This window comes from Pseudomonas sp. MYb60, assembly GCF_002979555.1.
In the GTDB taxonomy this organism is placed as follows: domain Bacteria; phylum Pseudomonadota; class Gammaproteobacteria; order Pseudomonadales; family Pseudomonadaceae; genus Aquipseudomonas.
Genome location: NZ_PCOZ01000012.1, coordinates 1 through 57,671, shown reverse-complemented (window position 1 = coordinate 57,671; position 57,671 = coordinate 1). Strand labels below are relative to the sequence as shown.

The following is a 57,671-nucleotide window of genomic DNA, read 5'->3' as shown; positions in this document are numbered from 1 at the left end:
CGCGACTATGCCCACGTCGACCGCGATGATCTACGCGATGGCAGCCAGTCCGACAAAACCCTCACCGGCAACAACTGGAAGGCAGGGGTGGTGTATGCGCTCACCCCGGACACCTCGATCTATGGCCAACAAGCCACCAGCACCGATGGGGTCGGCGGCTTGATTTCCTTGAGCCAGGGTCAGCAGCAGTTCGACCTCTCTACCGCCAAGCAGAGCGAGATCGGCATCAAGCAAGCCTTCTGGAACCAGCGCGGTGAATGGACCCTGGCCGCCTACCACATCGTCAAAAAGAAACTGCTCACCGACGTACCCGGCAACCCCGACCTCAAGCAGCAGGTCGGCCAGCAATCCTCCCGTGGCCTGGAAGCCAGTCTTGACTTGCAACTGCCACACGCCTGGCAGCTGCAAGCCAACGCGGCCATCGTGCATGCGCAGTACGACGACTTCGACCAGGTGGTGAACGGCGTACCGGTGTCCCGCGACGGCAACCGCCCCGTGGACGTACCACGCCGCACCGCCAACCTGTGGCTGAGCAAGGCCGTGACCGATGATGTCCGCGCCGGCGCCAGTGTGCGTTATGTGGACGCGCGGTATGCCGATATGGCCAACCAGAACGAGCTGCCGAGCTACACGGTGGTGGATGCCACGGTGTCGTGGCAGGCCCTGCGCAACACCACCCTGGGCCTGCAAGTGAACAACCTGTTCGACCGCACGTACGCTGTCAGCCAATACAATGACGGGCAGCAGTGGATCCTGGGTGAGCCGCGCGCGTTCTTCGTCACGGCGGACTACACCTTCTAACCGCCCAGAACACGGTTCAAATAGGGCGTGGTGCATCCGCAAGAGGCCTCTGAACCGAGAACGAGTAAGCCTTGCTTCCCGGCGCTTCGTGATCGACACGGACGTTACATAGCTGCTCGCCTACGCACCAGCACAGTGCCCCTGGCGCACCATCACGCGAATCGAGCGCCGAATCGGTGCGGGGCACTGCACCCACCTCGGCGCACATCACCGAATTCAGGCCCCGGCATGAAGCAGGCACAGCCTTTGCAATCACCCCTGCATCTGTCCAACAACAACACTTGGGTTCTCGGAGATCGCACCATGAAGCGTCGCAGCTTGATCAAGGCTTTCACACTGTCGGCATCCATTGCCGCCATGGGCATGACCTGGACTGTCCAGGCGGCCGAGACCATCAAGGTCGGCATCCTGCATTCGCTGTCCGGCACCATGGCCATTTCCGAAACATCGCTCAAAGACATGGCGCTGATGACCATCGAGGAAATCAACGCCAAGGGCGGCGTGAACGGCAAGATGCTCGAACCGGTGGTCGTGGACCCCGCGTCCAACTGGCCGCTGTTCGCGGAGAAAGGTCGCCAGTTGCTGACCCAGGACAAGGTCGCCGTGGTGTTTGGCTGCTGGACCTCGGTGTCGCGTAAATCCGTGTTGCCGGTGTTCGAAGAACTCAACGGCCTGCTGTTCTACCCGGTGCAATACGAAGGCGAAGAAATGTCGCCCAACGTGTTCTATACCGGTGCGGCACCGAACCAGCAGGCGATTCCGGCAGTGGAATACCTGATGAGCGAAGAAGGCGGCGCGGCCAAGCGTTTCTTCCTGTTGGGCACCGACTACGTGTACCCGCGCACCACCAACAAGATCCTGCGCTCGTTCCTGCATTCCAAAGGCGTGGCGGACAAAGACATCGAAGAGGTCTACACCCCGTTCGGTCATGCCGATTACCAGACCATCGTCGCCAACATCAAAAAGTTCTCGGCCGGCGGCAAGACCGCCGTGATCTCCACGGTGAACGGCGACTCCAACGTGCCGTTCTACAAGGAACTGGCCAACCAGGGCCTGAAGGCGACCGACGTACCGGTGGTGGCGTTCTCCGTGGGTGAAGAGGAATTGCGCGGTATCGACACCAAGCCGCTGGTGGGCAACCTCGCGGCCTGGAACTACTTCCAGTCGGTGGAGAACCCGGTCAACACCAAGTTCGTCGCCGACTGGAAAGCCTACGCCAAGAAACACAACCTGCCGGGCGCCGACAAAGCCGTGACCAACGACCCGATGGAAGCCACCTACGTGGGCATCCACATGTGGGCGCAGGCGGCGGAGAAAGCCAAGTCCACCGACGTCGACAAAGTGCGTGAAGCACTCGGCGGGCAGACCTTTGCTGCGCCGTCGGGCTTCACTCTGACCATGGACAAGACCAACCACCACCTGCACAAGCCGGTGATGATCGGCGAGATCCAGGCCGATGGGCAGTTCTCGGTGGTGTGGCAGACCCAGGAGCCGATCCGTGCCCAGCCGTGGAGCCCATACATCCCGGGTAACGACAAAAAGCCGGATCACGCCGTCAAGAGCAACTAAAAACCATGTGGGAGGGGGCTTGCCCCCTCCCACAGTTTGACCGCGCATGATCAGGACACTTTGTTATGCCTACTGCCCTGTACCGCTTCATCCTGGCAATCCTGTTATTACTGCCCCTGGCGGTATATGCCAGCGACGCCGAAGACTTCCTGTCCGCCAACCCCAGCCAACAAGCCAAGCTGCTCCAGGACTGGGCCGCCCAGCCCGACCCGGCACGCATCGAGCTGGTGGACGCCCTGCAACAAGGCCAGCTCACGGTCAACGGTGAAACCAGGACCGTGCGCCTGAACAACCGTCTGCGCGGCTTGATCGACAACGTCCAGGCCAGCCAGCAACTGCTCGCCGCCGACCCCAAGGTCCGTCTCGCAGCCGCGCAAACCCTGCAAAAAAGCGCACAACCGGCGCAACTCAAATTCCTCGACCAACGCGTTGCCACCGAAACCGATGAAGACGTGCAGTCGGCGCTGAGTCTCGCCCTGGCCAACCTGCAACTGGTCGACACCGACCCCGCGGTGCGCCTCGCCGCCGTGCGCCTGCTGGGCAGCACCGGCGACCCGCTCGCACGCACACGTCTTGAGGCCCTGCTGGCCCCAGGCGTCGAAACCGACGCCGCCGTGCACACCGCCGCCGAAACCAGCCTGGCTCAGGTCAAACGCAAGCTGATGTTCGGCGAAATCCTCGGCCAAGCGTTCAGCGGCATGTCCCTGGGTTCGATCCTGCTGCTGGCGGCCCTGGGCCTGGCGATCACGTTCGGCCTGCTCGGCGTGATCAACATGGCCCACGGCGAGATGCTGATGCTCGGCGCCTATTCGACCTACGTGGTGCAACTGATGATGCAGCGCTACGTACCGCAAGCCATCGAGTTCTACCCGCTGATCGCGCTGCCGGTGGCGTTCTTTGTCACCGCGGCCATCGGCATGGCGCTGGAGCGCACGGTGATCCGCCACCTCTATGGCCGCCCGCTGGAAACACTGCTCGCCACCTGGGGTATCAGCCTGATGCTGATCCAGTTGGTGCGCCTGGTGTTCGGCGCGCAGAACGTCGAAGTGTCCAACCCCGACTGGCTGTCCGGCGGGATCCAGGTGCTGCCCAACCTGGTGCTGCCGTACAACCGCATTGTGATCATCGCCTTCGCGCTATGTGTGGTGGTGCTGACCTGGCTGCTGCTGAACAAGACGCGCCTGGGCCTCAACGTGCGGGCAGTGACCCAGAACCGCAACATGGCCGCCTGCTGCGGCGTACCCACCGGGCGTGTGGACATGCTTGCGTTTGGTCTGGGCTCCGGTATCGCCGGCCTCGGCGGCGTAGCGCTGAGCCAGATCGGCAACGTCGGCCCGGACCTGGGCCAGAGCTACATCATCGATTCATTCCTCGTCGTGGTACTCGGCGGTGTCGGCCAGTTGGCCGGTAGCGTCATGGCTGCCTTCGGCCTGGGTATCGCCAACAAGATCCTGGAGCCACAGATCGGCGCCGTACTCGGCAAGATCCTGATCCTCGCGCTGATCATTCTGTTTATCCAGAAACGCCCGCAGGGACTCTTCGCACTGAAAGGACGGGTGATCGACTGATGAACCAGCCATTGATGTTGACGGCCACACAAAAGGCCGGCCCCAAGGTAACGATTGCAGTGGGCGTGGTGATCCTCGCGTTGCTGCTGGCACTGCCGTTGTTGTCGCTGTTGCCAGCGGATAACGCGCTTCATGTCTCGGCCTACACCTTGACGCTGGTGGGCAAGATCCTGTGCTACGCCATTGTCGCCCTCGCCCTGGACCTGGTGTGGGGGTACGCCGGGATGCTCTCCCTCGGCCACGGTCTGTTCTTCGCGCTCGGCGGTTATGCCATGGGCATGTACCTGATGCGCCAGGCCTCGGGGGATCAGTTGCCGGCGTTCATGACTTTCCTCTCATGGACCGAACTGCCGTGGTACTGGGTCGGCACCGAGCACTTCCTCTGGGCCCTGTGCCTGGTGGTGTTGGCGCCGGGTTTGCTCGCGCTGGTGTTCGGCTTCTTTGCCTTCCGTTCACGGATCAAGGGCGTGTATTTCTCGATCATGACCCAGGCCCTGACCTTCGCCGGGATGCTGTTGTTCTTCCGTAACGAGACCGGCTTTGGCGGCAACAACGGCTTCACCAATTTCCGCAGCATCCTGGGCTTCGGCATCACCGAGCCCGGCACGCGGGCGGTGCTGTTCAGCGCCACGGTGCTGTTGCTGGTGGCAAGCCTGTTCATCGGCTGGCGCCTGGCGCGCAGCAAGTTTGGCCGCGTGCTCACCGCGCTGCGCGATGCGGAGAACCGCCTGATGTTCTGCGGCTACGACCCACGGGGTTTCAAGCTGTTCGTATGGGTGCTGAGTGCAGTGCTGTGCGGCTTGGCCGGCGCGTTGTATGTGCCGCAGGTGGGCATCATCAACCCCAGCGAGATGTCGCCGACCAATTCCATCGAGGCCGCCGTGTGGGTGGCCCTCGGCGGGCGCGGCACACTGATCGGCCCGCTGCTGGGCGCCGGTGTGGTGAACGGCATGAAGAGCTGGTTCACCGTGGCCTTCCCCGAATATTGGCTGTTCTTCCTCGGGGCGCTGTTCATCATCGTCACCCTGTACCTGCCCAAGGGCGTGATCGGCCTGCTGAAAAAACGAGGTGATTCATGAGGTACCTGGACATGCGGGCCACCGGCGCCACCGCCGAGTTCATGCTCGAACCGATACTGGACGGCGGCAGCGGCCGCGATGCCATCGGTATCGGCCAAGCCGCCGGCCCGGGCCTGAATACCCGCCACGGCACCATCCTGAGCCTGGAAGACATCAGCGTCAGCTTCGACGGTTTCAAGGCCCTCAACGACTTGAACCTGTACATCGGCGTCGGCGAGCTGCGCTGCATCATCGGCCCCAACGGCGCGGGCAAGACCACGCTGATGGACGTGATCACCGGCAAGACCCGCCCCAGCCACGGCACGGCCTGGTTTGGCGAGAACCTCGACCTCACGCGCATGAGCGAAGTCGAGATCGCCCAGGCCGGCATCGGGCGCAAGTTCCAGAAGCCCACGGTATTCGAAGCCTTGAGCGTGTTCGAAAACCTCGAGCTGGCGCAGAAGGCCGACAAGTCCGTGTGGGCCAGCCTGCGTGCACGCCTGAGTGGCGAGCAGAAAGACCGTATCGACGAAGTGCTCGACACCATCCGCCTGACCGCCTCGGTGCAGCGCCCGGCTGGGTTGTTGTCCCACGGGCAGAAGCAGTTTCTGGAAATCGGCATGCTGCTGATGCAAGACCCGCAACTGTTGCTGCTGGATGAACCGGTGGCAGGCATGACCGACGCCGAGACCGAATTCACCGCCGAACTGTTCAAGCGCCTGGCGGGCAAGCACTCGCTGATGGTGGTGGAGCACGACATGGGGTTTGTCGGCTCGATTGCCGACCACGTGACGGTGTTACACCAGGGCAGTGTGTTGGCCGAGGGGTCGCTGGAGCAGGTTCAGGAAAACGAGCGGGTGATCGAAGTCTATCTCGGTCGCTGACGTGCTTTATGTGGGAGGGGGCAAGCCCCACCCCACCGGGGATTTGAGGAGGTTTTGAGAATGTTGCAAGTCGAAAAATTGCACCAGTACTACGGCGGTAGCCACATCCTGCGCGGGCTGTCGTTTGACGTGAAGATCGGTGAGGTCACCTGCCTGCTCGGCCGCAACGGCGTGGGCAAGACCACCCTGCTCAAATGCCTGATGGGCCTGCTGCCGTCCAAGGAAGGTGCGGTGAACTGGGAAGGCAAGGCCATCACCGGCTTCAAGCCGCACCAGCGTGTGCATGCCGGGATCGCCTATGTGCCCCAGGGCCGGGAGATTTTCGGGCGGCTCACGGTGGAAGAAAACCTGCTGATGGGCCTGGCACGTTTCCCCGGCGCCGAAGCCAAGGAAGTGCCAGCGTTCATCTACGAGCTGTTCCCGGTGTTGCTGCAGATGAAACATCGCCGCGGTGGCGACCTGTCCGGCGGGCAGCAGCAACAGCTCGCTATCGGCCGCGCGCTGGCCAGCCGCCCGCGCCTGCTGATCCTCGATGAACCCACCGAAGGCATACAGCCCTCGGTGATCAAGGAAATCGGCGCGGTGATCAAGCAGCTCGCCGAGCGCGGCGACATGGCGATTTTGCTGGTGGAGCAGTTCTACGACTTCGCCGCCGAACTGGCCGACCAGTACCTGGTGATGTCTCGCGGCGAAATCGTGCAGCAGGGCCGTGGCGAAAATATGGAAAGCGAAGGTGTACGCGGCCTGGTAACCATCTAATCTGTAGCCTCCTAACGATAAGCACTCTGTCATGAACCTGCCCGTTACTCCTGCCCTGTTCACCCCCAGCTGGCACGCCGAGCTGGAACTCGGCTACGCGCGTTTCGGCGACACAACGCGGCCGGTGATGCGTCGCCACCTCGGCCCGCTGCGCGTGCAAAAACACCTGTACGCCGAAGGCCCCGAGGTGTGCCAGCACATCATCGTCCACCCACCCGGCGGCATTGCCGGCGGGGATCGCCTAGACATCAGCGCCCACGTGGCCGAAGGTGCCTGGGCGCAATTGACCAGCCCCGGCGCGGCCAAGTGGTACCGCGCCAAGGGCCCTGCGTTTCAGCAGTTGGATCTGACCGTGGAGGCCGGCGCCACGCTGGAATGGCTGCCCCAGGAAACCATCGTGTTCAGCGCCGCACAGGCCGAACTCACCACACACATCGAGCTGCAAGGCGATGCGCGACTGTTCTACTGGGACGTGGTCGCCCTGGGCCGCCCGGCCAGTGGCGAACGTTTCGACCTCGGCCACTTCCAATCGCACCTGGATATCCGCCGCGACGGGCAGTTGCTCTGGCATGAACGCCAGCGCATCGTGGGCGACGACGGTTTGCTCGATTCTCCTATTGGCCTCGACGGGCAACCGGTATTTGCCACGTTGCTGCTGACCGCCGATCTCGACCCTGAATTACTCGACACCTGCCGCGCCCTGCCCCACGCCGTGCGCGGCGACCTGACCCAACTGCCTGGCCTGCTGGTCGCACGCTGCCTGGCCAGCGAGGCGTTGCATGCCCGCGCCTGGCTGATCGATTTATGGCGCCTGTTACGCCCTGCAGTGCTGGGCCGTGAAGCCGTATCCCCCCGAATCTGGAGTACCTGAACCATGGACCTGACCCCACGGGAAAAAGACAAACTGCTGATCTTCACCGCCGGCCTTGTCGCCGAGCGCCGCCTCGCACGCGGGGTGAAGCTCAACTACCCGGAAACCATCGCCTACATCTCCGCCGCCCTGATGGAAGGCGCCCGCGATGGCCGCACCGTGGCCGACCTGATGCACTTGGGCACCACACTGCTCAGCCGCGAACAGGTGATGGAAGGCATCCCGGAGATGATCCCGGATATCCAGGTGGAAGCCACCTTCCCCGACGGCACCAAGCTGGTCACCGTCCACCAGCCGATTGCGTGAGGCTCGATGATGATTCGTGACGCAACCCAACACGACTTGCCGGCGATCCGCGAGATCTACAACGACGCGGTGCTCAACACCACGGCGATCTGGAACGAACAACCGGTGGACCTGGGCAATCGCCAGGCCTGGTTCAGTGCGCGCCATGCCCAGGGTTATCCGATCCTGGTGTCGGTGGAGAACGATGAAGTCACCGGCTACGCCTCCTACGGCGACTGGCGCCCGTTCGAGGGCTTTCGCTACAGCGTCGAGCACTCGGTGTACATCCGCAACGACCAGCGTGGCAAAGGCCTGGGCCCACGGCTGATGGCCGCCCTGATCGAGCGCGCACGCGACGGCGGCAAACACGTGATGGTGGCGGCCATCGAAAGCGGCAACCAGGCTTCGATCCGCCTGCATGAGCGCCTGGGCTTCGTCACCACCGGGCAGATGCCCCAAGTGGGCATCAAGTTTGGTCGCTGGCTGGACCTGACCTTCATGCAACTGAGCCTGAACCCGGGCGCCGAACCGCCCAAGGAGTGAGAGCGATGAGCGCTGCGCAACTGCGTCGAGTCAATGCTGAAAGTTTTGCCCACTACCGCCTGGGTTTGATCGAGCTGTTGCTGGACGCGGTCAAGCATGGCGCTTCAGTCGGTTTCATGGCCGACTTCGACGAAGCCCAGGCACGCGCTTATCTAAGCGGCGTGCAGGCCAGCATCGAAGACGCCAGCCTGTTGCTGTGGGTGGTGGTGCGTGATGAACAGGTGATCGCCAGCGTGCAACTGGCGCTGTGCCTGAAAGCCAACGGCCTGAACCGCGCCGAGGTGCAAAAGCTGCTGGTGCACAGCACCGCCCGCCGCCATGGCCTCGGCCAACAGCTGATGAACACCCTGGAACTCGCCGCACGCCAGCACAAGCGCGGCCTGCTGTACCTGGACACTGAAGCCGGCTCACCGGCCGAAGCCTTCTACCAGTCGCTGCGCTACACCAAGATCGGTGAATTGCCCGACTACTGCCAAAGCCCGGACGGGCGCTACAGCCCGACCGCCATCTACTTCAAGACCCTGGGGCAACCTGCATGATTCCTGGTGAATATCAGATCCAGCCTGGCGAGATCGAACTCAACGTCGGCCGTCGCACCGTCACCCTCAACGTGGCCAACAGCGGCGACCGGCCGATCCAGGTGGGTTCGCATTACCATTTTTTCGAGACCAATGACGCGCTGACGTTTGACCGGGCCGCGAGCCGTGGCATGCGCTTGAATATTCCGGCGGGGACGGCGGTGCGGTTTGAGCCGGGGCAGAGTCGGGAAATCGAGTTGGTGGATTTGAGCGGGGGCAGGCGAGTATTTGGCTTTGCCGGGCGGGTTATGGGTGACCTTTAGGGCCTCATCGGGGGCAAGCCCCCTCCCACTTTTGACCGTATTCACACATTTGAATGTGTGAATACGGCCCAGTGTGGGAGGGGGCTTGCCCCCGATAGCGGACTCACATTCAACACACTTTTTTCAGGGTACACACAGATGAAAATCACCCGCCAAGCCTACGCCGACATGTACGGCCCCACCGTCGGTGACAAGGTCCGCCTGGCCGACACCGAACTGTTTGTCGAAGTCGAACAGGACTTCACCGTCTATGGCGAAGAAGTCAAATTCGGCGGCGGCAAAGTGATCCGCGACGGCCAGGGCCAGAGCCAGTTGCTCGCCCACGAAGTGGTCGACACCCTGATCACCAACGCACTGATCATCGACCACTGGGGCATCGTCAAGGCGGATGTGGGCCTCAAAAACGGACGCATCCACGCGATCGGCAAGGCCGGCAACCCCGACATCCAGCCCGGCGTGACCATGGCCATCGGCGCCAGCACCGAAGTGATCGCCGGCGAAGGCATGATCCTCACGGCCGGCGGCATCGACAGCCACGTGCATTTCATCTGCCCGCAGCAGATCGAAGAGGCGCTGACCAGCGGCGTCACCACCATGATCGGCGGCGGCACCGGCCCGGCGACGGGCACCAACGCGACCACCTGCACCTCGGGCCCCTGGCACTTGGCGCGCATGCTCCAGGCCAGCGACTCGTTCCCGATGAACATCGGCTTCACCGGCAAGGGCAACGCCAGCCTGCCGGAGCCGTTGATCGAACAGGTCAAGGCCGGTGCGATCGGCTTGAAGCTGCATGAAGATTGGGGCACCACGCCCGCCAGCATCGACAACTGCCTGAGCGTGGCCGATGAATATGACGTACAGGTAGCGATCCACAGCGACACCCTCAACGAATCCGGCTTCGTCGAAACGACGCTGGCCGCGCTCAAGGGCCGTACCATCCACACCTACCACACCGAAGGCGCGGGCGGCGGTCACGCACCGGACATCATCAAGGCCTGCGGCTTCCCCAATGTGTTGCCCAGCTCGACCAACCCGACGCGCCCCTTCACCCGTAACACCATCGACGAACACCTCGACATGCTGATGGTCTGCCACCACCTGGACCCAAGCATTGCCGAAGACGTGGCCTTCGCCGAAAGCCGCATCCGCCGCGAAACCATTGCCGCTGAAGACATCCTGCACGACCTCGGCGCGTTCTCGATGATCAGTTCCGACAGCCAGGCCATGGGCCGCGTCGGCGAGGTCATCACACGCACCTGGCAGACCGCCGACAAGATGAAGAAACAGCGCGGCCCATTGCCCGGCGACGGCCCCGGCAACGACAACTTCCGCGCCAAGCGCTACATCGCCAAGTACACGATCAACCCGGCGATCACCCACGGTGTGAGTCATATTGTCGGCTCGATTGAAGTGGGCAAGTGGGCCGACCTGGTGCTGTGGCGCCCGGCGTTTTTCGGCATCAAACCGACGCTGATCCTCAAGGGCGGCGCGATTGCCTCAAGCCTGATGGGCGATGCCAACGCGTCGATTCCGACACCACAGCCGGTGCACTACCGCCCGATGTTCGCCAGCTTCGGCGCCTCGCTGCACGCCACCAGCCTGACCTTTATCAGCCAGGCCGCCCAGGATGCCGGCTTGCCCGAAGCGTTGGGTTTGAAGAAGCAGATCGCAGTGGTGAAAGGTTGCCGCGACGTACAGAAAACCGACCTGATCCACAACGATTACCTGCCGGATATCGACGTGGACCCGCAGACCTACCAGGTCAAGGCCGACGGCGTGCTGCTGTGGTGCGAGCCGGCCGAGGTGTTGCCGATGGCCCAGCGTTACTTTCTGTTCTGAACCACCCCGGCGTGAGCCTCGCATGTGAGGCTCACGCTCCCCGGGGGCTCAGTCCAGCAGGTGTTCAATCGCCGCCGGCGCTTCCAGGTTTTCAGTCAGGCTGGAACTCCGTCGCGATCATGGCCTCGGTGTACCCGTAGTCCAGGCGCAGCTCGGCCCCTGCCGGGATCTCCTCGGTGGCCCAGACCGTGTTGAGCAGAAAGGCCTTCTTGACGGTTTTTACCGCAGGCGCCACGCCCAGCAACATGTCCGTCTCAACGTGAAACGGGATCGTCTCGACGTTGTAACCCTCGGCAGCCTGGCGCACCGGATTGCCGTTGGCGTCATAGTCGAAGCAGGTATTTATCCTGGAGAGGATATTGTCTCCCGAGAGACTGACCGGCTCGGTGACGTACCACCCCGCCTCATACACCGCGCGGCTGCCCACGGTCATGGTGAACGCATTGCCGCCCGAGCCATAGAGCCCGCGAGGCAGAACAGTACCGCCGTACACGCCAACCACTTCACCTTTGGCGATACGGCGGTTGGCAACCACGGTGATTTGCCCTACCAGGGATTTCTCGCCCGGAACCTTCACATCCTCGGTGGTAAAGGTGCGCACCTGGAGTTTCTCTTCGTATAGATACCCCACCTCTTCGTACCCGCCGAACTTGATGTAAGGCTTGACCTGCTGTGAGGAGTAGCGAGCCCCGGACTCCACGACCACGGCCTCGCGTTCCAGTTTTCTGATGCGAATCGGCCGTCCTTGAAAATCGCGCAGCGGGTACTTGCCATTGCTCGCGCGGGTGTACGAACCGATGACGTTGTGCCCCGTCGTGAAGTGATCCTCCCGTCGCATCGCGCTCAGCTCCTGCGCCGTATAGGGCTGGATCGGCAGCGACTCGGACGCCAGTTCATATTCACTGTCGGACTGGCCGGAGACCATCCCGCCAGGCCGGCCAGTACGACGCCACACGCCCTCTGCATCCGCCCGGGCGATGATGCCGCTGCTGACCAGTATTTGCGGGTCATCCGCTGCCGGCACCCAGAGCAGGTAATTCTGCGCATCGCCGGCATCGGGCATGCTCGCCACAAAGTAGGGACGGCCATTGAGTTCAATCGCGGTCGCCCGAGCGCGCAGCAACTCGCGGCGAGAACCACTGGCGCGCTCGTGCAACACTTCAAGGTCCGGGCCTTGAGCAGCCGGGGCGAAGGCGGCCTCTTCGTCTCGGGACAATTGCAGCAGGCTCAGGTTGCGCTCGGTTTCCTGCTCGATCTGCAACGTGAGCATCGCTTGCGCATAGGCGGGGTCGGCATAATCACTGTGTGCATCTTCAATCTGGTTTCGTTGCGCCTCGACCCGCTGCTTGAGTGCGGCAAAGGGCTGCGGGTATTTGTCTTGCAGGTAGCGCACCCAATACGGCCGACTGATCAACTCGGTGTAAAACGTCTCGGTGGTCTCAACCTGCTCCACCTCACGCAGCACGCTGTCGCGCAGGTCGTCCTCGATCGGGCGGGCATAGCGCATGTAGCTGGGCTGGCCAGGCAGTTGCAGGCCATCGCGCCAACCACTGGCCGTGCCGATGCGGTAGCTCAGGCGCACTTCGGCCTTGTCGTGGCCGCGCGCCCTGTCCAGGTCAGCCAGTTTCTCCACCTGCCCCAACCGAAATAATTGCCGGGACAGGTTCAACAGGGCTCGTCCTCGCTGCGCCAGACCCGCAGGAATATCCCGCAAGGCCTCATGCTCGAAGGTTTTGACCTCCAGGTCGCTGAAGGCCAGGGTGCGCCCGTCCGCACAGGTGTCATGGGTTTTCGACATCTGGAACAGCACTTCACGCAGTTCAGTGTCGCGCTCGGCCGACTCGAGCAGGCTCCAGACCCGGCGCGTCAGGTCGGCACGCACTTGCCTGAACTCCTCGGTGTCCTGCATGCGCAGCAACAGGTGGAAAAACGCCTCGCTGTCCGGCTCGGCCGCCAACCGATGCCAGCGGGTGCCATAGGCCGTTCGGTCGGCTTCGGGCAGAGGCTGCAGCCAGGGTTCGAGTTGGCCCGCCATTGCCTCAACGGGTACCACGGCAATCTCTTCATCGGAATCTGGCGGATGCCGATCGGTATCGGAATCGTCCGTTCCCGGTTCACTGTCGGTGTCGGCCCTGAGTTCGTAAGGCCTCATACCCAGCACGCTCTGATCCATCGGCTGGCGACTGGCGTATTCGCGCAGCTGCTGCCGGCTGTGTGCTGAAAGCTCGGTGTTATCACTCAGGTTGGTTCCCGCCAACAGGGCTTCATGACTGCCGTCAAACAGGCCCTCGGGGAGGTCGCTGATCTCGTTGCCGCTCAGATCCAGGCTGCGCAATTGAGGCGCTTGCAGTGTGCCCTCCGGCCAGCTCCCCAACAGATTGTGGCCCAGGCACAGGTGTTCCAGGCGGCTGAGTTGATCGAGGTTGAAGGTCCGCAAGTTGTTGTAGCCCAGGTCCAGCACGCGCAAGTGTTCCATGTGCCGCAGCACCGGATACACCGGCGCAAGGTCCGTCAGGTCGATACTCGCCAGGTCCAGTTGATCAAGATGCGCCATGTCGGCCAGCGCCTCAGGCAGCTCGGAGAGCGCCTGCCCATTGAGCGTCAGCCTGCGCACGTGGGTAAACGCGCGCAGGAACTCATTGGAACCCTGGGCAGTGATCCGTACCCCCGTAAGGTCCAGGCGTCCGACGTGGGAAAAGTCGCCGCTGAGGGACGGCAAGTCGCCGGTTTGCAGGCCATTGAGGTCCAGGGTGTAAGGGGCCAGACCAGGCGCTTCGAGCACGCCCTGTCGCCAGCAGTCAATGATCCGTGCGGCGGCCTGGCCACGGCTCTGCGAATTGATCTGCCAGCCTCTGCCGGAGGTTTGCTTAACGAACAACCAGCCATTGAGTTCACGCGTCAAGGCATCCAGGGTCAGGTTCGAAGCGATCAAACGGGCCTCGACCTGCGCGCTGGACAAACCTTGCAAGGTCAAGCCACTGAGTTCGCGCTGCACCTGTTCGGCCGACAACTCCGGACGCAGGCGTTGCACAGATTGCGCACGCCATTCCGGGCCCGACCCAGCCGGTAAAGGTGCAGCCAGCGGCAACAGGTTGGCCGAAATGGATGCGCTGCTTTCCTCGGCCGGGAAATACTCGGACACCTCTTGCGCGAGGTATCGCTTCAGGGTCCCCTCGGGCAACCCCAGGGTGCGTTCCTGGCGTGTGAGTGCCTGGGTCAGGGTGACTTGAGTGGCATCATCAAGACGGTCAATGTCAAAGCGGCTGTTGAGCAACAGCTCATCCTGGGTCAGTACGTTCGCAGGCAGCGTCGTGAGACCGGTACCGCGCACATCCAGCCACTTCAATTGCGACAACTGCTCGATACCCGTGGGCCACTGCGTCAGGGCCACGCGCCTGAGATCCAACCTCTGGAGTTGGCTGAAACCCCGCAAATCCAGGGTTTCGATGGCGGAGCCCGCGCACTCCAGTACCTCTAGCTTCGGTGCATCGCCTGCGCTTATCGGCAAGGTTTTCAGCGGAGAGTGGCTCAGGTCGAGTCTGCGTAATTCGCTGAACCCGGAAACGAATTCACGCAACCGCAAGAGCGGTAGACTATGCGGGGTCAACATGATCGTTCGCACATTCTCCCAGCGCAGAGCGGGCAACGTCGGAAGATCCTCCAGCGCCGATCCATCCAACAGCAGTGACGAATCCTGCATCAACCCCGTGTACCTTTGTTTTAGCCTCTCGTACCAACAGGTATAGATATCCTCGGCCAACTTCACGTGACCCGCGTGAATATGCATCTTCATTTGTGCGTCATGGACGTTGATCAAGTCATCCGCGCTCAGTTGTGTTTTGTCAGTCCAGGCGCGCAGGCTGGCAGTCAGTTCAGCGTGCTCGGTGCTCAGTGCCTCGATGGCTACAAACCGGGACTGCTCGCTCGCCCACTTGCTCAGGAAGCTCACATAGACAAGGTCAGAGTCACCCAGACTGGGCTGATGCCTTTGCCTGACCTCTGATTTGAATCGCTTCAGCGCTCCCCGGCAGTACTCGCTGACCATCTCCTCTAGGTCAACCCAATGCCCAGCCTGGCGGCCGAGGTATTCATAGGCGGTCTTGAAGGTCTCCCGGTCAATCACTGACCAATCCAGCGAGAGGCCACGCCAAAGTTGCTCATGCCCTGCAGTGAACAGCGCGGCGGGCAGGCTGCGGATCGAGGTGTTCTTGAGGTTCAGGCGGTGCAAGTGGGGCAATTCCAGTACCCCGGCCGGCAGGCTCTGGTTGAACAGGCCAGCGATTTTCAGGCTGCGCAACTGCGTCAGGCGAGAGGCATCGAAGACACGATTCGGTGGCAGCACCCGGTCCAGGGAAAGGGTCTGCAGTCGCGTCATACCCTCCAGTTTTTCGATCTCTGCAGTCGCAAACGCCTCACCGGGCATGTCCACGGTCAGGTACAGCTCAGTCAGCTCACTCAAGGTTTGCAGCGCATCGGGTAGGCGCCTGATACGCGGCGTGGACACCGATATCTGCAGCTGTTCCACCTTGGGAAACGTCGTCAACAGCAGGTCCATATTGGTGTCCGCCAGCCCACGGCCACCCAAGCGCAATTGCCGGACGTGAGAGAAATCTGCCTCCAGGGGCGGCAAGGCGTCGTCGATATAGAGTTCCAGCCGGGCGAACTGCGGCAGGTCTGCCATGGGTGCCATCTGCCAACTGCGTTTGACGGCGAGCGCGACGTGCCGCCGGCCAAAGATTTCTGCGGCTATGCCTCTGCGGGGGGGCGGTCCGGCCGCCACCCATTGATCGAGTGTGGCTTCGAGGGTTTGCCACTCGTGCATACGCCTATTGAGCAGGTTGACGATGTCGCGATCGGAGCTGTGCGCTGTCATGTGCCTGAAGATAAACCCACTCACCTGATCGTCGGTCAGTTGCGTATACACCGCTTTGACCCTGGCCTCCAGGTCGAGGCCCTCGACCGACTCGTGCCCGCTGGCCAGGTAGCCGATCTGCGTGTCGCTGATGCGCCGCGGCGGTTTGTTGTCACCGCGCAAGCGATTGCGCTCGGCGATGGTCTGCGCCGCGCGGACAGGATGGGCGATGGCCTCATCGACGATCAGGCGTTGCAACTGCGCGTGCTGGCTCACCTGGGGAACGCCGAGGGCGCGGCGGGTTTCGTCAGGTAAAGCGTGCATCAGCGCCGTGTAGAAATTCTTGCCACCGGGCGCCACGCTGTGAAGCGATTCGCCCTGCTCATCGAACGCCTGATAGCCAGGCCCTTGCTTGACCAGGACTTTGCGGTTCGCCGCGTCCTGTGGGCCAATGGCATCCAGTTGCGCTCCGGTGAACGTGCCGTCGCGCACTTCCACACGCAGCACGGACGACCAGCCCGGTAACTCGGCCAGGCTATACAGGGCCAACCGCCGGCTGTCGGCCGAGACCATGTTTTCCAGGTACAACCCGGCGAAGGCGTGGCCCAGCCTGCCTTCCTGCGCATACCAGCGGGCCTGCTCCAATAATCGCAGGGGCATTTGCCGGGTCTCTTGCAACCGCGCGAGCTCTGCGCCCTCGGCGTCGGCCAGCACCGTCTGTGCGGCCACTTCGCTAAGGCCAGGGCACTCGCGCTGCAGCCTGGCGACCCAAGGGGATTGGGCATTGGTGCCGGTGTAGAGGCTGTCGAAAATGGCCGGTTGGCGCGTGCGGGCGAAGTGCGCAAGTTGCTTGCCGAACTCCTGGGGACGAGTGGCGTGGACGCGGGCCGCCTCGCCTCCGAGCAACCGGGTGATTTCCGCTTCGTCCAATTGTTCGAGAATACGTTGCGCGAGTTCGCCGCCCAATACATCGGCGCGGCTGATGCGCACGGCCGCCCTGCGCTGGCCCGCGGCGATGCGCATCTCTGACCCGTACTTGATCGACGGCCCGCTCGATGGAGTGCCTTCAAACACCTCCAGTATTCGGCCCACCGGCCAGCGCGGCATTCGCGTCACCAACGGCAGGCTGTACAGATAACGGCCATTGATCGGTCGTGCGCCGTCCAACTGCTCCAGCACCTGGTCAACGCCTTGGTCCGCCTCGAACAGCCGCATGGCATCGGCCAATGCCGGCGTAGGCAAGGCGTTATCCAGGTGCATCTTGCGCAGGGTGTTGTCGTCCACACCACTGACGTCGGCGATGCGCAGCAATTGCTCATCGGTGAACGCCTGCGTGACGGGTCCCATGCGCCGCAGCAGTGTCAGGCGGTCCCAGCCCAAGGGTCGCTCCAGGGTATGCCGCCAGGCGCCTGCGTGGTTATGGGTGAGCAGTGGCTGATAGGCGTCGACGTCAGTGGGATGGCAAATGCGCCAGCGTTTCAGGCTTGGGTCCCAGGTGGTCTCGTACACCTTGCTGTCGAGACGAATAAAGGTCTTGCCGTCGAGTGGGTATTGACCGAGCGGGTTGGCACTGCCGGTCAGCGACAGGTTGTGCTCGTACCCGCTCAAGTCGGGTTTCCACAACCGGGTCTCGTTGTTGGGCAGGGTCACCGCGTCAAGGTTTTCGATGACGGGTTCCGCCTTGACCCCGGCCAACTTCGCCAGCCCCTTGCCGGCGCCGGCGGTGACGGCCAGCAGCGCGAGGTTCTCGGCCACATCCAGCAAGTGCGCCTTGGCGGCTCGCCGGTCGCCTTCGCTCCATTCAAGGGCGCCTTCGAAGGTTTCGTACAACAGCTGTCCGGCCATGACCACCATCATCAGTTCGCCCAGCACGGGCACGAACATCGTCACAGCGGTGAACAGCAGCATGCCGATATTGAGCAGCCGCGCGAACTTCTCCGAGCGGGCCTTGGCGTCGGCTTCCGCCGTAGGCACCGCGTGGGCGCGCGCGTCGGCGATGATCTTGTTGCGGTGCTGTTCGAACAGGTAGGTCCACAGGTCGACGTTTTCCGCCCACAGTCCATGCCCTTCGCGGGTCAGTTCCCGGGGAGCCAGGTAAGGGTCCGGGTTGGCCTTGCGCGTCGCCTGCGGCAGGGGTGGCAGGTGGCGAATGCCCGTGAAGACGGCAAACGGGTTGAAGCCCTTGGCCAGTTCATTGAACAGCGGCGCATAGGCTGCCGCCTTGTGTTTGAACGAGGGGTCCGGCGCATCCTCCGTCAACTGGCTGAAGTAGTCCGGCAGGTCGGCATAGGCGACGAAACGGCTGAAAAAGCGGTGGTAAGGGGTGGGGTTGCCGTCATCCGCGGCCGTGGCATCGCGCGTGGTAAACCGCTGCTTGAACAGGCTGGCCATGGTCGTACCGGTGTAGCGTTTGAGCGGCGACTGGGGGTCATGGGGAATGTAGAGAATCCACTCATCGGTGTAGCGGTATTTTTCGCTGATCATAAAGAGCACGCAGCCGGTCATGCGGTGCTTCATCAGGCTCAGGTCGCGAAACCACACGGGCTTGCCGTCCAGCCTTGGAAACTGCTCACCCGCGACCACCGACAGGATCATGCGGTAATCCGCGGCCTCGATATCCTTTTTCAGCAGTGCCATCTCCGCGGCTGTGCGCAACGCAGTTTTCTGCGCGGTGATGAATTTTTCGCGCAGCACCTGCTCGGCGACAGCGTCCTTGGGTTGCAGGTAGCTTTTCAGGTACGCCTGGTATTGCGCGCCGATGTCCAGGGTGCGACACAGCTGGGTGAATTGCGCAACGGTCAGCGAGGTGCTGACGGGGTTGAAAGCGTCGCTTACAGGGTCCTGTTCAATGAAACCCGAAGACTCATGAAAAGCCCCGGCCTTGCACTCCGAGGCTTCGAAGTTGTGCAGCGCGGCTTGCAGCAGCGGCAGTTTCAATACGTCGTAGCTGGCGATATCAATGCCAAAAACACCCACTTCCACCGGTTGCCTGAGTTGCAGGACGGTCTTGTTGACGTCCAGGCTGACGTTGAAGTGATCTTTCAACGCCTTGATCAATCGCGGCTCGGCGAAGTGATCGACGTCTTGCAGGGAAGCCATGGCCTTGTCCAGGCGAGACTGTGCGGTAAAACTGGCCACGGCCTGGGTGTGCAAGGCCTGACGCTGTGCGAGGCTCGCTTGCCGATACCAGCCGGGCGCCGGCAGAGCATCGGCCCGGAACGCATCGCGGCGCTCCGGGGTGGCGTTGATCAGCCAGTCGGGAATCGCTTGCTCGATGAACTCGCCATGCAAACTGCGAGACACCGGCCGGCGGGGCCGCGCCTTGGCAGGCGTGGCTGGGGAAATATCGGGCATGACATTGCTCCTTTGATAGGGAGCGTCAGCACACCATGCCCGACGGAGCGAGCCGCGCTAGATAGTTAGCGCGGGCGCTCGAGGCCTCAGAAATGCTCTCGAGGATTGAACGCGGCCTTTTTCGCCAGTTCCTGCCACAGGGCGATGGTTTCGTCGTCGGCCTGCTTGGGCATTACTGCCTTGAGCTGGATATACAGGAAACCGCGCTCCCCGGCCTTGTTCAGCAAGCCGTGACCCTTGGCGCGCATGCGCTGGCCGTTCTGGCTGCCGGCGGGCACCTTGAGGTTGATCTTGCCGGTCAGGGTCGGCACCGCCACTTCTGCGCCCAGCGCCAATTCCCACGGTGCCAGCGGCAGATTGATGATCAGGTTCTCGCCATCCACTTCAAATTTTGGATGCGGCGCAAACTTGATGATCAGGTACAGGTCGCCATTGGCCCCACCGCCAATGCCCGGCGCGCCCTGCGCTTTGAGGCGGATGCGCTCACCGTCGGCCACGCCGGCGGGGATCTTCACGTTCAGGCTCTTGGTGGTGTTGCTTACATGCCGGCCCGAGGCGTCGTATTGCGGCACCTGGAAGCTGATCTGCTTGGACTCGGTGGACAGCGTCTCTTCCAGCGAAACCGTCAGCTGCATCTCCACGTCCTGGCCTTTGCGCCCAGCCGGCCGGCGCTGACCGCCGCCGAAACCGTCGCCACGCGAGCCGAAGATCGAGCTGAAGAAGTCCGAGAAATCTTCACCGCCACCGCCACCGCCAAAGCCGCCACGGCTCTGCCAGCCCGGTGGCCCCTGGAACGGTTGGCCATGCTGGCCGTATTTGCGCAGCTCGTCGTATTCGGCACGTTTGTCGGCACTCTTGAGCGCCTCGTAGGCTTCGGACGCGTCCTTGAACTTGGCTTCAGCGTCTTTTTCCTTGCTCACGTCCGGGTGATATTTACGCGCGAGCTTGCGATAAGCCGACTTGATTTCCTTGTCGTCGGCCGTCGGCTCTACGCCCAATATCTTGTAGTAGTCTTTGAAATCCATCGGCGGTTCACCATCCTTAATCGAGATCGCACAGCCCGGGGCACAACGTGCGCTGCTTTGCACCTGTTGAGAGATGTGGCCTGGGGGTGCGTCAAAGTGTTATCGGCATTCGCCGTATGCAGCAGATGTGGGGGCAAATCCCCAGGATTCAAGCACGATTTAACGGATGGTCGGCCTACGCATCCGCCCTCGACTGGCATACACTGCGCGGCCGTTTTTCAACCGGAACCTGATTGTCATGGAAAACTCATCCCCAGCCCGTGCCTGCGGCATCGACTTTGGCACGTCCAACTCCACCGTCGGCTGGATCCGCCCCGGCGAGGAGACGCTCATTGCGCTGGAGGACGACAAGATCACGTTGCCGTCGGTGGTGTTCTTCAACTTCGAGGAACGCCGCCCGGTGTACGGCCGCCTGGCGTTGCACGAGTACCTGGAAAACTACGAAGGCCGGCTGATGCGCTCGCTCAAGAGCCTGCTGGGCTCCAAGCTGATCAAGCACGACACCAGCGTGCTCGGCACAGCGATGCCGTTCACCGACCTGCTGGCATTGTTCATCGGCCAGCTCAAGAGCCGCGCCGAAGCCAACGCCGGCCGTGAGTTCGAAGAAGTGGTGCTGGGCCGCCCGGTGTTCTTCGTCGATGACGACCCCATGGCCGACCAAGAGGCCGAGAACACCCTGGTGGACGTGGCGCGCAAGATCGGCTTCAAGGACATTTCGTTCCAGTACGAACCGATTGCCGCGGCGTTCGACTACGAGTCCACCATCCAGAAAGAAGAGCTGGTGCTGATCGTCGACATCGGCGGCGGTACGTCCGACTTCTCGCTGGTGCGCCTGTCCCCGGACCGTCGCCACAACGACAACCGCCAGAGCGACATCCTCGCCACCGGCGGTGTGCACATCGGCGGCACCGACTTCGACAAACAGCTGTCGCTGAACGGCATGATGCCGCTGTTCGGCTACGGCAGCCGCATGAAAAGCGGCGCCTACATGCCCACCAGCCATCACATGAACCTGGCCACCTGGCACACCATCAACTCGGTGTACTCGCAGAAGTCCCAGCTGGCCCTGGGCAGCATGCGCTACGACATCGAAGACACGGGCGGCATCGACCGTTTGTTCAAGCTGATCGAAGAACGCGCCGGGCACTGGCTGGCCATGGAAGTCGAAGAAACCAAGATCCAGCTGACCCACGAGGACAGCCGCCACGTAGCACTGGACCGTATCGAAGCGGGCCTGAGCGTAGACCTGAGCCGCGCGCTGTTCGAATCGTCCATCGATACGTTGCTTGAGCGTGTGCGCGGTAGCGTGACGCAGTTGCTCAACGACGCTTCGGTGAGCGTGGCGCAGGTGGATACGGTGTTCTTTACCGGTGGCTCCAGCGGGATTCCGGCGCTGCGCCACAGCATCTCGGCGATGCTGCCGAACGCGCGGCATGTGGAAGGCAATATCTTTGGCAGTATCGGCAGTGGTTTGGCGATTGAGGCCAGCAAGCGCTACGGGCACTGAGTTTTAGCTCAGAGACTGTGGCGACCCCATCGGGGGCATGCCCTCTCCCACATTTGAAGGTATTCACACATCAAAGGGTGAGAGGGGGCTTGCCCCCGATGAGGCCAGCCCAGCCAACACAAGACTTAAACCATCCCGCCGAGCTTCAGCTCACTCTTGAGATACGCGTAGTAAATCGGCCCCGCCACCACGCCGGGCAGCCCGAACGCGGCCTCGAACACCAGCATCGCCAGCAATAATTCCCACGACTTGGCACTGATCTGCCCGCCCACAATGCGCGCATTGAGGAAGTACTCGATCTTGTGGATCACGATCAGGTAGCCCAGCGCCGCCACCGCCACCCAGATCGACAGCGACAGCGCGACGATGGTGATCAGCGTGTTGGACATCAGGTTGCCAATCACCGGCAGCAAACCGAGCAGGAAGGTCAGCACGATCAGGGTTTTGGTCAGCGGCAGGTGAATCCCGCACAGCGGCAATACCACGGCGAGGAACACCGCAGTGAAGGCGGTGTTGAGCGCGGCGATCTTGATTTGCGCGAAGACGATGTTGCGAAAGGCCTGGACCAACAGGTGCAGACGGTCAAACAGTGCGGCGGCCAGGGGCTTGCGCTTGGTCAGGTCGGGCACGCGCTGCAGGGCGATGATCGCGCCGAGCACCATGCCGATCAGCAGGGTGACGAACATGTGGGCGGCATCTTTACCCACCAGTTGCAGCTCGCTGAGGTGCTTGCTCATCCAGTCGCCGATGGCCACACGGAATTCGGCGGCGCTGGCAGGCAAGTACGCGTCGATGAACGGCGGCAGCTGGCCGCGCGCGCGGTCGACCACGCCCATGAATTTGTCGAGGGAGGCCCCGGGGTTTTCCGCTTCGTGGAGCAGGAAGCTGATGGCACCGGCGAAGATCAGGGTCAGCACGCTGACGATCAGGGTGCCGAGCAAGGCGACCGCCAGCCAGCGCGCGCGCCGACCTTCGATCAGCCGTTGCAGTTGCGGGGTTAGCATGTTGACCAGTTCGAACACCAACAGGCCGGCCAGCAGGCTGGGCAGCAGTTTCAGCGGCAGTACCAGCAGCAATCCGCCGAAAATGATGATGTAGCTGGCCAGCAACAACACATGACGCTGAGAAAACGTTGGCATACAGCCTCAAAACGAACGGCGTTAAAGGATGGGCAGTCTGCCAGCCTTGAGGGAATCAAGCGAGAGGTCAGGGTGCTAATGCGATCAAGTGGGGCTTGTGTGGGCGCTGGCTTGCCTGCGATGCGGGCGCCTCGGTGCATCAGGAACACCGGGGTGATGCTATCGCAGGCAAGCCAGCTCCCCCATTGGGCCTCAGAGGCTTTGAAATCGTTATCAGCCTTTGAGGCAAGTGCTCATGAAGGTCTTGCGCGCATCACCGGTCAGCGCCTTGGTTTTCGCTGAGGCATTGCAGTCCTTCATCTTCTGCTGCTGCGGTGTCAGGGTCTTGGCGTCATTGGCCGCCGGGGCCGACAGGCAGGTTTTCATGAACGCCTTGCGGTCATCACCCTTGAGGGTCTTGGTGGTGGCTTCGGCGTTGCACGTGGTCATCTTGTTTTGCTGGGCGGTGGCAGCATAGCCCTGGGAACACAGCAGCAGGCCCATCATCAACAGCGGAATGCGCAGCATCTTCATGGAGTTTTCTCCCGGTTACCGCGCCGGGGGGCACGGCCTACCCAGCAGTGTAGTCAAAGCCTGTTACAACTTCACCGGCCACGCAGATTTGCCCGTCGGTACTGCTCCGGGGTGCAGCCGGCATGGCGCTGGAACATGGCAATGAAGGCCGAGGCGGTGCTGTAACCGAGGTCGAATGCCACGTGTTGCACGCTGTGCTCACTGGCCAAGGCCTCGATGGCGGCGAGGTAGCGCAGGCGCTGGCGCCATTCGCCGAAACTCATGCCCAACTCCCGCACAAACTGACGAGCCAGGGTGCGTTCGCTGACATGCACCTGGGCGGCCCAGTGGGCCAGCGGGCGGTTGTCGGCAGGGTCTGCCTGCAGGCCTTCGAGTACGCCGAGCAGCCCGGGATGGCGGGCATAGGGCAGGAATCCCTCGTGGATCGGCGCCTGTTGGAGTTGGTCCACCAGCACCTGGGCCAGGCGCACATCGGCCTCGGTCTCGGGAATGTTCACGTCGCGCTGGGCGAAATCGCTGAGGATCGCCTTGAGAATATCGCTGATCGCCAGGGTGCACGGCTGTCGGGGCAGTTGCTCGCAGAGATGCGGCGCGAGGCCCACCGAGTGGTAAATGATCGCCTCAGCGTTGTAGGAACTGTGCTCGGTGTGCGGCGGCACCCACACCGCATATTGCGGCGGCGACATGAAGCGACTGCCCGCCACTTCCATGCGCATCACACCACTGGCGGAATAGTCCAGCGAACCCCAGAAGTGCCGATGCGGCGTGCACTCGGTGTCGGGGGCAAAATCCGAATAACGAAAATACACCGGGCTGGGCAGGCTGGGGAAATCGGCGAGGCGTATGGTATGTCGGGCCATGTTGTCTGGATACACAGGTCGGTTGTCTGGATCGCAGTATAGGCTTCGATCCAGACAGGGGATAATCCTGCCTCATCAACACACCTGGTTTCCTTCAATGCAATACGCGTATCCCCTGCTGGCCATCTTGATCTGGGCCGGCAACACCGTGGTCAACAAACTGGCCGTGGGCTCGATCTTCCCGTCCGAGATCGGTTTTTACCGCTGGCTGCTGGCGGCGCTGCTGTTTACCCCGTTCATGCTCAAACCGGTGGCGGCCAACTGGGCGCTGATCCGCCCGAACCTGGGCAAGATCGTCGTCCTTGGCGTGCTGGGCATGGCGGTGTACCAGAGCCTGGCGTACTACGCCGCATCACTGACCACGGCGACCAACATGGGCATCATCCTGTCGCTGATGCCGCTGATGGCGCTGACTGCAGCCATCATCAGCCTGGGCCAGCGCCTCACCTACGGCGCCATGACCGGTGCAGTGCTGTCGTTTGCCGGGGTGGTCGTGGTGGTGTCGTCCGGCAGCCTCGGCGCGTTGTTGCAACATGGCGTGAACCTGGGGGACGCGATGATGCTGGTCGCCACCCTCGCCTACGCGGTCTACAGCACCCTGCTGAAAAAATGGCAGCTGCGCCTGCCGCCGCTGGTGTTGCTGTATTTGCAGGTACTGGTAGCGGTGGTGGTGTTATTGCCGCTGTATCTGTTGTCAGACAAGGCCGGCCTGAACTGGGCGAACATTCCGCTGGTGATGTATGCGTGTTTACTGGCGTCGATGCTCGCGCCGCTGGCGTGGATGCATTCGGTGAAAACACTGGGCCCGAGTCGAACCACGTTGTTTTTCAATCTGCTGCCGTTGATCACGGCGTTGATTGCTGCGGTGGTGTTGAAAGAAGCGTTGGCGCTGTACCACCTGGTGGGCGGTTTGCTGACCCTGGGCGGGGTGATTCTGTCGGAGCGCTGGACCACGCCGTTCAACCGCAAGGTCAGCGTTACCTGAACAAACGCCCGGCTGCCACATTGGACCGAGCGGTCAGCACGGACTCGGTCCAATGCGGGAGCTGGCTTGCCTGCGAAGAACGATGACGCGGTCTCCCCACTAGACCCCCGCAGCCTTGAGTCTCTGCGCATGTTCGACGAACAGCCGGATCGGCTCGGCACCCTTGCCGACCAACCCCATGGACTGGTTGACGATGTCGAAGTGGTCCAGGGGATAGTCGTCGCCGATCACCAACCCCAAATGTGAACTGTAGCGACCGACCATGCCATCACACTGGCCCTTCTCGCGCACGAAGCTGCGAGCGAACAGGCGGCAGCTGCGATTCGTACCATCGAAGAGGTTGCGACCACGGTCGGTGATCCCTGGCTGCAAGGTGCCGGACCAGGAGTAATAACGCACGTCATCGACCACTTCCGCGCCCTGCCCGCCCCAGGTGTCGGGCAGGCCTTGGGGGTATTGGCGGTTGAACAGCGCCACACCGGCACTGGTCAACGAATGGTGCGACGCCTGCAAGTCCGCCTTGAAGCGTGGCCCGCGATAGCCGGTTTCCAGCACACCCATCACCCAGGCGACCAGATGGAACAGCGCGCTCATGATCCGGCCTTTCACGCCCTCGACCGGGTAATGGGCGTGGATATGGTCGGCCAGCTCCGAGCCATGATTCGGCCCGGCCACCGAGGTTACCGACGCCACCCACTCCGGGCGCCTGGCCGCCGCATAACGTGCGGTGAGTGAACCTTGGCTATGACCGATCAGGTTGACCTTGTCGGCGCCGGTCTCGCGACGAATGCGCTCGATGTGCACCAGCAGTTGCTCGCCGCGCACTTCGCTGGAATCCAGCGGCGCCACCTGCACGGCAAACACCTGCGCCCCGCCTTTGCGCAACGCCGGGACGATACCGTACCAGTAGGGGAACCAGCCCAGGCGCACGAAGCCGAGCATGCCAGGCACCAGCACCAGGGGGTAACGCGTAGCCAACGACTGCGGCATGGGGCGAACGTCCTCGAAAATCCTCACCTGACAGTGAGCCTAGCCCAGCCTCAAGTCGGGCTGATGACGCTGCGGGCAAATCAGATAAAACTTTTTGCGCAGCGCGGCACTCACAACTTGGAGCGATCACGCCGGCAGAGCGTGGCGCAAAACCGGATTAGTACCAGGAGATTGAGATGACTGAAGCAAACTTGACTGACGTTGCGACCCTGCGCCAGCGCGCCCGCCAGAACGTCGAAAACGGTGCCGTGACCGAGGGCTACGACGCTGACCGCGAAGAAATCATTCGCTTGCTCAACGGTTCGCTCGCCACTGAACTGGTCTGCGTGCTGCGCTACAAGCGCCACTATTTCATGGCCAGCGGCGTCAAAGCCCATGTGGCCGCCGAGGAATTTCTGGAGCACGCCACCCAGGAAGCCGAGCACGCCGACAAACTTGCCGAGCGCATCGTGCAGCTTGGCGGTGAGCCAGAGTTCAATCCGGACCTGTTGTCGAAAAATTCCCACGCCCAATACGTGGCGGGCAATTCGTTGAAAGAAATGGTTTACGAAGACCTGGTGGCCGAACGGATTGCGGTGGATAGCTATCGCGAAATCATCCAATACATCGGTGACAAGGATCCAACCACGCGCCGCCTGTTCGAAGAAATCCTGGCCCAGGAAGAAGAACACGCCGACGACATGGCTGACATTCTCGAAAGCCTGTAATTGCTGGCAGCGCAGGAACCATGTGAGAGGGGGCAAGCCCCCTCCCACATTGGGTGCTGCGTTTAGCCGTCAGCCCTTGACGGTTTTCGGGGCTTTGCCTTCTTTCATCTGTTGCAGCAACGGCGCGCATTCATTGGGCTCACCGCCGCTTGGCGCGACCAGTGCGAGCAGGCCGGCAGCAGGCCCGGCGATCACACCCAGCGCCACCATCCCCGCACCACGCAAGGCCAGCGGAATGGCCTTCACACCCGCATTAGGCTTGATGAACGGCCCGTTGACGTACAACGGTGAACGCAGTGAGAACAGGCGGAAGCCCTTCGATTCCGGGGTGATGGTCAGGTCCAACTGCTCCGTGGCCATGTTCGCCGTGCCATCGATATAAATGATCGCGTTCTCGGTATCGAAGACAAACAACCGTGTGGTCGCCAGGCCGGTCTTGATGCCGAAATCCGCCGCCGCGCAGTTGATCTTCACTTCCTTGTCGCCAAACAGACGCCCTACCACGTAGTTGCCCACGTTGAGCCCGGCGATTTCCATCAAGCCACGGCTGATCGCACCGTCGTTGATCAACATCTTCAGGTCACCATTGGAACTGCCCAGCAGCGCGGCCACGGAATTACCCCGCCCGGCAATATCGGCATCGCCGTTGAGCTCGCCGAAGCTGGTTTTCATCGGTTCGAAGGTGGGAAACAGTTGCTTGAGCTTGAAGTTGCGCGCCGTCAGTTTTGCGCGGCCTTCCATCGGCGTGATCCGGCCATTCAGGCGAATCTGTGCATCCAGCTTGCCGCCGGCGACCCCGAAGCGCAGCGGCTCGAGGCTCAGTTGGCCGTCGTTGAGCACCAGGTGGGTGTAGAGATTGTTGAACGGCAGTTCGGCGCTGTGCACGATGCGCTTGCCGGTGAATTCGACGTCCGCATCCATGTCGCGCCAACGTTCGGTGCGGAACTCTTCCACCGGCAGCACTTTGGTGGCTGGCTGCTTGCTCTCGCCGCCGCGGGCTTTTTGCTTGGCGTTGGAATCGGCGCCGATCAGAGGCGCGAGGTCCTTCATCAACAGTTGGTTGGACACCAGCGCACCGCTGAGCTTGGGCCGAGGCTGGCTGGCGACGTAGGCGAGGTTGCCGTGGATATCGCTGTCGCCGATCTTGCCGTTGAAGTTTTCATAGCGGAACGACGCGCCCCCTGGCTCATGCAGCTTGGCGATCAGGTGGCCATCGGTGGAGTACGCGGGTGAATCCGGCAGGGTCACGCCGGTCAGCGGGTACAGGTTGCCAAGGCTTGCGCCCGCGAGTTTCAGACGCAGGTCGAGGGCGCCGAGGTTTAGCGGGTCGGTCAGGGTACCCGCCAAGGCGATGCGGGTGTCGGCGATCTTGACCTGGGCTTGCAGCGGGAACGGCTTGGCCGCGTCCTGCAGCGCCAGCAAGCCACCGATCTTGCCGCTGCCGTCGAGTTTCTGGCCGTGGTACTGGCCTTTGACCTTGAGGGCGAAAGCGTAGTCCTGCGGCGCCGAGCCTTTTTCCAGGGCCTTCTTGGCATCTGCATCGCCCACGATCTCGCCAAAGGGAATTGGCTTGCCCAGCGGGTCGATGATCACATCGAGTTGGGTCTTGAGGGTCTGGTCGTCGAGGGTGACGTGGCCTTTGTCGAAACCGATCGCACCGATATCAACCACCCAGTTGGACGGCTCGGCAGTTGGGTCTTTGGGGTCGAACTTGAACGTCCAGTTGGCGCGGCCATCGGCCAGGCGCTGCAATTGGGCGCTGGGCTCGGTGAGGTCGATACGCGGGATCGTCACGCGCTGCGCCAGCAGGGCCAGAGGCGAGAGGCGCAGTTCGACCTTCTTGAGGGTGACCATTTGCGGCTGTTTCGACCAGTCGGGGTTACCCAGGCTCAGGTCTTCGGCAATCACATGCGGCCATGGCACCCAGGCCCGCCAGCCGCCTTCATCGGGCTCGCGGGCCCACACCACCGCCAGGTTGCCATTGATGGCAAAGGGTCGATGCAGTTCTTCGGAAACCTTGGCGTTGATCTGCGGCTTGATACGGTTCCAGTCAAAAAACACCAGCACCAAGACCACCACGGCGATTAACAGAACGAAGCTGGCGCAGCTCCAAGCGATGATTTTACGAGTGCGCGTCATTGCACAGGACTCCTGAATACGACTGGCTGATTAACAGCCTTGAAGAACAGCTTATAAAACTACGACTGGCAAACCGCCCGGGGGTTTAACCCGATCACCGTTTTGCCGGCAAAAACCTCGATTCCTGACCCTTCCGACACATTCCAGCCCAGCACCGCGCACCAATGTTACCCGCGAGCGTGTCGAAAATACCCACCACGGTGCAAAAGCGCGGGCTTGAGAGGCTCGGTCTAGAGCCTCCGCCGTGAACAATCAATTCTGTTGATTATTACCATTGTGTTTATGAACTTTTATATCGACATATCGAGAGTAGCATTAGCCCTGTACCCACTTTATCGCCCTCCCAAGGAGCAACCCATCATGAAACGCCAAGTACTCGCTACCGTCCTGTTGTCCGTCCTGGCTTCCAGCGCTTTTGCCCTGCCAGCCGCCGAACAAGCGATTCCACAGAACAAGGCAGCCACTGTTCAAGCCAGCCAGACTGTTGCCCGCAGCGGTTCGCAAGAACAAGAGAACCGTGATTACGCCAAAGGCGCTGTGGCTGAAAACGGCTTTAACCGCCTGCAAGAGAAAGGCCTGGTTGAAGGCGGCGCCGAGCAAGCCAACAAACGTGCCTACACCGAAGGCGTTGCTGAAGGCGGTGCTGAACAAGCCAACGACCGCGCTTACGCCCAAGGTCTTGCCGAAGGTGGTGCTGACCGCCTGAAAGAACTCCACGAAGCCCAGAGCTAAGCCTGTGGTGGCCCAGAAAAAAGCCCGATCCGCCGATCGGGCTTTTGCTTTGTTGTAGATCGCGTCACGCCCTGCCCCGCCGCCAAGTTCGACGCCGACGAAGCTGTTTTGCTAGAGTGCTTCGCTGTCCTTGTCGAATAAGCCCGCCCCATGCTGCCCCGCGCCGAACAGAAGCAACAGACCCGCCTCGCCTTGATGGACGCAGCCCGCCATCTGATGGAGTGTGGCCGTGGGTTTGGCAGCCTGAGCCTGCGTGAAGTGGCCAAAACAGCCGGCATTGTTCCTACGGGCTTCTATCGCCATTTCGCCGACATGGACCGGCTTGGACTGGTGCTGGTCAGTGAAGTCGGCCAGACCTTCCGCGCCACGATCCGCCTGGTGCGCCATAACGAATTCGTGATGGGCGGCATTATCGACGCCTCCGTGCGCATTTTTCTGGATGTGGTCTCGGCCAATCGCTCCCAATTCCTGTTCCTCGCCCGCGAGCAGTATGGCGGCTGCCTGGCTGTGCGCCAGGCCATCGGTGCCCTGCGTGAAGACATCACCCGCGACCTGGCGGCCGACCTGACGCAGATGCCCAAACTGCAACATCTGGACGCCGAAGGTTTGCACGTGATGGCCGACCTGATCGTCAAAAGTGTATTCGCCACCCTGCCCGACATCATCGACCCGCCCGCCCACGCCTTGCCCGCACACCTCACGCCCCAGGCGAAAATCACCCAGCAGTTGCGTTTTATCTTCATTGGCTTGAAGCACTGGCAAGGCTTGGGCAGCACTGAGTGATCGGTCACCCCGCCGCGTGAAAACGCTTGGCGGTCGTGTAGTGTTTGTTCCAGTAGTTATTACTCAGCGAATCGATGCGAATGGTCTTGCCGGTGCGCGGTGAGTGAATGAACTTGCCCCCACCGATGTAAAGGCCCACATGGCTGATCTGGCCACGCCCGTTACCTTTGAAAAACACCGCGTCACCTGGTTTGAGCGCCGCGCGTGCGATGGTCGGAGCCGTGGAGCGGTGCATTGCCGTCGTGGTGCGCGGGATTTTGATATTGGCTTCGGTCTTGAACAGGTAGACCAGGAAGCTGCTGCAATCGAAACCCTGTTCCACCGACATCCCGCCCCACTTGTAGGGTGTGCCCAGTAGCTCATGGGCGCGGTCGATGACATCGCTGATCGACGCTTGCTGAACGGATGCGCTGAAAGTCGGACGGGACTGCAGGGACGCCGATGCCGAGGTGATGATCAACGAGAGGCTGATAAAGGCCCAATAGAAAAATGGCTTGAACATGATGAACGTCGCGGTGAATTGAACACGGCGCAGAGCCTAAAGATTCAACGCGTAACGCCATGAACGGCGAATCCCGAGACCCTGTAGGACAAATCCTAAAAACGCGCATAACAAGTGCACCCGCTTAATCAGTGCACCGTTTTGAGGCGCGTGGGCAATCACGCGGCGCCCTATTTAGTGGCGCCATCTCGCCTACTTACAGGCAATTCCTACACAGCGTCCGGGTTGGCAAGCCCCTTGCTCTAGCACCTGCATCGCTCATAGCTGGAAGCTCTCTGATGCTGGTGATCCACCGCCGAATCGCCCCCCAACCCCTCTGGGCCGCCGAACTGCTGCTGAACTTCGAAGCGCGCAGTAAAAGTCGCCTGCGCTGTTTCAGTGCCGAAGGTGAAGACGTCGGCCTTTTTCTGGAGCGTGGCCAGCCGCCGCTGCACGATGGCGAATGCCTCCAGGCTGAAGACGGACGCGTGGTACGCGTGCGCGCCCGGCCAGAACAGTTGCTGCACGTGACCTGCAGCAGCGCCTTCGAATTGACCCGCGCGGCCTATCACCTGGGCAACCGTCACGTCGCCCTGCAAGTCGGAGATGGCTGGTTGCGTCTGCTCGATGACTACGTCCTCAAGGCGATGCTCGAGCAATTGGGAGCCTCGACCGAAACCATCGAAGCCCCTTTCCAGCCGGAACACGGTGCCTATGGTGGCGGCCACCATCATTCCCGCCATGGTGATGAAGATTTCAACTACCCACCCAAGCTGCATCAGTTCGGCGTGCGCTTGTGAACCCAGCCTGGGCGCTGCTGCGTCTGGCCAGTCCGCAATTGCCGATTGGCGGCTACAGCTATTCCCAGGGCCTGGAAATGGCGGTGGAGAATGGCCGCGTCAACGACTCGGCCAGCGCACGCCGCTGGATCAGCGACCAGTTGTTGCTCAACCTCGCCCGCTTCGAAGCACCGGTGTTGCTTGCCCATTGCCGCGCGGCGGCGGATGGGGATTGGCCACGCCTGGCACAACTGTGCGAAGAGCACCGCGCCAGCCGCGAGACCCGCGAGCTGTACCAGGAGAGCCGGCAAATGGGCTACTCCCTGCACCAACTGCTCAATGGCCTGCCCGAGCTGGACGACACCGCGCGCAGCTTTCTTGAACGACTCGGCGAGCCGCATCTTGCCCTGGGTTGGGCGCTGGCTGCGCGCGCCTGGCACATCAGCGCCGACGACGCCGTCGCCGCCTGGCTGTGGAGCTGGCTGGAAAACCAACTGGCCGTGCTGATGAAAACCCTGCCCCTTGGCCAGCAAGCCGCCCAACGCCTGACCAGTGAACTGCTGCCCCTGCTGCAACAGGCCCAGCAGGACGCCCACCGTATCGACCCCAACCATTTGGGCAGCGCCGCATTTGGCCTGTCCCTGGCGTGCATGGCCCACGAACGCCAGTACAGCCGCCTGTTCCGTTCCTAGGAGAAGCCACACATGAACACACAACCCTTGCGCGTCGGCATCGGTGGCCCGGTGGGCTCCGGCAAGACCGCCCTCACCCTGGCCCTGTGCCTCGCCCTGCGCGACCGCTACAACCTGGCCGTGGTCACCAACGACATCTACACCCGCGAAGACGCCGATTTCTTGGTGCGCAACCAGGCGTTGGCACCCGAGCGCATCATCGGCGTGGAAACCGGTGGCTGCCCGCACACGGCGATTCGCGAAGATGCCTCGATCAACCTGGAAGCCGTAGACCAACTCAACCGTCGCTTCCCCGGCCTGGACCTGATCCTGGTGGAATCCGGCGGCGACAACTTGTCGGCCACGTTCAGCCCGGAGCTGTCGGACCTGACCATCTACGTGATCGATGTGTCCGCGGGCGACAAGCTGCCACGCAAGGGCGGGCCGGGTATTTGCAAATCCGACCTGCTGGTGATCAACAAGATCGACCTCGCGCCCCTGGTGGGCGCGTCGCTGGAGTTGATGAACAGCGACACCACGCGCATGCGCAACGGCAAACCCTTTGTGTTCAGCAATCAGAAAACCGGTGTGGGCCTGGACGACATCGTCGCCTTCATCGAACGCCAAGGCTTGCTGACCGCCGCCTGATCAACCCATAAGGAACCTGTAGATGAGCCTCAACAAACTCTTCGCCGCCGCCACTTTGCTGCTGGCCCCAGCCCTGGCCTTCGCCCATCCCGGCCACGGCGACAATGGCCTGGTGGCCGGCATCAGCCATCCATTGGGCGGCCTCGACCATTTGCTGGCCATGGTTGCGGTGGGCTTGTGGGCCGCCCAACAAAAAGGCGCCGCACGCTGGGCACTGCCGTGCACCTTCGTGGGCACCATGCTGATCGGCGGCTTGTTGGGTTTTGAAGGGATGCAATTGCCGGCGATGGAAAGCGGAATTGCCGCGTCGGTATTCGCGCTGGGCCTGGCGGTGGCGCTGGCAGTGCGCCCACCGTTGTTCATGGCGATGGGTGCGACGGCGTTGTTTGCGCTGTTCCACGGTGTGGCGCACGGCCTGGAGTTGCCGGATATGACCAGCCCTTGGGCGTATGCGGCCGGGTTTGTCGGCGTAACCGCGGTGTTGCACGCGGCGGGTTATGCCGTGGTGCGTTTCCTGCCGGCGGCGGCGGCGCCGTTGGTGCGGATTGCCGGGGCGGCGTCGGCGGCGACTGGGGTTTGGTTGCTCGCAGGTTAATCTTCAGCACTTGCCAGGGCCTCATCGGGGGCAAGCCCCTCCCACATTTGAATGTGTGCACAATTCAAAGTGTGAGGGGGGGGCTTGCCCCCGTTAGCGCCAGACCAGACACCACAGAACCCAAGCCTGCTACCATGCGCGCCTACACCCCTGCCGTGACGACGCCAGCCAATGTCCACCGTTCCAAACTCCGCCCTGAATGCCGTGCTTTCGCACTTCCACAGCCTCATCGTGCCGCTCTGGCAGGGTCCGGGCTGGAACGCCGACCTGGCGTTGCCCTATGAGGCGCTGGACGCCGATCACCACCCGTTGCCCCCGCAACGCTACCGCGCCATGGCCTGCGCCCGGCAGTTGTACCTGTTCGCCAGCCTGATCGGCGAGCCGGGTGCCACCTTTGCCGAAGAGCGTGCAGCGGCATTGTTCCGCTCCCTGCAACGGCACTTCCATGATGCCGAGCACGGCGGCTGGTTCTACAGCATCGACCCGGCCGGCAAGCCGCTGGACAAGCGCAAGGACCTCTATACCCACGCCTTCATCATCTTCGCCTGCGCCCACTACTGGGCAAAGGTGCGCGAGCCGCTGGTGGAGTCGGTACTCAACGCCGCCCTGGAAGTGGTCGCCGAGCGGTTTTCCACAGGCGACGGCCTGTACGAAGCGGTACTGGAGCGCAACTGGTCATCGCTCAAGTCCGGCCCGCTGCAGAACCCGCTGATGCACCTGGCGGAAGGTTTCCTGGCCACCCTCGCCGTGCGTGAGGACGCCAACGTGCAAGCGGCCCTGCTGGGGCTGGCGACGGCCATGCAACAGCGGTTCATCGACCGCCAGCACGGCGTGATGATGGAAAAACCGTTGGGTGCTGTGGATAACTGGTTCGAGCCGGGGCACCAGTTCGAATGGTTCTTTTTGCTGGAATCTTCCGACGTGCTGCGCGGTACACCCTTGCATGCGTCGCTGACACGCGCGTTTGCCTATGCCGAGCACAAGGGTGTGGATAAAGTGAGCGGTGCCGTCAGCGGCATGTTGGCCCTGAACGGCAGCCTCCGCGATGGCACCCAGCGCATCTGGGCGCAGGCGGAATACCTGCGGGCGCTGACCCTGCGGCCAGGCAGTGAAGCGGTGTTGCAACGCCAATTGCTGGCGCTGCAACAGCACTTTTTGCACGCCAAGGGCTGGAACGAGTGCCTGGATGCGCAAGGGGTGGTGAGTCGGTGGGACATGCCGTCGACTACGCCCTATCACTTGGCGACTTGCTACCAGGGTCTGATCCAGCATCTTGGCTGACCTTTAGGGCCCTATCGCAGGCAAGCCAGCCCCCACCGTTGACCGCGCCCTACCTTGGGAATGCGGTTGAATGTGGGAGGGGGCTTGCCCCCGATGCAGGCGCCACGGTCTGACGGCCGGTCACGCAATCCACTTGCGATCCCCGGTAAAGCTGATCGTCAGCCAGCGCGCCGCATCCGGCGTGCCGAGCCCTGTGGATATCTCTTCGCGCAGCGCATCCAGGGTCGCGACGTTATCCAGTGGATAATTCGCCGGCAACACCACGTGGATCTCGATAAAACGCGCCCGGCCATGCTTTTGCACGTAGGACACGTAGTCGTCGAAACCGTGCCTGGCCTGCGCCGCGTCCATCACTTCGCGCACCTTGTCGTCCAACTGGTCGGGGGCAATTCCCAGCACCTCGCGCAAGGCCGGGCGCAGGATCTTGAGCGCCGGCGCCAGCATGCTCAGCGCCAGCAGGATCAAAATCAGCGGGTCGACATACACCGCCCATTCGCCATAACCCTGGGATTTGAGCAACAGTGCCGCCAGAAAGCTGATCAGCAAGCCCACCGACAGCATCGCGTCTACCAGCCAACTGATGTTGTCGAACTGGATCAGCGACGACTTGAGCGTGCGATTGCGATACCGCACGTAGAAGAAGTAGGCGAATTCGACCACGGTAAACACCGCCGCATAAATGATCACCAGCCCCAACTCGATCTCGCGCCCGCCATTGATGATGCCGAATACGCCGTTGAGAAATGCATAGATGGCGATCAACAACAGGAAACTGCCTTCGATCAGCAGCACCATCGGCTCCAGGTGCCAGTAGCCGAACTGGAAGCGCTCGTTGCTCTTCTTGGCGATCAGCTTGGCCGTGATCAGCATCAGTACCTTGATGGCGGTGGCGATCAGCGAGAAAAAGCCGTCGAACAGAATGGATTGGGCGCCAGAAACAACACCCGTGACAATCCCGGCGATCGCCACAGCGAACATCAGGATGGTCGATTGTTTGAGCAGTGCCTGCTCACCTCGGTTACTCACATTTCCTCCCGTCAAAACCATTAACCGCACAGTGCGGAGGGGTTTTACCGGGTGGAGTGTACCTTATGGCCTGTTTTGACCGATCTGACGCCATCGGGGGCAAGCCCCCTCCCACACTGGATTGCGTTCACAGATGTTGATTTGTGAATACATTCAAATGTGCGAGGGGGCTTGCCCCCGATAGCCATGACGCGGTCTAACGCCTTACTTGGCACCACGCTCAATGGCAAACCCAGCCCAGGTCTGGCTCACCGGCATCAGCTCCAAACGGTTGATGTTGACGTGCGCCGGGGTATTCATCACCCAGAAGATGGTGTCGGCAATGTCCTGCGGCTGGATCGGCTCGGCACCCGCATAGGTCGCGTCATACCGCGCCTGGTCACCGCCGAAGCGCACCAGCGAGAACTCGCTCTCGCACAGGCCTGGCTCGATGTTGGTCACGCGTACGCCAGTGCCTTGCAGGTCGCAGCGCAGGTTCAGGGAGAACTGCTTCACGAACGCCTTGGAACCACCATAGACGTGGCTGCCCGGGTACGGGTAGTTGCCGGCAATCGAGCCCAGGTTGATGATGCCCGCACCGCGACCGTGAGCGATCAAGCGTGGCAGCAGCAGGCTGGTGGTGGTCAGCAGGCCTTTGATGTTGGTGTCGACCATGGTTTCCCAATCGTCCAGGTCGCACTTGGGCGCAGGGTCGGTGCCCACCGCCAGGCCGGCGTTGTTGATCAGCCCGCGCAGCGTGGCGAACGACGGCGGCAGGTTGGCAATGGCGTCTTCCATGCCCTTGCGGTCACGAACGTCCACCACCAGACCATGCACTTCGGTCTGCTGGGAGAGTTCTTCGACCAACGCGTTCAGGCGCTCGGCACGGCGACCGGTGAGCACCAGCTTCCAGCCGGCTTCGGCAAAACGACGGGCGCAGGCTTCACCGAAACCTGAGGTGGCACCAGTAATGAACAGCGTGTTGGACATGAGGGTCTCCTTGCGGGCAACGGGAAAAAAAGCAGCCAGCAGAATGCCCTTACGCCGCGTCTGCGGCAACCGCCAGGCGAAGAACCTCATGCCTGACTGGTCACTTTTTAACCACCCAAGGCAAAGCCTTACAGGCCGTGGCTTGCAGCCATATGCGCGCAGGTTATCCACAACTGCGCCCACAGTCTTTGGGGGCAACTGAAAAACGCCTGAAGCCGCAGTGCGCGTGGCTTTCAGGTGATTTCAAAAAGTTTTTTGCTTGACCTTGGCGAGGGCGTATGTAGACCCATCGAACGGGGCAAAATCCGAACGATGGCTCCAGGCCAGTCATTCCGGCCCCTGCGGACGTCTTTCCAGAGTTTAGTCACAGACTTATCCACAGGCTGGAGTGCCACAAATCGGTCATATACCTGTGTCTTTAAACAGGTTGACAAACGGCCGCGACGTTCGCAAAAACACTGCTGATCAAAAAACGAGCATCGCGCTGCACGCTACGGTTTTAAAGGCGTGCAGCCAAGTACCACCACGTTACCCACAGCCGGTTCCACAGCACATGGGGACAAGTCAAAACTGTGACAAAACAGGGATTTGCGGCGGCTATATGTCGCGCTTTGGGAGGAGGCTGGATTTGTTTTCCACAATTTGGAGAAAGCGGTGTGAGCCCCCCCAAAAACAACTGTAGGAGCGAGCTTGCTCGCGAAGAACTCAAGGATACTGCGGCCATCCAGGATGCCCGCATTATCGTTGACGCTCTTCGCGAGCAAGCTCGCTCCTACAGGTTATTTAGATCAGTGCCCGCCGAGGTAGGCGTTGCGCACTTCCTCGTTCACCAGCAGCTCCTTGCCACTGCCGGTCAGGCGGATCTCGCCGTTGACCATCACGTACGCCCGGTCCGACAAGCGCAGCGCGTGGTTGGCGTTCTGTTCCACCAGGAAGATGGTCATGCCAGTGGCCGCCAGCTCGCGCAACGTCGAGAAGATCTGTTTCACCACAATCGGCGCCAGGCCCAGGCTCGGCTCGTCCAGCAGCAACAACTTGGGCCGGCTCATCAGCGCGCGGGCGATGGCGAGCATTTGCTGCTCGCCACCAGACATGGTCATCGCCCGCTGGTTGCGCCGCTCCTTGAGCCGCGGGAACAGCTCGAACATGCGCTGCATGTCCTCGCTGGCGAACTTGTCACCAATGGGGATGGTGCCCATCAGCAGGTTTTCCTCGACGGTCATGTCAGGGAACACCCGCCGCCCTTCCGGCGACTGCGCAATGCCGTTGGAAGCGATGTAGTGGGACGACTTGTGGGTAATGTCGACGCCGTTATAGAGAATTTGCCCGGATTCTGCCCGTGGCTGGCCGAAGATCGACATCAACAGCGTGGATTTACCCGCGCCGTTGGAGCCGATCAGGCTGACGGTCTCGCCTTCGTTGATGTGCAGCGAGACTTTCTTCAGGGCCTGGATCGGACCGTAATACACGTCCAGGTCTTTCATCTCGAGGATAGGTGCGCTCATACCAGCTCCTCTTCGTCAGCGCCCAGGTAGGCGGCAATCACTTTAGGGTCGTTGCGGATCGCGTCCGGCCCGCCTTCGGCGATCACGTTGCCGTGGTCGAGCACCACGATGTGGTCGGAAATACTCATCACCATGCCCATGTCGTGTTCGATCAGCACCACCGTGAGGTCGTGTTCGTCGCGCAACAGGCGAATCATCGCGCTGAGGGCTTCGGTTTCCTGGGGGTTGAGACCGGCAGCCGGTTCATCCAGGCAGATAATCTGCGGCCGCGTGCACATGGCACGGGCGATTTCCAGGCGGCGCTGCTGGCCGTAGGACAGTTCGCCAGCGAGGCGGTTGGCGCAGTCCACCAGGTCCACCACTTCCAGCCAGTAGAAGGCGTGGTCGAGGGCGTCGCTTTCGGCCTGGCGGTAGCCCTTGGTGTTGAGGATGCCCGCGAGCATGTTGCGGTTGACCCACATGTGCTGGGCCACCAGCAGGTTTTCGACCACGGACATTTCCTTGAACAGGCGAATGTTCTGGAAGGTCCGGGCCAGGCCGGCACGGTTCACCAGGTGAGTGCCGCCGAACATCTTGTAGTAAACACGGCTGAAAAAGCTTTTCGGCGACACAAAGTCAGTGGCCTGAAAACGCTCGCCCAGTAACTGGATCACGTTGGTCTGCTTGCCACGCACGTTGAGTTCGATCTTGCCGCCGCTGGCTTTGTAGAAACCGGTGAGGCAGTTGAACACCGTGGTCTTGCCGGCACCGTTGGGGCCGATCAGGGCGAAGATCGAGTTGCGTTCGACCTTGAGGCTCACATCGCTCAAGGCCTTGATGCCACCGAAGTGCATCATCAAATGTTCCACGCTGAGGACGACTTCCTTGCTCATGGCGCTACCCCCTTACGTGGCACGACACCGGCACGGCTGATGCGGATCAACCCGCGCGGTCGCCAGATCATCATCACCACCATCAGCACGCCAAACAGCAGCACGCGGTATTCGGAGAAACTGCGTAGCAACTCTGGCGCAACGGTCAATACGAACGCCGCGATCACCACACCGACTGTCGAGCCCATGCCGCCGAGTACCACGATGGCCAGGATCAGCGCCGACTCGAAGAAGGTGAACGAGGACGGGTTGACGAAGCCCTGGTAGCTGGCGAAGAACACCCCGGCCAGACCCGCCGTCGATGCGCCGATGGTGAACGCCGAGAGCTTGACCAGCACGTGGTTCAGGCCCATCGAACGACAGGCGATTTCATCTTCGCGCAACGCTTCCCAGGCGCGGCCGACCGGCATGCGCGTCAGGCGGTGCTTGATGTAGAGCACGGCCAATACCACCAGGAACAGCACGATGTAGATGAACATGAACTTGATATTGGGGTTGTAATCGATGCCAAAGAACTCGTGAAACGGAACCCCGCCGTCCTTGGCCCTGCGCCCGAACTCCAGGCCCAGGAACGTCGGCGATGGCACCGGCATGCCGTTGGGGCCACCGGTGAACGACAGCCAGTTGTTGAGCACCAGACGGATGATTTCGCCGAAGCCCAGGGTCACGATGGCGAGGTAGTCGCCGTGCATTCGCAACACCGGGAACCCGAGTATGCACCCCGCCAATGCCGCCGCGATCGCCGCCAGTGGCAGGACCGTCCAGAAGCCCAGGCCGAGGTATTGATAACCCAGCGCCAGGCCGTAGGCACCGATGGCGTAGAACGCCACGTAACCCAGGTCGAGCAGGCCCGCCAGGCCGACCACGATGTTCAACCCCAGGCCCAGCAATACGTAGATGAGCCCGAGGATCACCACGGTGAGCAGGTACTTGTTGGCAAAGATCGGAAACACGATGGCGATCACGATCAACGCCGGGATGATCCAGCGCAGCCGCGACTTGTAGTCCGGCGCCAGCACGTGCACGCCAGAGCCGCTGCTCTCGAAGCCCTGGAGGATTTTCACGCCCTTGGGGGTTTGCAGGAACAGGCTCATGGCGAAGCGGCCGACCATCACGATGGCCACCAGCGTGGCCACGCGGGCCGGTTCCAGGTTGAAGGTGTAGCCGTCGAGGACTACGCCGACGATCGGGCCGAACACGACCAGGGAAATCAACCCGGCAAGGATCGTGTCGATCACACTTTTCTTGATATCGATGGGTTTGGCAGCAGACATGTTTACACCTTAGCCACGAGTGGGCGACCCAGCAGGCCCTGGGGACGGAAAATCAGAATCACCACCAGCAGGGAGAAACTGAACACGTCTTTGTAGTCAGAGTTGATCAACCCCGAGAACAGCGACTCGGAGATACCGAGGATGATCCCGCCCAGCATCGCCCCAGGCAGGGAGCCGATGCCACCGAGTACCGCAGCGGTGAACGCCTTGATGCCGATGATGAAACCGGCATAGAAGTCGAAGGTGCCGTAGTTGAGGGTGATCAGCACGCCGGCAAGGGCGGCCATGGCGGCACCGATGACAAACACGTAGGAGATCACGCGGTCGGTGTTGATGCCGAGGATGGAGGCCATCTTGCGGTCTTGCTGGGTGGCGCGGCACATGCGGCCGAGCTTGGTGTACTTGATGATGTAGGTCAGCAGGGCCATGCCGGCGAAAGCGGCGACCAGGATGAAAACCTTGGTGTACGTCAGCTGGACGAACCCGGTGCCGATATCGACACGCCAGGCCCCGGCCAGCAGGGTAGGAATACCTTGTTGCTTGGCGCCCTGGGCAATCTGTGCGTAGTTCTGCAGGATCAGCGAAATACCGATGGCGCTGATCAGCGGGGCCAGTCGTGTGGAGTTGCGCAGCGGTTTGTAGGCGACACGTTCGATGACCCAACCGTACACGCCAGTGACGACCACGGTGAAGATCAAGGTGCCGAGAATGAGCAGCGGGAAGGATTCAATGCCGAAATAGGCCAGCAGGGCCAGGGTGATCGCCGCGAGGTAAGCGGAAATCATATAAACCTCGCCGTGGGCGAAGTTGATCATGCCGATGATGCCATAGACCATTGTGTAGCCGATGGCGATCAGGCCGTAGACCGACCCGAGGGTCAGGCCGTTGACCAGTTGCTGCAGGAAAATACCATCCATAACGCAATCTCACGCGGTGAGCACCTGCACACCTGTGGGTGTGCGGCGCTTCTGGAGGAAAACAGAGGCTCGGCGATACCCCTTGTAGGAGCGAGCTTGCTCGCGAAAAACCGGAGAGCGACGCGGGCATTCTGGATGTCCGGGCCATCGTTGACGTTCTTCGCGAGCAAGCTCGCTCCTACAGGGTGACGCAGTCAGTTCGGATTACTTCTGTTTTTCCAACTGGTGGTATTTGCCGTCTTTATCCCACTGGTAAACCACGTAGTCGGAGATCTTCAGGTCACCCTTCGAATCCCAGGCTTTTTCGCCCATGACGGTTTTTACCGGATTAGCCTTGAGCCACTTGGCCGCATCTTCGCCCTTGTTGGACTTGGCACCGTTGAAACCGGCGGCCAGGGCCTGGACCGATGCGTAGGCGTAGAGGGTGTAGCCTTCAGGCTCGGTACCATTCTTACGGAACTCTTCCACCACAGCCTTGCTGTCTGGCAGCAGGCGCGGGTCGGCGCCGAAGGTCATGTACACGCCGTCGACGTATTGCGCGCCGCCAGCGGTGGCCACCAACTCGTCGGTCACGACGCCGTCGTCGGACATGAACTTGACGTCTTTCAGACCGGCTTCACGGATCTGGCGAACCAGTGGACCGGCTTCCGGGTGCAGGCCGCCGAAGTACACGACGTCAGCGCCCATGGAACGGATCTTGGTGACCAGGGCGCTGAAGTCTTTCTCGCCGCGGGTCAGGCCTTCTTCCAGCACCGGCTTGACGCCGCGTTTGGTCAACTGGGCAGCGGTGGCATCGGCCAGGCCTTTGCCGTAGGTGTCCTTGTCGTTGATGACCGCGACTTTCTTGCCCTTGAGCACATCGACGATGTAGTCGCCGGCCACAATGCCCTGCTGGTCGTCACGCCCGCACATACGGAACATGGCGCCGAGGCCGCGTTCGGTGACTTGTGGGTTGGTGGAGCCTGGGGTGATAGCGATGATGCCCGCTTCGTCATACACCTCGGACGCCGGGATGGTGTTGGAGGAGCAGAAGTGCCCAACCACGCCGATGACTTTGTCCTGGTCAGCCAGACGGTTGGCCACGGCCACGGCCTGCTTGGGCTCACACGCGTCGTCGCCGGCCACCAGCACGATTTTCTCGCCGTTGATGCCGCCGGCCTTGTTGATGGTATCGGCCGCCGCCTGGGCACCCTTCATGTACTGCTCACCGAAAGCGGCGTTGGCGCCCGTCATGGGCCCCGCGACGCCGATCTTCACATCAGCTTGAACAAACGTAGAAACACCCAGCGCCGCTGCAACGGCGAGGGCCAGAAAACCTTTCTTGTAAAACGTCTGGGACATGAGTGGTGCTCCGATATTTTTGATTTTAGGCACGACGACTTGCATTCAAACTTTTCACTGAAAGCTCAGAGCAAAGCGCGTGCCATTAGGTTTTTATTCTTCAAAAAGACACGGTGTCATTGTGTTTACAGGCGCTTGCGCGCCGCTCGTCGGGACGTGCAACCCGCCAGCATCAACAGGTGCAACCCAAAGAGCAAAAAAGTACAACCCTGGCAGGTCGCACCTGCAACCAAGCCTATAAACGACAGTTCCTACAGCTGTAACAGACGACGTAACGGAACTGCACATTTACAGTGCGAGATTGCTACGACTTGCACCAATACAGATTAGTAGCCTGCTAAGAAAATGCCGGCTTTTGAGCAGTATTTCGCTGATCAGATCACGATCCGCAAGCATTGGCCCGCGTGATACAGCGAGAATCCAGCTTCATACAGACAACTGCGCAGACCCACCCCTGCCAGGGGCTGCATCGGGGCGAACGGAATAGGCAACGCCTGGGGATTCTGGTGACACAGATAGTCGGCGAAGGCCTTGCCGACGACGCTGCCGGTGGTGACGCCGCGCCCGTTATACCCCGTTACTGCCACCACGCCCGGTGCCGGTTCGAACAGGCGCATCAGGTGGTCCGGGGTGAAGGCGATGCAGCCGGTCCAGGTGTACTCCCACTGCACCGATTTGAGATACGGGAAGTAGTGTTGCTGCACCCGATCGGCCCACGCCTTCAGAAACCATGCTGGTTTCTGGTTGCCGTTGCCCAGGCTGCCGAGCAACAGGCGACCCTCGGCGTCGCGGCGAATGCTGCTCAAGACCTGGCGCGTATCCCAGGATCCCTGGCCGCCGGGCAGGATTTTTTCGGCGGCGACGTCGGTCAACGGCGCCGACGCGACCTGGTAGTAATAACCGGGGAAAAAATTACGCCGCAGCTCGGTCCACTCGCCTTCGGTGTAGGCGTTGGAGGCGATCACTACTTGCGCGGCCTGCACCGATCCTCGGGCGGTTTGCACCGACCATTGCGCGCCTTGCCGCTCCAGTTGCGTGACCGGTGAATGATCGAACAGTTGCCCGCCCAAGCCCACGGCGGCAGTTGCCAAACCGCTGGTGTAGGCCATCGGGTTCAAGGTGCCAGCACGCCGATCCAGCAAGGCGGCGGCAATTTTCCGGGTTCCCGTGGCTTGCTCGCAGGCCTGGCCTGTGAGCAATTCCACCGGGGCGCCGCGGCGTTTCCATTGTTCTTCACGACTGCGCAAGTCCGCCTCGCCCCGGGCGTTGTGCGCCATGTGCAAGGTGCCTTCGCGGCGCAGTTGGCAATCGATGTTGTATTTATCGATCAGGCTGAACACCAGCGACGGTGCCGCCCCCAGCATGCGGTTGAGCTGACTGCCGACCGCTTCGCCGAAACCGGCTTCGATCTCGTCCGGGGGTATCCACAGGCCGGCATTCACCAGCCCCACATTACGCCCCGAACCACCGTGACCCGTGCGATGGGCCTCCAGCACGGCGACGCTTTTGCCCTGTTCCAGCAAGTGAATGGCTGCTGACAAACCGGTGATGCCAGCGCCGATCACGCACACGTCCACCTTGACCTCGCCCTCGAGCGCGGCGTGATCCGGCCGGCTGGGGGTAAGGTACTCCCACAAACATGTTTCGCGTAATGCCATTGCCAGACTCCGGTGAGACCCAACAAGCAACTATTTTGAACTGCAAATGAGGTCAAATATGGGAGGGGGCAAGCCCCCTCCCATATTGGGCTAGTCGAAGGTGATGCCCTGCGCCAGCGGCAATTCCAGCGAGTAGTTCACGGTATTGGTCTGGCGGCGCATGTACCCGCGCCACGCATCCGATCCCGACTCACGTCCACCGCCGGTCTCTTTCTCGCCACCAAACGCGCCGCCGATTTCCGCACCGCTAGGGCCGATGTTGACGTTGGCGATGCCGCAGTCACTGCCCACTGCCGACATGAACTGCTCGGCTTCGCGCACATCGGTGGTGAAGATGCACGACGACAGGCCCTGGGGCACGGCGTTGTTCAGGCGCAGGGCCTCGGTGAAGTCGGTGTAGCCGACCACGTAGAGGATCGGCGCGAAGGTTTCGGTGCAGACCACGTCGCTTTGCTCGGGCATTTCGACGATGGCCGGCGATACGTAGTAAGCATTCGGGAATTGTTCCTCCAACTGGCGCTTGCCGCCGAACACCTTGCCGCCCTCGCTCAGGGCCTGCTCCAGGGCGTCCTGCATATTTTCGAAGCCCTGCTTGTCGATCAGCGGGCCGATCAGGTTGCCTTCCAGCGGGTGGCCGATACGCACGTTGGAATAGGCTGCCTTCAGGCGGGTGACGATTTCCGCCTTCACCGACTCATGGGCGATCAGCCGGCGCAGGGTGGTGCAACGCTGGCCGGCGGTGCCCACCGCACTGAACAGGATGGCGCGGACGGCCATGTCCAGGTCGGCGCTCGGGCCGAGGATCATCGCGTTGTTGCCGCCCAGTTCGAGAATGCTGCGGGCAAACCGCGCGGCGACTTTCGGTGCCACTTCACGGCCCATGCGGGTGCTGCCAGTGGCGCTGATCAGGGCCACGCGCGGGTCATCCACCAGCGCGGCGCCAGCGTCGCGACCACCGATGATCACTTGGCTGAGGTACGGCGGCGCATCGCTGAAATTCTTCACCACGCGCTCGAACAGCGCCTGGCAGGCCAGGGCGGTCAGCGGGGTTTTTTCCGAGGGTTTCCAGATCACGGCATTGCCGCACACCAGGGCCAGGGCGGTGTTCCACGCCCACACCGCGACCGGGAAGTTGAAGGCACTGATGACGCCCACCACGCCCAGCGGGTGCCAGGTTTCACGCATGTGATGGCCGGGGCGCTCGGAGGCGATGGTCAAGCCGTAGAGCTGGCGCGACAGGCCGACGGCGAAGTCGCAGATGTCGATCATCTCCTGCACTTCCCCCAGGCCTTCCTGGGTGATCTTGCCCGCTTCCCACGACACCAATTCGCCCAGGTCGGCCTTGTATTGGCGCAGCACGTCGCCGAACTGGCGCACCAGCTCACCACGGCGCGGGGCCGGCACGTTGCGCCAGGCCTCGAATGCATGCTCGGCGCGACTGACCTGTTGCTCGACCTCGGCGGCACCTTCCCAGTGCACGCTGCCGATGCGGCTGCCATCGATGGGCGAATGCACAGGGTTTTTCCCCGCCTGGTACAGCGCCGGGTCTACCCCGAGACGATCAAGCAATGCGGCAACCATGGGTCACTCCTTCAATCTGCAACATCAAAAATTCGCGCCGCTGCACACGCGGCGATCCAGGCCTTATTTGTAGCTGGCCCGAGACTTGCCAACAAACGACGATTAGGCGAGATATCATTCCGTTTATTCATGCAAAGCATAAGAAGAGGCACGCCGTGCTGAACAAAAGACATTTGCCCTCGATCACTGCCCTGCAGTGTTTCGAAGCCGCCACCCGGCACCTGAGCTTCACCCGTGCCGCCGAGGAGCTGAACCTCACCCAGAGCGCCGTGAGCAAGCAGGTGGCGCAGCTCGAGGAATTGCTGCAACACCTGCTGTTCCGCCGCGTGCGTCGTCGCTTGCAGATGACCCCGGCGGGGGATCTGTACCTGGTGGAAGTGAGAAAAATCCTCACCCAGGTGGAGATGTCCACCCACTACCTGCGCTCCTACGGCGGCGAGACCGAAGTACTGCGGGTGTCCACGCCCTACACTTTCGGCGCGCGCTGGCTGGTGCCGCGCCTCAAGGGCTGGCGGTTGCGTCACCCGCACATTCACCTGGACCTGTGCAACGAACAGGAGCCGGACGAATTGCTGCAAGGCAAGGCCGACATGGCCTTCTACTTCGGCCAGGGCTCACGCCCGGGCACCGAAAGCCTGAAGCTGTTCAGCGAAGAGCTTGTGCCGGTGTGTGCGCCGGAAAGCCTGCCGGCAAGGCCTTTTACCGACCCCACCCAACTGAGCGAACTGGTGCTGCTGCAAAATGCCTCGCGCCCCCAGGGCTGGCACGACTGGTTCGCCGACCAGGGCCTCCAGACCGAGCACAGCTACCACGGGCCGCGTTTCGATACGTTTTACATGTGCATTCGTGCCGCGCAAGTGGGGTGTGGCGTGGCCTTGTTGCCGCGTTTCCTGGTCGAGGAGGAACTGGCGGACGGCAAGCTGGTCATTCCCTGGCAGCATGCAATGCCGAGTCAGGATGCCTACTACCTCGCGTACCCGGAGCATTCGGCAGAGGTGCCCAAGGTGCGGGAGTTTGTGAAATGGATGATGGAGCAGGTTATTTAGCGCCTGGAATAACGCTATCGGGGGCAAGCCCCCTCCCACCTTTACGGTGTTCAGCGGTCCAAATGTGTGAATGCAGTCAGTGCGGGAGGGGGCTTGCCCCCGATGAGGCCAGTGGCCTTACCGAAAAAAATCACTGGCAAAACCCCACAGGTCTATGCGCCACTAGCCCCCTTCCTTAATTGTGCGTAAAGGCCGGCGCCCATCGCCGACCCGTCTGGAGATTCCCGTTATGAGCGAGAGTGTGTTTGCCGATCGCATCGTGCAGAACCTGCTCGACACCGACTTCTACAAGCTGACCATGATGCAGGCGGTGCTGCACAACTACCCGAACGTGGAAGTTGAATGGGAGTTTCGTTGCCGTAACAGTGAAGACCTGCGTCCCTACCTGGCGGAAATCCGCTACCAGATCGAACGCCTCGCCGAACTGAGCCTGAGCCCGGACCAGCTGGGCTTCCTGGAGCGTATCAGCTTCATGAAGCCGGACTTTTTGCGCTTCCTCGGCCTGTTCCGCTTCAACCTGCGGTACGTGCAGACCGGCATCGAGAACGGCGAGTTGTTCATCCGCCTGCGCGGGCCGTGGTTGCATGTGATCCTGTTTGAGGTGCCGATGCTGGCCATCGTCAGCGAGGTGCGCAACCGCTACCGCTACCAGAGCGTGATCCTCGAACAGGCCCGCGAGCAGCTGTACCGCAAGTTCGATTGGCTGACGGCCAATGCCAGCAGCGATGAGCTGTCCGAACTGCAGGTGGCTGACTTCGGCACGCGCCGGCGCTTCTCGTACCGGGTACAGGAAGAAGTGGTCAGTGTGCTCAAGCATGACTTTCCCGGGCGTTTCGTCGGCACCAGCAACGTGCACCTGGCCCGCGAGCTGGACATGAAACCCCTGGGCACCATGGCCCACGAATGGATCATGGCCCACCAGCAGCTCGGCCCGCGCCTGATCGACAGCCAGATCGCCGCCCTCGATTGCTGGGTCCGCGAATACCGTGGCCTGCTGGGCATTGCCCTGACCGACTGCATCACCACCGACGCGTTCCTCGGCGACTTCGATCTGTACTTCGCCAAGCTGTTCGATGGCCTGCGCCACGATTCCGGCGACCCGGTGCAGTGGGCGGAAAAAGCCATCGCCCACTATCACAAGCTCGGCATCGAACCGATGAGCAAGACGTTGGTGTTCTCCGACAGCCTGTCGCTGCCCAAGGCGCTGGAGATCTTCCGCGCGCTGCGTGGCCGGATCAATGTGAGCTTCGGCATCGGCACCAACCTGACCTGCGACATTCCGGGTGTGGAACCGATGAGCATCGTGCTTAAAATGACTGCCTGCAACGGCCAGCCCGTCGCAAAGATTTCCGATGAAGCGGGCAAGACCCACTGCACCGATCCGAATTTTGTCGCCTATTTGCGGCACGTTTTCAAAGTACCTGCCCTTTCCAGCAAGGAGTGAATCATGCAAGCCGTACAGCGTGAGATTGCGCAGCAGCTCAAGGTTCAAGCACCGTTCCAGGACCAGGCGGCCCTCGAGGCCGAGGTCGCCCGCCGCGTCACCTTCATCCAGGATTGCCTGCGCAACGCTGGCCTCAAGACGCTGGTGCTGGGCATCAGCGGTGGCGTCGACTCGCTCACCGCAGGCCTGCTGGCCCAACGCGCGATGCAGGAACTGCGCGCCAGCACCGGCGACGAGGCTTACCGTTTTATCGCGGTACGCCTGCCCTACGAAACCCAGTTCGATGAAATCGACGCCCAGGCCTCGGTGGACTTTATTGAGCCGGACGAGCGCCATACCGTCAATATCGGCCCGGCGGTCAAGGCCCTGGCCGGTGAAGTGGCGGCCTTTGAAGGCAAGCCGGTGGCATCGCGCGACTTCGTGCTGGGCAATACCAAGGCGCGCATGCGCATGGTGGCGCAGTACACCATCGCTGGCGCGGCCGGTGGCCTGGTGATCGGCACCGACCATGCGGCGGAAGCGGTGATGGGCTTTTTCACCAAGTTCGGTGATGGCGCGTGCGACCTGGCACCCTTAAGCGGGCTGGTGAAGAACCAGGTGCGGTCGATTGCGCGGCACTTCGGTGCACCGGAATCGCTGGTGGAGAAGGTGCCGACGGCGGATCTGGAAGATTTGTCGCCGGGCAAGCCGGACGAGGCGTCACATGGCGTGACCTACGCCGAGATCGATGCGTTTTTGCACGGTGAAGCGGTGCGTGAGGAGGCGTTCAAGATCATCTGCGAGACGTATCGCAAGACCGAGCACAAGCGGGTCATGCCATTTGCGCCGTGAGGTAGTCAGATAGTTGTGTGGTGATCGTTGGACCGCTATCGGGGCAAGCCCCCTCGCACATTTGACTGGTGAACACAGCCAGTGTGGGAGGGGGCTTGCCGCCGATGAACGATAACGCGGTCTTACTTAAGCACCACGGCGCCTTTCATCATCGAGTTGTGGCCCGGGAACGAGCAGAAGAACTCGTATTCAGTGCCCGCAGCCAGTTTCGACACATCGAAGGTCACCGAATCTTTCTCGCCGGCGCCAATGATCTTGGTGTGGGCGATCACACGAGTGTCGCCTTCTTTCAGGTAGTTCTTGTCGATGCCAGCGGCCATGCCGTCGGTGGCAACGGCCGGCATGTCAGCCTTGGTGGTCAGTACCCAGTTGTGGCCCATGACGTTTTTCGGCAGGTTGCCCGAGTGTTCCAGGTTTACGGTGAAGGTCTTGCAGCTCTTGTCGATGGTGATTTCCTTGGTGTTGAAGGACATCTGATCGGTGGAGTCAACGGTGACCGCGCACTCTGCAGCAAGCAACTGGCCGCTCGCCAGTGTCAGCAGGGAAACAGCAACGATTTTTGCAAACATGTGAATCTCCAGGGCAGGGTTTAGAAAACGCGTAGTGCGGCAAGGGTGCCTGATAAAGGCAGGAATTCTCATGATCTGAATCAACAGATTGTATACAACTTTAGGCTATCAGACTTATCAACACAATCTAACAGCCAAAGTCATAAGACCTTTCTATGATCGGCCCACCCCCACCGGAGTCCGAGCCATGCACCTCAATCAATTGTTCAACGGCCTGTTGGCCGCCTACGCCTGCGGTAAGTGAAGGCAAAGCACGCCTTGAAACTGCTACCATGGCAACCCAAGGCAGCTGCGCGCCGCCACCCTCACCTTCGACCCTAGAGGATCGCCCATGGCCAAACCTAATTACTCCTTCGCCAAACGTCAGAGAGACTTGGCCAAGGAGCAGAAGAAAGAGGAAAAACTGCAACGCAAAAAAGCCGCTGCAGAAGACGAGGCCAATGGGCTGACCGCAGACGTCGACGGTGAAGAAACGAGCGACGAGAACGAAACACCAAAAGATCCGGCTGAATAATTTCCTTTGTGGTGAACTGGTTTGCCCGGTTCACCACAATCTGCCCCTATTGCAGCGGCATCACCGTCACCCGCACCTCCGGGTCATGGCTCCCTCCCCCCAGGATCACCCCCCGCAACGGCGACACATCGGAAAAGTCCCGGCCCCAGGCCAGGGTGATGTGCTCCAGTGCCGGCTGCACATTATTCGTCGGATCAAAATCCACCCAGCCTGACACCGGGCAATACACCGACACCCACGCGTGGGACGCATCGGCACCGATCAGCCGTGCCTGGCCGGGCGGTGGCTGGGTGAGCAAGTAGCCGCTGATGTAACGCGCCGCCAGCCCGCGTGAGCGCAGGCAAGCGAGCATCAGGTGGGCGAAGTCCTGGCACACGCCACGCCGGCGCTCGAGCACTTCCACCAGCGGCGTGGCGACCTGGGTGGCTTCGGCATCGAAGGTGAACTCACTGAAGATCTTTTCCATCAACGCCTGCACGCCGACCAACAGTGGACGCGCTGGCGGGAAACAGCTTGCGGAGAACTCGACAAAGGTCTGCTTCAGGTGCACATAAGGCGATTCGAAGCGATAGCGGCACGCCTCGATCACTTCGAGCGTCAGCGGCTGGCTGCTGTAGGTGAGGCTGTCGCGGGTCTGGTCCCAGGCCGGTGATTGCTGGAAGTCCAGCACCGGGCGCGCCAGCACCTCCACAGTCAGGCCGGCATTGACCAGCAGTTCGTCATGGGGTCGCTCGAAGGCCAATCGCGTGATGGGGTTGCCGAATACGTCCAGCTCATCACGCCGTGACGACGGCTGCGGGCTGATATCCAACTGCTGCGAACTGCAACGCTGCCACGCACACGGCCGTGGCCACAAGTGCGCCAGCTGCTGGGCCAGGGACACCGGGCTGTCGTAGTGGTAATGGGTGTCGTGGAAAATCTGGTAGCGCGCACTCATCACAGCGACACCGTTTGCTGGCTGACATCATCCACATGGGCAAAGTGTCGCAACGCCAGGCGGTCCGACACTTGCCCGCTTTCATCGGCGACCGCTTGCAGCAGGTCCGCCAGGCCGTCAAGCGCGGCACGCACGCTGGGTTCGCCAAACAAGCCGTTCTCCAGGCAGCCCAGGTCGAAACGCCCAAGACGTTCTACCAGCGGGCCCAGACCGGTTTCACGCGGCACGCCGAAATCGTCATTCAGTCGACGCACGGTACGGCTGACCAGTTTCAACTGGAACAACACCGCATGGGGGTTCTGCTCATCCAGCAACAACAGGTCGAGCACCGGGATCAATTGCGGCACCGCCAGGTAGCGCGAGCGATAGGTGATGCTGCTGTTGCCCAGTTCCAGCAACCATTCCAGCCCGGCCTGATCGAACACCGCCACGCCTCGCAGGAACGCCGCCAGACTGCTGCTAAGGAATTGCAGGCGCTCGATGCGCCGCCCCATCATCAGGAAACGCCAGCCTTCGTCACGCGTCATGTCGTCCAGCGCGAAGCCGGACAGCGCCGCCAGCGACATCACCAGGCGGTTGAGAAAATCCAGCAACTCGCCGAAGTCCGGCGCTTCGCTTTCCAGCTCCATGGCTTCGCGCTGCAACTCCACCAACGCTTGCCAGTTCTCCCGGGACAACTTGCCGCGCACTTGGGACGCCGCCCACTGCAAGCGCTGCAGGTTGGCGCGCAGGCTCGACGGCCAGTCATCGCCAAGCAGCGCGGCGAGCAGGCGCTCGGGCAGCTCGCCCTCTTCCGGCAGCAGGCGCAGGTTCTCACCCAATTCCACGGCCGCCTGCAAGGCCAGCGGGTCGTCACCGTCCACATAACGCGCCAGCACGATGCGCAGCCAACGTGCGCTGTCGTCGCAACGTTCGCAATAGCGGCCGAACCAGAACAGGTTTTCCACCACCCGCGACGGCAGATAAGGGTCGCGGCGCACCAGGTCATGCACGCCAATCGACCGTTGCGCACGCCAATGCTCGCCCCCGGTGGCGCGCTCACCGAGGACCCAGGTGTCCTTGCTCGCGCCACCGCGCTGCATCGACACGACTTCGGCATCGGCCTCGGCCGCCACGCGGGTCAGGCCGCCGGGCAGCACGCGGTAACCCTCTTCGCTGGCGACGGCGTACACACGCATGCCGATGGCGCGGTGTTGCAGATGGTCATCCACGGTGTGCCACACCGGTGCTTGCGACAGTTGCGCCAGCTCCTGGGCGACATAGGCGTAGGGCCGGGCGCGCATGCGTTCGGCCAGGGCCTGGCGTTGCTGGTCATCCAGGTCGCGACCGAATACCGGGGCAAAGCTCTGGGAGGGAAATGCCGGTTTGATCAGCAGCTCCGGGAGTTTTTCCAGAGCCTCGGCCAGCACCGGCGCTTCGCCGCACCACCAGGTGGCGATGGACGGCAGGATCAGTTCTTCGCCGAACAGGAATTCGTTGATCTTCGGCAGAAAGCCCAGCAGTCCGGGGGACTCCAGCACGCCGCTGCCCAGCGCGTTGGCCACCAGCACATTGCCTTGGCGCACAGCGTCGAGCAGGCCGGGTACGCCGAGGGCCGAGTCGGTGCGCAGCTCCAGCGGGTCACAGAAGTCGTCGTCGAGGCGGCGCATGATCGCGTGCACCCGGCGCAGGCCGCTGAGGGTCTTGAGGAACACGCAGCTGTCGCGCACGGTGAGGTCACCGCCTTCAACCAGCGGATAGCCGAGCTGGCGGGCGAGGTAAAGGTGCTCGAAGTAACTTTCGTTGAAGCGCCCCGGGGTCAGCAACACGATCAGCGGCGTCTGGTCATCGCCTGGGGCCTGGCGGGCGAGGGTTTCCTGCAAGGTGCGGAAAAACCCGCCCAGGTGTTGCACTTGCAGGTCGCGGTACAGGTCCGGGAAGGCGCGGGACACGATGGTGCGGTTTTCCAGCGCATACCCGGCGCCCGATGGCGCCTGGGTACGGTCGGCGGTAACCCACCAGCGGCCGTCGGGGGTGCGCGCCAGGTCCACGGCGTACAGGTGTAAAAAAGCCCCCTCAGGCGGCTGGATGCCCTGGCACGGCCACAGGAAATTGTTGTGGCCGAACACCAGCTCCGCTGGCAGCAAGCCTTCCTTGATCAGGCGCTGAGGGCCGTACAGGTCGGCCAATACCGCGTCTAGCAAGCGCGCACGCTGGGCAATGCCGGCCGACAAGTGCTGCCACTCATCGGCGGCCAGCACATGGGGCAGCAGGTCCAACTCCCAAGGGCGGTCGGCACCCTTGGGGTCGGCGTAGACGTTGTAGGTCACGCCGTTTTCCTGGATCTGCCGGGTCAGCAACGCCTGGCGCTGGGCCAGTTGCGCCGGGGTGCTGCGCTGCAGGTGATCAAGCAGGCGCCCCCAATGGGCACGCACCGCACCGCTGTCGTCCAGCAGTTCATGATAAGTGCCCGCAGTCAGCGGGTAGCGGTCGAGCAAGTCGGACATGGAACGCTCGGCAGGGCAAGGGGGCTCAGATTAACTCAAGTTCACTGCAATCTACTGTGGGAGGTAGCAAACCCCCTCCCACATTTTCAACCGTGTTCAGTCATTTTTATGGGGAAAGCACCGCAGATCCAAGGTCATCGGCAATTCATCGTTCATGACCACCGTCGGCACGGGCAGCTTGCCCGGGCTATGCCCCAACCGGAAAAACCGCGCCATCCGCCGGCTCTCTGCCTCATTCGCGTTCACCGGCAGGCTGTCGTAGTTGCGCCCGCCCGGGTGGGCAACGTGGTACTGACAGCCCCCCAGCGAGCGCTGCATCCAGGTATCCAGCAAGTCGAACACCAATGGCGCATGCACCGGAATGGTCGGTTGCAGGCAGTTGGCCGGTTGCCAGGCACGGTAGCGCACGCCCGCGACGAATTCGCCGACCCGCCCGGTGGGTTGCAGCGGCACCGGAATGCCGTTGCAGGTCAACAAGTAGCGTTGCGGTGGCAGGCCGGTCAGCTTGACCTGCAGGCGCTCGAGGGACGAATCCACATAACGCACCGTGCCGCCCACGGCGCCCTCCTCGCCCAGCACGTGCCAGGGTTCCAGGGCCTGGCGCAGCTCCAGCTCGATGCCGCTGACGGCGTAGTCGCCGACCTTGGGGAAACGGAACTCCAGGTGTGCGGCAAACCACTCGGCACGCAGCGGGTAGCCGGCGGCGTTGAGTTCGACGATCACGTCGGCGAAATCCTGCTCGATACAGTGCGGCAACAGGAACCGGTCATGCAATTCAGTGCCCCAGCGCGCCAGTTTCGGCGGCGCGTAGGGTTCGCGCCAGAACCGCGCTACCAGCGCGCGCAACAGCAGTTGCTGGGTCAGGCTCATGCGTGCATGCGGCGGCATTTCGAACGCGCGCAGTTCCAGCAGGCCCAGGCGACCGGTGGCGCCATCCGGTGAATAAAGCTTGTCGATGCAGAATTCAGCGCGGTGGGTGTTGCCGGTCACGTCGATCAACAGGTTGCGCAGCAGGCGGTCAACCAACCAGGGCGGGCATTCTTCGCCCGGTTCAGGCATCTGCGCGAAGGCGATTTCCAGCTCGTACAGCGCATCGTTGCGCGCTTCGTCCACCCGCGGCGCCTGGGAGGTGGGGCCGATGAACAGCCCGGAAAACAGGTAGGACAACGACGGATGGTTGTGCCAGTAACTGATCAAGCTGCGCAGCAAATCCGGACGACGCAGGAAGGGTGAGTCCTTGGGCGTTGCGCCACCCAGCACGAAGTGGTTGCCGCCGCCGGTACCGGTATGGCGCCCGTCGATCATGAACTTCTCGGTGGTCAGGCGGGTTTGCCGCGCTTCTTCGTAGAGAAACTCGGTGCGCTCCACCAACTCGTCCCAGGTGGCGGACGGCTGCACGTTGACCTCGATCACACCCGGGTCCGGCGTGACACGGAAGTTGCTCAGCCGCGTATCCGCTGGCGGCTCGTAGCCTTCCAGCAATACCGGACAGTGCAGCTCTTCGGCAGTGGCTTCGATGGCGGCCACCAACTCCAGATAATCCTCGACCCGCTCCAGGGGTGGCATGAACAGGTAGAGGCGCCCCTCCCGTGCTTCGGCGCACAGTGCGGTGCGCGTCAGCCAGTCGGCGGACTCGTCCACCTTGGGCACACGTTCGTCACTCGGCGCAGGCTCCTCGTGGCGTTGCAATTGTGCTGTGCCCGGCAACGCAGGCTGATCCTGATTAGGATCGGTCGGGTGCACGAACGGATACTCCGCCGCCGTCACCCACGGTTGCGAGGCCAACGGCAGGCGATATCCCAGCGGCGAATCCCCCGGCACCAGGCGGCAGTGGTTGTCGCGCAGGTACCAGCGCCCGCTCTGCCAACGGTCATTCGCAGCGGTACGGGCCAGCGGCAGCACCTGGCCAATGACTTTATCCAGGCCCTGGCTGAACACCTTACGCAGGCGTTCGCGTTCCAGGTCATCGCTCAGGCGTGAGTCCTGGGCAGTCACGTTCTGCGGCAGCGCGCCTTCGCGCCACAGGTAGTAGAAATTGTCTTCAAACGCCGGGAACACGAAGCGCGCCGGTAATTTGAGACGCTCGGCGACGCCGGCCAGAAAGCGCCCGGCCATTGCACCGTCCGCGCCGTAGTCTTCCTGTTCATCGGCGATCAGTGCGCTGTTGTGCCAAATGGGTACGCCGTCGCGGCGCCAGTAGCAATTCAGCGACCAGCGCGGCAGTTGCTCGCCGGGGTACCACTTGCCCTGGCCGAAATGGACCAGGCCCTTGGGCGCGTAGTGCTTGCGCATGCGCTGGAACAGCTCGGCGGACAGCCGGCGCTTGTCCGGGCCGAGGGCCGCGGTGTTCCATTCGGCGCCGTCAGGGTCGTCGATGGACACGAAGGTCGGCTCGCCGCCCATGGTCAGGCGCACGTCATCCTTGAGCAAGTCGCCGTCGATCTGTCGGCCCAGGGCCTGGATCGCCAGCCACTGCGCCTCGGTGTAAGGCTTGGTGACACGCGGCGCCTCCCAAATGCGCTCCACCGACATTTCGTGGGTGAATTCACACTCGCAGGGCTCCACCAACCCGCTGATAGGGGCGGCAGACGAGGGATCGGGACTGCAGGCCAACGGGATATGCCCTTCACCGGCGAACAGCCCGGAGGTCGCGTCCAGGCCGATCCAGCCAGCGCCGGGCAAATACACTTCGCACCAGGCGTGCAAGTCGGTGAAATCCACGTCGGTGCCGGACGGGCCGTCGAGGGCTTTGACGTCGGCGGTGAGCTGGATCAGGTAGCCGGACACAAACCGCGCCGCCAACCCCAGGTTGCGCAGGATCTGCACCAGCAGCCACGCCGAGTCCCGGCACGAGCCGGAGGCGTTTTGCAGGGTGAATTCGGGCGTCTGCACCCCCGGCTCCATGCGGATCAGGTAGCCGATATCGGCGGCCAGGCGCTGGTTGAGGCCGACCAGGAAGTCCACGGCCGGCAGTGGCGTGCGGTCGATAGCGGCCAGGTACGCGGCCAGTTGGGGCGTGAGCGGCAGGGTTTCCAGGTACGGCGCCAGTTCGCGTTGCTCATCGGCGGCGTAGCTGAAGGGGATTTTCTCGGCGTAGGGCTCGAGGAAGAAATCGAACGGATTGAACACTGCCATCTCGGCGACCAGGTCGACTTCGATGCGCAGCTCGTCAGTCTTTTCCGGAAATACCAGGCGCGCCAGGTAATTGCCCTGGGGGTCTTGCTGCCAGTTGATGAAATGTTGCTCGGGCAGCACTTTCAGCGCGTAGGACAATATCCGCGTGCGGCTGTGGGCTGCCGGGCGCAAGCGCACGATCTGCGGGCCGAGTTCGACCGCACGGTCGTAGCGGTAATGCGTAACGTGGTGCAACGCGACATGAATCGACACGGCGGCCTCCTGCGAGCCAGGGCATGGGCTTGAAGCGCGCAAGACTTATGCCAGTACGGCCGTCATTGCGCTTTCTGGTAAGACCCGGTGCAGTACAGCACCAAAACGGCGCTGTGGCTGCGGCAATGGTGCGAGGCTCGCACATATTTGTGACAGGCGTGAGGAATCTATCGAGCGGCAGCCAGCGCGGCCGTGAAAAGAGCACTGCCGAGCCGCAGACCAGCATGGGCAAGTCGTACCGAATCATCAGCAGGG

The 57,671-nt window shown here is 62.0% G+C and carries 47 protein-coding genes (1 of these 47 running past the window's edge); 26 read left to right on the top strand and 21 right to left on the bottom strand.

Features of this window, described 5'->3' with window-relative positions; translation table 11 throughout:
• The 12 genes from CQ041_RS19380 to ureC all read left to right on the top strand — a co-directional run.
• Positions 1-801: the final stretch of a TonB-dependent siderophore receptor gene (locus CQ041_RS19380; protein ID WP_105521945.1), read on the top strand. Its footprint begins 1,308 nt before the window's first position; only the last 801 of its 2,109 coding nucleotides appear in the window; its start codon lies off the left edge, out of view; it ends in the stop codon at positions 799-801.
• A 303-nt stretch (positions 802-1,104) separates the two neighbouring features.
• Entirely contained in the window at positions 1,105-2,370 is a 1,266-nt protein-coding gene (urtA, locus tag CQ041_RS19375; protein ID WP_105521946.1) for an urea ABC transporter substrate-binding protein, read from the top strand.
• A gap of 65 nt (positions 2,371-2,435) precedes the next feature.
• A complete protein-coding gene (gene urtB, locus CQ041_RS19370) occupies positions 2,436-3,938 on the top strand; it encodes an urea ABC transporter permease subunit UrtB (RefSeq protein WP_105521947.1) in 1,503 nt (500 codons plus the stop codon).
• Positions 3,938-5,017, top strand: coding sequence for an urea ABC transporter permease subunit UrtC (gene urtC, locus CQ041_RS19365; protein ID WP_105521948.1), 1,080 nt, complete (start codon positions 3,938-3,940; stop codon positions 5,015-5,017). Before urtB ends, urtC begins: the two co-directional genes overlap by 1 nt.
• Positions 5,018-5,028: 11 nt before the next feature.
• The gene (urtD, locus tag CQ041_RS19360; RefSeq protein WP_105522222.1) at positions 5,029-5,880 is read left to right on the top strand and encodes an urea ABC transporter ATP-binding protein UrtD; all 852 of its coding nucleotides are present in this window, start codon (positions 5,029-5,031) and stop codon (positions 5,878-5,880) included.
• A 60-nt stretch (positions 5,881-5,940) separates the two neighbouring features.
• Positions 5,941-6,639 (top strand): urea ABC transporter ATP-binding subunit UrtE, encoded by a 699-nt coding sequence (urtE, locus tag CQ041_RS19355; RefSeq protein ID WP_105521949.1) that lies wholly within the window; start codon positions 5,941-5,943, stop codon positions 6,637-6,639.
• Positions 6,640-6,670: 31 nt separating this feature from the next.
• Positions 6,671-7,510 carry an urease accessory protein UreD gene (locus tag CQ041_RS19350; protein WP_105521950.1) on the top strand — a complete coding sequence of 280 codons (840 nt, stop codon included), beginning with the start codon at positions 6,671-6,673 and terminating at the stop codon, positions 7,508-7,510.
• A gap of 3 nt (positions 7,511-7,513) precedes the next feature.
• Complete coding sequence (locus CQ041_RS19345) at positions 7,514-7,816, top strand: urease subunit gamma (protein WP_105521951.1); 303 nt, start codon at positions 7,514-7,516, stop codon at positions 7,814-7,816.
• A gap of 9 nt (positions 7,817-7,825) precedes the next feature.
• Positions 7,826-8,338, top strand: coding sequence for a GNAT family N-acetyltransferase (locus CQ041_RS19340; protein WP_105522223.1), 513 nt, complete (start codon positions 7,826-7,828; stop codon positions 8,336-8,338).
• A gap of 5 nt (positions 8,339-8,343) precedes the next feature.
• Positions 8,344-8,877 carry a GNAT family N-acetyltransferase gene (locus tag CQ041_RS19335; protein WP_105521952.1) on the top strand — a complete coding sequence of 178 codons (534 nt, stop codon included), beginning with the start codon at positions 8,344-8,346 and terminating at the stop codon, positions 8,875-8,877.
• The gene (locus tag CQ041_RS19330) at positions 8,874-9,179 is read left to right on the top strand and encodes an urease subunit beta (RefSeq protein ID WP_105521953.1); all 306 of its coding nucleotides are present in this window, start codon (positions 8,874-8,876) and stop codon (positions 9,177-9,179) included. Before CQ041_RS19335 ends, CQ041_RS19330 begins: the two co-directional genes overlap by 4 nt.
• A 138-nt stretch (positions 9,180-9,317) precedes the next feature.
• Positions 9,318-11,018: an urease subunit alpha gene (ureC, locus tag CQ041_RS19325; protein ID WP_105521954.1), complete on the top strand. Its 1,701-nt coding sequence runs from the start codon at positions 9,318-9,320 to the stop codon at positions 11,016-11,018.
• A gap of 91 nt (positions 11,019-11,109) precedes the next feature.
• Here ureC and CQ041_RS19320 read toward each other — a convergent pair whose 3' ends face one another.
• Positions 11,110-19,224 (bottom strand): NEL-type E3 ubiquitin ligase domain-containing protein, encoded by an 8,115-nt coding sequence (locus CQ041_RS19320; protein WP_105521955.1) that lies wholly within the window; start codon positions 19,222-19,224, stop codon positions 11,110-11,112.
• A gap of 86 nt (positions 19,225-19,310) precedes the next feature.
• Positions 19,311-20,249, bottom strand: a complete 939-nt coding sequence (locus CQ041_RS19315; RefSeq protein WP_105521956.1) for a DnaJ C-terminal domain-containing protein — start codon at positions 20,247-20,249, stop codon at positions 19,311-19,313.
• 238 nt (positions 20,250-20,487) lie between these two features.
• Here CQ041_RS19315 and CQ041_RS19310 point away from each other — a divergent pair, with 238 nt between their 5' ends.
• Positions 20,488-21,756 (top strand): Hsp70 family protein, encoded by a 1,269-nt coding sequence (locus CQ041_RS19310; protein ID WP_105522224.1) that lies wholly within the window; start codon positions 20,488-20,490, stop codon positions 21,754-21,756.
• A gap of 125 nt (positions 21,757-21,881) precedes the next feature.
• On the opposite strand, the gene CQ041_RS19305 is transcribed toward CQ041_RS19310, so the two are convergent.
• From CQ041_RS19305 to CQ041_RS19290, 3 genes are all read right to left on the bottom strand, one after another.
• A complete protein-coding gene (locus CQ041_RS19305) occupies positions 21,882-22,895 on the bottom strand; it encodes an AI-2E family transporter (RefSeq protein ID WP_017737507.1) in 1,014 nt (337 codons plus the stop codon).
• Between the two features lie 213 nt (positions 22,896-23,108).
• A complete protein-coding gene (locus CQ041_RS19295) occupies positions 23,109-23,408 on the bottom strand; it encodes a PsiF family protein (protein ID WP_105521958.1) in 300 nt (99 codons plus the stop codon).
• A 71-nt stretch (positions 23,409-23,479) separates the two neighbouring features.
• Positions 23,480-24,268: a helix-turn-helix transcriptional regulator gene (locus CQ041_RS19290; protein WP_105522225.1), complete on the bottom strand. Its 789-nt coding sequence runs from the start codon at positions 24,266-24,268 to the stop codon at positions 23,480-23,482.
• 97 nt (positions 24,269-24,365) lie between these two features.
• On the opposite strand from CQ041_RS19290, the gene CQ041_RS19285 reads away from it, so the two are divergent.
• Positions 24,366-25,253, top strand: coding sequence for a DMT family transporter (locus CQ041_RS19285; protein ID WP_105521959.1), 888 nt, complete (start codon positions 24,366-24,368; stop codon positions 25,251-25,253).
• A gap of 99 nt (positions 25,254-25,352) precedes the next feature.
• On the opposite strand, the gene CQ041_RS19280 is transcribed toward CQ041_RS19285, so the two are convergent.
• Positions 25,353-26,243, bottom strand: coding sequence for a triacylglycerol lipase (locus tag CQ041_RS19280; protein WP_105521960.1), 891 nt, complete (start codon positions 26,241-26,243; stop codon positions 25,353-25,355).
• A gap of 176 nt (positions 26,244-26,419) precedes the next feature.
• Here CQ041_RS19280 and CQ041_RS19275 point away from each other — a divergent pair, with 176 nt between their 5' ends.
• On the top strand, positions 26,420-26,950 hold the full coding sequence (locus tag CQ041_RS19275; RefSeq protein WP_065874325.1) for a bacterioferritin: 531 nt from the start codon (positions 26,420-26,422) through the stop codon (positions 26,948-26,950).
• 69 nt (positions 26,951-27,019) lie between these two features.
• Here CQ041_RS19275 and CQ041_RS19270 read toward each other — a convergent pair whose 3' ends face one another.
• Entirely contained in the window at positions 27,020-29,089 is a 2,070-nt protein-coding gene (locus CQ041_RS19270; protein WP_105521961.1) for an AsmA family protein, read from the bottom strand.
• 360 nt (positions 29,090-29,449) lie between these two features.
• On the opposite strand from CQ041_RS19270, the gene CQ041_RS19265 reads away from it, so the two are divergent.
• Entirely contained in the window at positions 29,450-29,821 is a 372-nt protein-coding gene (locus CQ041_RS19265) for a hypothetical protein (protein WP_105521962.1), read from the top strand.
• A 150-nt stretch (positions 29,822-29,971) separates the two neighbouring features.
• Positions 29,972-30,604, top strand: coding sequence for a TetR family transcriptional regulator (locus CQ041_RS19260; protein WP_105521963.1), 633 nt, complete (start codon positions 29,972-29,974; stop codon positions 30,602-30,604).
• Positions 30,605-30,608: 4 nt separating this feature from the next.
• Here CQ041_RS19260 and CQ041_RS19255 read toward each other — a convergent pair whose 3' ends face one another.
• A complete protein-coding gene (locus CQ041_RS19255) occupies positions 30,609-31,106 on the bottom strand; it encodes a C40 family peptidase (protein ID WP_105521964.1) in 498 nt (165 codons plus the stop codon).
• Positions 31,107-31,384: 278 nt separating this feature from the next.
• Between CQ041_RS19255 and ureE the strand changes: the two genes are divergently transcribed.
• The 5 genes from ureE to CQ041_RS19230 all read left to right on the top strand — a co-directional run bounded on the left by ureE (position 31,385) and on the right by CQ041_RS19230 (position 35,059).
• Complete coding sequence (gene ureE, locus CQ041_RS19250; RefSeq protein ID WP_105521965.1) at positions 31,385-31,885, top strand: urease accessory protein UreE; 501 nt, start codon at positions 31,385-31,387, stop codon at positions 31,883-31,885.
• Complete coding sequence (locus CQ041_RS19245) at positions 31,882-32,556, top strand: urease accessory protein UreF (protein WP_105521966.1); 675 nt, start codon at positions 31,882-31,884, stop codon at positions 32,554-32,556. Before ureE ends, CQ041_RS19245 begins: the two co-directional genes overlap by 4 nt.
• 12 nt (positions 32,557-32,568) lie before the next feature.
• A complete protein-coding gene (gene ureG / locus CQ041_RS19240; protein ID WP_016972570.1) occupies positions 32,569-33,183 on the top strand; it encodes an urease accessory protein UreG in 615 nt (204 codons plus the stop codon).
• A 22-nt stretch (positions 33,184-33,205) separates the two neighbouring features.
• Positions 33,206-33,778 (top strand): HupE/UreJ family protein, encoded by a 573-nt coding sequence (locus CQ041_RS19235; RefSeq protein WP_105521967.1) that lies wholly within the window; start codon positions 33,206-33,208, stop codon positions 33,776-33,778.
• A 171-nt stretch (positions 33,779-33,949) separates the two neighbouring features.
• Positions 33,950-35,059 (top strand): AGE family epimerase/isomerase, encoded by a 1,110-nt coding sequence (locus tag CQ041_RS19230; RefSeq protein ID WP_105521968.1) that lies wholly within the window; start codon positions 33,950-33,952, stop codon positions 35,057-35,059.
• Between the two features lie 120 nt (positions 35,060-35,179).
• Here the strand turns inward: CQ041_RS19230 and CQ041_RS19225 are convergent, their stop codons facing one another.
• The 9 genes from CQ041_RS19225 to CQ041_RS19180 all read right to left on the bottom strand — a co-directional run bounded on the left by CQ041_RS19225 (position 35,180) and on the right by CQ041_RS19180 (position 46,202).
• Positions 35,180-36,085: a cation diffusion facilitator family transporter gene (locus CQ041_RS19225; RefSeq protein ID WP_105521969.1), complete on the bottom strand. Its 906-nt coding sequence runs from the start codon at positions 36,083-36,085 to the stop codon at positions 35,180-35,182.
• Positions 36,086-36,289: 204 nt separating this feature from the next.
• Complete coding sequence (locus tag CQ041_RS19220; protein ID WP_105521970.1) at positions 36,290-37,054, bottom strand: SDR family oxidoreductase; 765 nt, start codon at positions 37,052-37,054, stop codon at positions 36,290-36,292.
• A gap of 788 nt (positions 37,055-37,842) precedes the next feature.
• Positions 37,843-38,559, bottom strand: coding sequence for an ABC transporter ATP-binding protein (locus CQ041_RS19210; protein WP_105521972.1), 717 nt, complete (start codon positions 38,557-38,559; stop codon positions 37,843-37,845).
• Positions 38,556-39,431 carry an ABC transporter ATP-binding protein gene (locus CQ041_RS19205; RefSeq protein WP_105521973.1) on the bottom strand — a complete coding sequence of 292 codons (876 nt, stop codon included), beginning with the start codon at positions 39,429-39,431 and terminating at the stop codon, positions 38,556-38,558. Before CQ041_RS19205 ends, CQ041_RS19210 begins: the two co-directional genes overlap by 4 nt.
• Positions 39,428-40,705: a high-affinity branched-chain amino acid ABC transporter permease LivM gene (gene livM, locus CQ041_RS19200; RefSeq protein ID WP_105521974.1), complete on the bottom strand. Its 1,278-nt coding sequence runs from the start codon at positions 40,703-40,705 to the stop codon at positions 39,428-39,430. Before livM ends, CQ041_RS19205 begins: the two co-directional genes overlap by 4 nt.
• 2 nt (positions 40,706-40,707) lie before the next feature.
• Entirely contained in the window at positions 40,708-41,622 is a 915-nt protein-coding gene (locus CQ041_RS19195; RefSeq protein WP_105521975.1) for a branched-chain amino acid ABC transporter permease LivH, read from the bottom strand.
• Between the two features lie 204 nt (positions 41,623-41,826).
• Positions 41,827-42,963 carry a branched-chain amino acid ABC transporter substrate-binding protein gene (locus CQ041_RS19190; RefSeq protein ID WP_105521976.1) on the bottom strand — a complete coding sequence of 379 codons (1,137 nt, stop codon included), beginning with the start codon at positions 42,961-42,963 and terminating at the stop codon, positions 41,827-41,829.
• A gap of 374 nt (positions 42,964-43,337) precedes the next feature.
• A complete protein-coding gene (locus CQ041_RS19185) occupies positions 43,338-44,621 on the bottom strand; it encodes an FAD-binding oxidoreductase (RefSeq protein ID WP_105521977.1) in 1,284 nt (427 codons plus the stop codon).
• Between the two features lie 90 nt (positions 44,622-44,711).
• Positions 44,712-46,202 (bottom strand): aldehyde dehydrogenase family protein, encoded by a 1,491-nt coding sequence (locus CQ041_RS19180; protein ID WP_105521978.1) that lies wholly within the window; start codon positions 46,200-46,202, stop codon positions 44,712-44,714.
• A gap of 155 nt (positions 46,203-46,357) precedes the next feature.
• Here CQ041_RS19180 and CQ041_RS19175 point away from each other — a divergent pair, with 155 nt between their 5' ends.
• The 3 genes from CQ041_RS19175 (at position 46,358) to nadE (ending at position 49,523) form a co-directional block, all read left to right on the top strand.
• Positions 46,358-47,248, top strand: a complete 891-nt coding sequence (locus CQ041_RS19175) for a LysR family transcriptional regulator (protein WP_105521979.1) — start codon at positions 46,358-46,360, stop codon at positions 47,246-47,248.
• Between the two features lie 229 nt (positions 47,249-47,477).
• On the top strand, positions 47,478-48,692 hold the full coding sequence (gene pncB / locus CQ041_RS19170; RefSeq protein WP_105521980.1) for a nicotinate phosphoribosyltransferase: 1,215 nt from the start codon (positions 47,478-47,480) through the stop codon (positions 48,690-48,692).
• A 3-nt stretch (positions 48,693-48,695) separates the two neighbouring features.
• Positions 48,696-49,523 carry an ammonia-dependent NAD(+) synthetase gene (nadE, locus tag CQ041_RS19165; protein ID WP_105521981.1) on the top strand — a complete coding sequence of 276 codons (828 nt, stop codon included), beginning with the start codon at positions 48,696-48,698 and terminating at the stop codon, positions 49,521-49,523.
• 122 nt (positions 49,524-49,645) lie between these two features.
• Here the strand turns inward: nadE and azu are convergent, their stop codons facing one another.
• Entirely contained in the window at positions 49,646-50,092 is a 447-nt protein-coding gene (gene azu, locus CQ041_RS19160; protein ID WP_105521982.1) for an azurin, read from the bottom strand.
• Between the two features lie 331 nt (positions 50,093-50,423).
• On the opposite strand from azu, the gene CQ041_RS19150 reads away from it, so the two are divergent.
• The gene (locus CQ041_RS19150) at positions 50,424-50,606 is read left to right on the top strand and encodes a hypothetical protein (protein WP_105521983.1); all 183 of its coding nucleotides are present in this window, start codon (positions 50,424-50,426) and stop codon (positions 50,604-50,606) included.
• Between the two features lie 46 nt (positions 50,607-50,652).
• Here the strand turns inward: CQ041_RS19150 and CQ041_RS19145 are convergent, their stop codons facing one another.
• From CQ041_RS19145 to CQ041_RS19135, 3 genes are all read right to left on the bottom strand, one after another.
• Positions 50,653-51,543, bottom strand: a complete 891-nt coding sequence (locus CQ041_RS19145) for a transglutaminase family protein (protein ID WP_105521984.1) — start codon at positions 51,541-51,543, stop codon at positions 50,653-50,655.
• Positions 51,543-54,029, bottom strand: a complete 2,487-nt coding sequence (locus CQ041_RS19140; protein WP_105521985.1) for a circularly permuted type 2 ATP-grasp protein — start codon at positions 54,027-54,029, stop codon at positions 51,543-51,545. The genes CQ041_RS19145 and CQ041_RS19140 overlap by 1 nt, the downstream gene beginning before the upstream one ends.
• 96 nt (positions 54,030-54,125) lie before the next feature.
• Entirely contained in the window at positions 54,126-57,416 is a 3,291-nt protein-coding gene (locus tag CQ041_RS19135; protein ID WP_105521986.1) for a DUF2126 domain-containing protein, read from the bottom strand.
• Between the last annotated feature and the right edge of the window lie 255 nt (positions 57,417-57,671).

Coding starts and splice junctions, on each gene's coding strand:
- CQ041_RS19270 (WP_105521961.1), bottom strand. CDS start 29,089: ATGACGCGCACTCGTAAAATCATCGCTTGGAGCTGCGCCAGCTTCGTT.
- CQ041_RS19275 (WP_065874325.1), top strand. CDS start 26,420: ATGACTGAAGCAAACTTGACTGACGTTGCGACCCTGCGCCAGCGCGCC.
- urtB (WP_105521947.1), top strand. CDS start 2,436: ATGCCTACTGCCCTGTACCGCTTCATCCTGGCAATCCTGTTATTACTG.
- CQ041_RS19295 (WP_105521958.1), bottom strand. CDS start 23,408: ATGAAGATGCTGCGCATTCCGCTGTTGATGATGGGCCTGCTGCTGTGT.
- nadE (WP_105521981.1), top strand. CDS start 48,696: ATGCAAGCCGTACAGCGTGAGATTGCGCAGCAGCTCAAGGTTCAAGCA.
- CQ041_RS19340 (WP_105522223.1), top strand. CDS start 7,826: ATGATTCGTGACGCAACCCAACACGACTTGCCGGCGATCCGCGAGATC.
- livM (WP_105521974.1), bottom strand. CDS start 40,705: ATGTCTGCTGCCAAACCCATCGATATCAAGAAAAGTGTGATCGACACG.
- CQ041_RS19195 (WP_105521975.1), bottom strand. CDS start 41,622: ATGGATGGTATTTTCCTGCAGCAACTGGTCAACGGCCTGACCCTCGGG.
- CQ041_RS19255 (WP_105521964.1), bottom strand. CDS start 31,106: ATGTTCAAGCCATTTTTCTATTGGGCCTTTATCAGCCTCTCGTTGATC.
- urtD (WP_105522222.1), top strand. CDS start 5,029: ATGCGGGCCACCGGCGCCACCGCCGAGTTCATGCTCGAACCGATACTG.
- CQ041_RS19235 (WP_105521967.1), top strand. CDS start 33,206: ATGAGCCTCAACAAACTCTTCGCCGCCGCCACTTTGCTGCTGGCCCCA.
- ureE (WP_105521965.1), top strand. CDS start 31,385: ATGCTGGTGATCCACCGCCGAATCGCCCCCCAACCCCTCTGGGCCGCC.
- urtC (WP_105521948.1), top strand. CDS start 3,938: ATGAACCAGCCATTGATGTTGACGGCCACACAAAAGGCCGGCCCCAAG.
- CQ041_RS19320 (WP_105521955.1), bottom strand. CDS start 19,224: ATGCCCGATATTTCCCCAGCCACGCCTGCCAAGGCGCGGCCCCGCCGG.
- ureG (WP_016972570.1), top strand. CDS start 32,569: ATGAACACACAACCCTTGCGCGTCGGCATCGGTGGCCCGGTGGGCTCC.
- CQ041_RS19220 (WP_105521970.1), bottom strand. CDS start 37,054: ATGTCCAACACGCTGTTCATTACTGGTGCCACCTCAGGTTTCGGTGAA.
- CQ041_RS19205 (WP_105521973.1), bottom strand. CDS start 39,431: ATGAGCAAGGAAGTCGTCCTCAGCGTGGAACATTTGATGATGCACTTC.
- CQ041_RS19345 (WP_105521951.1), top strand. CDS start 7,514: ATGGACCTGACCCCACGGGAAAAAGACAAACTGCTGATCTTCACCGCC.
- ureC (WP_105521954.1), top strand. CDS start 9,318: ATGAAAATCACCCGCCAAGCCTACGCCGACATGTACGGCCCCACCGTC.
- azu (WP_105521982.1), bottom strand. CDS start 50,092: ATGTTTGCAAAAATCGTTGCTGTTTCCCTGCTGACACTGGCGAGCGGC.
- CQ041_RS19350 (WP_105521950.1), top strand. CDS start 6,671: ATGAACCTGCCCGTTACTCCTGCCCTGTTCACCCCCAGCTGGCACGCC.
- CQ041_RS19210 (WP_105521972.1), bottom strand. CDS start 38,559: ATGAGCGCACCTATCCTCGAGATGAAAGACCTGGACGTGTATTACGGT.
- CQ041_RS19290 (WP_105522225.1), bottom strand. CDS start 24,268: ATGGCCCGACATACCATACGCCTCGCCGATTTCCCCAGCCTGCCCAGC.
- CQ041_RS19305 (WP_017737507.1), bottom strand. CDS start 22,895: ATGCCAACGTTTTCTCAGCGTCATGTGTTGTTGCTGGCCAGCTACATC.
- pncB (WP_105521980.1), top strand. CDS start 47,478: ATGAGCGAGAGTGTGTTTGCCGATCGCATCGTGCAGAACCTGCTCGAC.
- CQ041_RS19335 (WP_105521952.1), top strand. CDS start 8,344: ATGAGCGCTGCGCAACTGCGTCGAGTCAATGCTGAAAGTTTTGCCCAC.
- CQ041_RS19330 (WP_105521953.1), top strand. CDS start 8,874: ATGATTCCTGGTGAATATCAGATCCAGCCTGGCGAGATCGAACTCAAC.
- urtA (WP_105521946.1), top strand. CDS start 1,105: ATGAAGCGTCGCAGCTTGATCAAGGCTTTCACACTGTCGGCATCCATT.
- CQ041_RS19190 (WP_105521976.1), bottom strand. CDS start 42,963: ATGTCCCAGACGTTTTACAAGAAAGGTTTTCTGGCCCTCGCCGTTGCA.
- CQ041_RS19310 (WP_105522224.1), top strand. CDS start 20,488: ATGGAAAACTCATCCCCAGCCCGTGCCTGCGGCATCGACTTTGGCACG.
- CQ041_RS19150 (WP_105521983.1), top strand. CDS start 50,424: ATGGCCAAACCTAATTACTCCTTCGCCAAACGTCAGAGAGACTTGGCC.
- CQ041_RS19315 (WP_105521956.1), bottom strand. CDS start 20,249: ATGGATTTCAAAGACTACTACAAGATATTGGGCGTAGAGCCGACGGCC.
- CQ041_RS19145 (WP_105521984.1), bottom strand. CDS start 51,543: ATGAGTGCGCGCTACCAGATTTTCCACGACACCCATTACCACTACGAC.
- CQ041_RS19185 (WP_105521977.1), bottom strand. CDS start 44,621: ATGGCATTACGCGAAACATGTTTGTGGGAGTACCTTACCCCCAGCCGG.
- CQ041_RS19230 (WP_105521968.1), top strand. CDS start 33,950: ATGTCCACCGTTCCAAACTCCGCCCTGAATGCCGTGCTTTCGCACTTC.
- CQ041_RS19180 (WP_105521978.1), bottom strand. CDS start 46,202: ATGGTTGCCGCATTGCTTGATCGTCTCGGGGTAGACCCGGCGCTGTAC.
- CQ041_RS19280 (WP_105521960.1), bottom strand. CDS start 26,243: ATGCCGCAGTCGTTGGCTACGCGTTACCCCCTGGTGCTGGTGCCTGGC.
- CQ041_RS19285 (WP_105521959.1), top strand. CDS start 24,366: ATGCAATACGCGTATCCCCTGCTGGCCATCTTGATCTGGGCCGGCAAC.
- urtE (WP_105521949.1), top strand. CDS start 5,941: ATGTTGCAAGTCGAAAAATTGCACCAGTACTACGGCGGTAGCCACATC.
- CQ041_RS19265 (WP_105521962.1), top strand. CDS start 29,450: ATGAAACGCCAAGTACTCGCTACCGTCCTGTTGTCCGTCCTGGCTTCC.
- CQ041_RS19260 (WP_105521963.1), top strand. CDS start 29,972: ATGCTGCCCCGCGCCGAACAGAAGCAACAGACCCGCCTCGCCTTGATG.
- CQ041_RS19140 (WP_105521985.1), bottom strand. CDS start 54,029: ATGTCCGACTTGCTCGACCGCTACCCGCTGACTGCGGGCACTTATCAT.